This window comes from Pseudomonas sp. SBT1-2, assembly GCF_028640875.1.
GTDB lineage: Bacteria > Pseudomonadota > Gammaproteobacteria > Pseudomonadales > Pseudomonadaceae > Aquipseudomonas > Aquipseudomonas chlororaphis_I.
In genome coordinates, this window is sequence record NZ_JAQZAA010000073.1 from 1 (window position 1) to 57,671 (window position 57,671).

Annotated in this window: 44 protein-coding genes and 2 pseudogenes (1 of these 46 running past the window's edge); 33 read left to right on the plus strand and 13 right to left on the minus strand. The window is 64.6% G+C overall.

The window, feature by feature from the left end:
- The 14 genes from PVZ78_RS12120 to PVZ78_RS12185 form a co-directional block, all read left to right on the plus strand.
- Window positions 1-1,434: PAAR domain-containing protein (locus PVZ78_RS12120; RefSeq protein WP_273828734.1), on the plus strand; the 1,434-nt coding region annotated here is incomplete at its 5' end.
- On the plus strand, window positions 1,431-1,817 hold the full coding sequence (locus PVZ78_RS12125; protein WP_028682433.1) for a hypothetical protein: 387 nt from the start codon (window positions 1,431-1,433) through the stop codon (window positions 1,815-1,817). The genes PVZ78_RS12120 and PVZ78_RS12125, both read left to right, overlap by 4 nt.
- An 80-nt stretch (window positions 1,818-1,897) precedes the next feature.
- Complete coding sequence (locus tag PVZ78_RS12130) at window positions 1,898-2,500, plus strand: GNAT family N-acetyltransferase (RefSeq protein WP_273828735.1); 603 nt, start codon at window positions 1,898-1,900, stop codon at window positions 2,498-2,500.
- Window positions 2,501-2,900: 400 nt separating this feature from the next.
- A complete protein-coding gene (locus PVZ78_RS12135; protein ID WP_169897782.1) occupies window positions 2,901-3,512 on the plus strand; it encodes a transposase in 612 nt (203 codons plus the stop codon).
- Window positions 3,513-3,586: 74 nt separating this feature from the next.
- Complete coding sequence (locus tag PVZ78_RS12140) at window positions 3,587-5,248, plus strand: ShlB/FhaC/HecB family hemolysin secretion/activation protein (RefSeq protein ID WP_273828736.1); 1,662 nt, start codon at window positions 3,587-3,589, stop codon at window positions 5,246-5,248.
- A gap of 20 nt (window positions 5,249-5,268) precedes the next feature.
- Window positions 5,269-7,098, plus strand: coding sequence for a DUF2341 domain-containing protein (locus tag PVZ78_RS12145; RefSeq protein WP_009048780.1), 1,830 nt, complete (start codon window positions 5,269-5,271; stop codon window positions 7,096-7,098).
- Window positions 7,099-7,109: 11 nt separating this feature from the next.
- On the plus strand, window positions 7,110-7,535 hold the full coding sequence (locus PVZ78_RS12150) for an ExbD/TolR family protein (RefSeq protein ID WP_009048781.1): 426 nt from the start codon (window positions 7,110-7,112) through the stop codon (window positions 7,533-7,535).
- Between the two features lie 3 nt (window positions 7,536-7,538).
- The gene (locus tag PVZ78_RS12155) at window positions 7,539-8,246 is read left to right on the plus strand and encodes a TonB C-terminal domain-containing protein (protein WP_009048782.1); all 708 of its coding nucleotides are present in this window, start codon (window positions 7,539-7,541) and stop codon (window positions 8,244-8,246) included.
- 43 nt (window positions 8,247-8,289) lie between these two features.
- Window positions 8,290-9,984: a putative porin gene (locus PVZ78_RS12160; protein WP_009048783.1), complete on the plus strand. Its 1,695-nt coding sequence runs from the start codon at window positions 8,290-8,292 to the stop codon at window positions 9,982-9,984.
- Between the two features lie 78 nt (window positions 9,985-10,062).
- Entirely contained in the window at window positions 10,063-10,725 is a 663-nt protein-coding gene (locus PVZ78_RS12165; RefSeq protein WP_039968014.1) for a hypothetical protein, read from the plus strand.
- Window positions 10,726-10,745: 20 nt separating this feature from the next.
- Window positions 10,746-11,252, plus strand: a complete 507-nt coding sequence (locus PVZ78_RS12170; protein ID WP_009048785.1) for a YbjN domain-containing protein — start codon at window positions 10,746-10,748, stop codon at window positions 11,250-11,252.
- Complete coding sequence (locus tag PVZ78_RS12175) at window positions 11,249-12,202, plus strand: peptidylprolyl isomerase (protein ID WP_028682428.1); 954 nt, start codon at window positions 11,249-11,251, stop codon at window positions 12,200-12,202. The genes PVZ78_RS12170 and PVZ78_RS12175 overlap by 4 nt, the downstream gene beginning before the upstream one ends.
- 179 nt (window positions 12,203-12,381) lie before the next feature.
- Entirely contained in the window at window positions 12,382-13,359 is a 978-nt protein-coding gene (locus PVZ78_RS12180) for a LysR family transcriptional regulator (RefSeq protein ID WP_009048787.1), read from the plus strand.
- Window positions 13,360-13,582: 223 nt separating this feature from the next.
- Window positions 13,583-14,101 carry a GNAT family N-acetyltransferase gene (locus PVZ78_RS12185; protein WP_016704724.1) on the plus strand — a complete coding sequence of 173 codons (519 nt, stop codon included), beginning with the start codon at window positions 13,583-13,585 and terminating at the stop codon, window positions 14,099-14,101.
- Between the two features lie 172 nt (window positions 14,102-14,273).
- Here the strand turns inward: PVZ78_RS12185 and PVZ78_RS12190 are convergent, their stop codons facing one another.
- Complete coding sequence (locus PVZ78_RS12190; protein WP_273828737.1) at window positions 14,274-14,972, minus strand: aspartate/glutamate racemase family protein; 699 nt, start codon at window positions 14,970-14,972, stop codon at window positions 14,274-14,276.
- A gap of 79 nt (window positions 14,973-15,051) precedes the next feature.
- On the opposite strand from PVZ78_RS12190, the gene PVZ78_RS12195 reads away from it, so the two are divergent.
- Both PVZ78_RS12195 and PVZ78_RS12200 read left to right on the plus strand, forming a co-directional pair.
- Window positions 15,052-15,870 (plus strand): helix-turn-helix domain-containing protein, encoded by an 819-nt coding sequence (locus PVZ78_RS12195; protein WP_273828738.1) that lies wholly within the window; start codon window positions 15,052-15,054, stop codon window positions 15,868-15,870.
- A gap of 123 nt (window positions 15,871-15,993) precedes the next feature.
- The gene (locus PVZ78_RS12200; RefSeq protein WP_172834877.1) at window positions 15,994-16,485 is read left to right on the plus strand and encodes a hypothetical protein; all 492 of its coding nucleotides are present in this window, start codon (window positions 15,994-15,996) and stop codon (window positions 16,483-16,485) included.
- Between the two features lie 9 nt (window positions 16,486-16,494).
- Here PVZ78_RS12200 and PVZ78_RS12205 read toward each other — a convergent pair whose 3' ends face one another.
- From PVZ78_RS12205 to ccoN, 4 genes and pseudogenes are all read right to left on the minus strand, one after another.
- On the minus strand, window positions 16,495-16,890 hold the full coding sequence (locus PVZ78_RS12205) for a hypothetical protein (protein WP_110176006.1): 396 nt from the start codon (window positions 16,888-16,890) through the stop codon (window positions 16,495-16,497).
- 1,022 nt (window positions 16,891-17,912) lie between these two features.
- Window positions 17,913-18,227, minus strand: a pseudogene (locus PVZ78_RS12210) (PAAR domain-containing protein); the annotation flags it as partial.
- Window positions 18,228-18,334: 107 nt separating this feature from the next.
- Entirely contained in the window at window positions 18,335-18,562 is a 228-nt protein-coding gene (locus PVZ78_RS12215; protein WP_009048794.1) for a hypothetical protein, read from the minus strand.
- A 75-nt stretch (window positions 18,563-18,637) separates the two neighbouring features.
- Window positions 18,638-20,065, minus strand: a complete 1,428-nt coding sequence (ccoN, locus tag PVZ78_RS12220; RefSeq protein ID WP_009048795.1) for a cytochrome-c oxidase, cbb3-type subunit I — start codon at window positions 20,063-20,065, stop codon at window positions 18,638-18,640.
- Window positions 20,066-20,535: 470 nt separating this feature from the next.
- On the opposite strand from ccoN, the gene PVZ78_RS12225 reads away from it, so the two are divergent.
- From PVZ78_RS12225 to PVZ78_RS12280, 12 genes are all read left to right on the plus strand, one after another.
- Window positions 20,536-22,209: a nitrite/sulfite reductase gene (locus PVZ78_RS12225; protein ID WP_009048796.1), complete on the plus strand. Its 1,674-nt coding sequence runs from the start codon at window positions 20,536-20,538 to the stop codon at window positions 22,207-22,209.
- A gap of 55 nt (window positions 22,210-22,264) precedes the next feature.
- The gene (locus PVZ78_RS12230) at window positions 22,265-22,759 is read left to right on the plus strand and encodes a DUF934 domain-containing protein (RefSeq protein WP_009048797.1); all 495 of its coding nucleotides are present in this window, start codon (window positions 22,265-22,267) and stop codon (window positions 22,757-22,759) included.
- A 220-nt stretch (window positions 22,760-22,979) separates the two neighbouring features.
- Window positions 22,980-23,945: a hypothetical protein gene (locus PVZ78_RS12235; RefSeq protein WP_029527216.1), complete on the plus strand. Its 966-nt coding sequence runs from the start codon at window positions 22,980-22,982 to the stop codon at window positions 23,943-23,945.
- Between the two features lie 191 nt (window positions 23,946-24,136).
- Entirely contained in the window at window positions 24,137-24,805 is a 669-nt protein-coding gene (locus tag PVZ78_RS12240) for a DUF3313 domain-containing protein (RefSeq protein WP_016704733.1), read from the plus strand.
- 385 nt (window positions 24,806-25,190) lie between these two features.
- Window positions 25,191-25,415: a hypothetical protein gene (locus PVZ78_RS12245; RefSeq protein ID WP_050899140.1), complete on the plus strand. Its 225-nt coding sequence runs from the start codon at window positions 25,191-25,193 to the stop codon at window positions 25,413-25,415.
- Between the two features lie 207 nt (window positions 25,416-25,622).
- Window positions 25,623-26,123, plus strand: coding sequence for a thiol peroxidase (gene tpx, locus PVZ78_RS12250; RefSeq protein WP_009048801.1), 501 nt, complete (start codon window positions 25,623-25,625; stop codon window positions 26,121-26,123).
- A 175-nt stretch (window positions 26,124-26,298) separates the two neighbouring features.
- Window positions 26,299-27,627: an MdtA/MuxA family multidrug efflux RND transporter periplasmic adaptor subunit gene (locus PVZ78_RS12255; RefSeq protein WP_009048802.1), complete on the plus strand. Its 1,329-nt coding sequence runs from the start codon at window positions 26,299-26,301 to the stop codon at window positions 27,625-27,627.
- The gene (locus PVZ78_RS12260; protein ID WP_273828739.1) at window positions 27,624-30,719 is read left to right on the plus strand and encodes an MdtB/MuxB family multidrug efflux RND transporter permease subunit; all 3,096 of its coding nucleotides are present in this window, start codon (window positions 27,624-27,626) and stop codon (window positions 30,717-30,719) included. The genes PVZ78_RS12255 and PVZ78_RS12260 overlap by 4 nt, the downstream gene beginning before the upstream one ends.
- Window positions 30,720-30,819: 100 nt before the next feature.
- Window positions 30,820-33,927: an efflux RND transporter permease subunit gene (locus tag PVZ78_RS12265; RefSeq protein WP_038632158.1), complete on the plus strand. Its 3,108-nt coding sequence runs from the start codon at window positions 30,820-30,822 to the stop codon at window positions 33,925-33,927.
- Window positions 33,924-35,402 (plus strand): efflux transporter outer membrane subunit, encoded by a 1,479-nt coding sequence (locus PVZ78_RS12270; RefSeq protein WP_009048805.1) that lies wholly within the window; start codon window positions 33,924-33,926, stop codon window positions 35,400-35,402. Before PVZ78_RS12265 ends, PVZ78_RS12270 begins: the two co-directional genes overlap by 4 nt.
- 390 nt (window positions 35,403-35,792) lie before the next feature.
- The gene (locus PVZ78_RS12275) at window positions 35,793-37,871 is read left to right on the plus strand and encodes a putative bifunctional diguanylate cyclase/phosphodiesterase (protein ID WP_009048806.1); all 2,079 of its coding nucleotides are present in this window, start codon (window positions 35,793-35,795) and stop codon (window positions 37,869-37,871) included.
- Between the two features lie 395 nt (window positions 37,872-38,266).
- Window positions 38,267-39,013 carry an SDR family oxidoreductase gene (locus PVZ78_RS12280; protein ID WP_009048807.1) on the plus strand — a complete coding sequence of 249 codons (747 nt, stop codon included), beginning with the start codon at window positions 38,267-38,269 and terminating at the stop codon, window positions 39,011-39,013.
- A 179-nt stretch (window positions 39,014-39,192) separates the two neighbouring features.
- Here PVZ78_RS12280 and mapR read toward each other — a convergent pair whose 3' ends face one another.
- The 3 genes and pseudogenes from mapR to PVZ78_RS12295 all read right to left on the minus strand — a co-directional run.
- A complete protein-coding gene (gene mapR / locus PVZ78_RS12285; RefSeq protein ID WP_009048808.1) occupies window positions 39,193-40,602 on the minus strand; it encodes a GntR family transcriptional regulator MpaR in 1,410 nt (469 codons plus the stop codon).
- 125 nt (window positions 40,603-40,727) lie between these two features.
- On the minus strand, window positions 40,728-42,140 hold the full coding sequence (gene ccoG / locus PVZ78_RS12290; RefSeq protein ID WP_009048809.1) for a cytochrome c oxidase accessory protein CcoG: 1,413 nt from the start codon (window positions 42,138-42,140) through the stop codon (window positions 40,728-40,730).
- Between the two features lie 207 nt (window positions 42,141-42,347).
- Window positions 42,348-42,476, minus strand: a pseudogene (locus PVZ78_RS12295) (DUF3203 family protein); the annotation flags it as partial.
- Between the two features lie 105 nt (window positions 42,477-42,581).
- Between PVZ78_RS12295 and PVZ78_RS12300 the strand changes: the two are divergent.
- Window positions 42,582-43,097, plus strand: coding sequence for an MgtC/SapB family protein (locus tag PVZ78_RS12300; RefSeq protein WP_053268946.1), 516 nt, complete (start codon window positions 42,582-42,584; stop codon window positions 43,095-43,097).
- 89 nt (window positions 43,098-43,186) lie between these two features.
- Here PVZ78_RS12300 and PVZ78_RS12305 read toward each other — a convergent pair whose 3' ends face one another.
- Complete coding sequence (locus PVZ78_RS12305; RefSeq protein ID WP_273828740.1) at window positions 43,187-43,384, minus strand: hypothetical protein; 198 nt, start codon at window positions 43,382-43,384, stop codon at window positions 43,187-43,189.
- Between the two features lie 247 nt (window positions 43,385-43,631).
- Here PVZ78_RS12305 and PVZ78_RS12310 point away from each other — a divergent pair, with 247 nt between their 5' ends.
- The 3 genes from PVZ78_RS12310 (at window position 43,632) to glgB (ending at window position 51,739) form a co-directional block, all read left to right on the plus strand.
- Window positions 43,632-45,632: an alpha-1,4-glucan--maltose-1-phosphate maltosyltransferase gene (locus tag PVZ78_RS12310; RefSeq protein ID WP_028682417.1), complete on the plus strand. Its 2,001-nt coding sequence runs from the start codon at window positions 43,632-43,634 to the stop codon at window positions 45,630-45,632.
- A gap of 521 nt (window positions 45,633-46,153) precedes the next feature.
- Complete coding sequence (treS, locus tag PVZ78_RS12315) at window positions 46,154-49,468, plus strand: maltose alpha-D-glucosyltransferase (protein WP_273828741.1); 3,315 nt, start codon at window positions 46,154-46,156, stop codon at window positions 49,466-49,468.
- Window positions 49,469-49,510: 42 nt separating this feature from the next.
- Window positions 49,511-51,739: a 1,4-alpha-glucan branching protein GlgB gene (gene glgB, locus PVZ78_RS12320; protein ID WP_273828742.1), complete on the plus strand. Its 2,229-nt coding sequence runs from the start codon at window positions 49,511-49,513 to the stop codon at window positions 51,737-51,739.
- A gap of 147 nt (window positions 51,740-51,886) precedes the next feature.
- Here glgB and PVZ78_RS12325 read toward each other — a convergent pair whose 3' ends face one another.
- From PVZ78_RS12325 to PVZ78_RS12340, 4 genes are all read right to left on the minus strand, one after another.
- A complete protein-coding gene (locus tag PVZ78_RS12325) occupies window positions 51,887-52,942 on the minus strand; it encodes an autotransporter domain-containing protein (protein ID WP_135006535.1) in 1,056 nt (351 codons plus the stop codon).
- A 370-nt stretch (window positions 52,943-53,312) separates the two neighbouring features.
- Window positions 53,313-54,011: an alpha/beta hydrolase gene (locus tag PVZ78_RS12330; RefSeq protein WP_009048815.1), complete on the minus strand. Its 699-nt coding sequence runs from the start codon at window positions 54,009-54,011 to the stop codon at window positions 53,313-53,315.
- Between the two features lie 121 nt (window positions 54,012-54,132).
- Window positions 54,133-54,933, minus strand: a complete 801-nt coding sequence (locus tag PVZ78_RS12335; RefSeq protein ID WP_016704743.1) for an endonuclease/exonuclease/phosphatase family protein — start codon at window positions 54,931-54,933, stop codon at window positions 54,133-54,135.
- Window positions 54,934-55,025: 92 nt separating this feature from the next.
- Entirely contained in the window at window positions 55,026-55,781 is a 756-nt protein-coding gene (locus PVZ78_RS12340; RefSeq protein WP_009048817.1) for a PIG-L deacetylase family protein, read from the minus strand.
- Window positions 55,782-56,201: 420 nt separating this feature from the next.
- Here PVZ78_RS12340 and PVZ78_RS12345 point away from each other — a divergent pair.
- The coding region annotated (locus PVZ78_RS12345) for a type VI secretion system Vgr family protein (protein WP_273828743.1) crosses the window boundary (this coding region is incomplete at its 3' end): on the plus strand, window positions 56,202-57,671 show 1,470 of its 1,733 nt. Its footprint extends 263 nt past the window's final position.

Here is a 57,671-nt window from a genome sequence, read left to right on the forward strand (position 1 = left end):
ACAACCGGCGGCAAAGTCATTGCCGGATCAGCCACCACCTTTGTTGTGGATCAACGGGTCGCCCGCATTGCCGACCCGGTCTGGTGCCCGGTGTGCCAGACGGTGGGTTTTATCGCCGAAGGCCATCACACCTGGGCGGATAACCACCAAGCCACGGCGGTGGAGGGTGGCCTTGTGCAGTGTGGCTGCCCGACCGGGGCCAACCGCCTGATCGCTACTCAGCGGACAGTCTGCTCCGGGAATCAGCCCGCTATCCCGCTCGACAGCGATTACGTCGGGCCCGCGGTGATCAATACCCAGCGCTGGGCCGATGCTATTCATAAGGGGTATCCGCAGAATGAGTTTGCCGATGCGGTGCCGCGGGATCAGGTACGCGGCCTGAGCGTTGCTCACGGCAATATCGTTTCTCCGCCGCTGTCCGTGCAGGACACACAACATCTGGTGGAACCGGGGTTTCATATCGTGCAAACGCCGATGACCCGCGCTGCGCTGGAGACGGTGCTGTTCGGTCAGGCCGATGAGGCTGTGCTGGAGAAATTCCGCCGGCTCAATCCTCAGCTATCGAGTCCTGCCAAACCTGGGCAACTTGTTGTGCTCAGTCATCCCGACAACTATCAATGCACCCGTGAAGAAGCCTTGCTGATGGAAGCGGCGGAGAAGGTCAGTGCGGCCTTGGCGTCCATGAGCGATGAAGAAGCGGCCTTTATGCTCAAGTATCGGGCGCAGGTTGAATCGATACTGTCCTATGGTTCGACGACACTGAACGTCGGCACGGCGGCCGCGGGTAACCACATGGATGGTTTGAAAAGGACACTGCTGGATATCGAAGCGCTTCATCAGAAGTTCTTTCTGCGGGATGGGCATTTGCGCAGCGTCGAGTTCTTCAGTGAAAGAAAAAAGCTGTTCGTGCAGTTGGACGCTAGCCTGCTGTCCATTACAAAAATGAGCATTGCCTTTCCTGACCACCCCAGCCTTAAGAGTGCCCTGGGAATTTCCAGTCGCAGCCTGGTGCATCGCTGGACTCAGGCGGGCGCAGTGGGGCAGATACCGGGGTACGCCACGCATATTGAGGGTGTTTCCCGGGCGTCCAGGATTCTAAAGTGGGGTGGTTGGATTGGGACGGCTCTTGGTGGTGGGGCCTCTTATGTGAAGGTGCAGGATGTTTGTTTGGCGGGAAGCAAGGAGGCGTGTGAGAAGGTGAAGTTTACCGAGACGGGGAGTTTTACAGGCGGGGTAGCTATCGGGGCAATCGCTACTCCCTTTATAAACTCCGGCGCGGCAACTATCTGTGCTGCGGTTGCAGCGTCCACCGGTGGTATCGGGGGGCTTGCATGTGGCCTGGTACTGATCGGCGGAGGTACCTATGCAGCCGGAAAGGCGGGGGACGGCGGCGGGAAGTTTCTTGGAGAACTGCTTTATGGAACAGAAAAATGAACGAAATAACGACTGCACATATCGTACTTGGCTTTTTTATGGCGGGAACTATTCTCGGGGCCTTCATTATGATTGGTGTGCACCTCTATTGGATTCGCAACCATTTGAATGAGGCACTTGAGCACTTCAAGAACAGCCCCATCGTCAATCAACAAAGGGGGTTTCTGTATTTCGGAACCTGGGGAAAGATGGCGGTGATTGGGGGCATAGCAGGCTTTCTGGCACACTCCGGTTACTTTATTAAAAGGGGGCTGCTAGATGCTGATGAGGTCGATAGTTTTCCTGAACCACTCAAGAAAAAATTGATCGCCTCGCATTATATTCTGGGAGGGCTGCTGACAAAGTTCTTCATAGAATATGCAGTGATGGAGTTGATTACGTAGCAAAAGCCAGCGCTGAACAAGTATTTGAGTCAACACGAAAATAACAAGCAGCGACATTCACTTCAGACAAGGACAATCCCATGACAGACCTCAAACCCTCGCAACCGGGGGCTGTCGACGCTATTGCCTACAACCGGGCCTCTTCGGCCGTGCAGCGAGCATTTACCTTGTTGCAGCAGCGCGTCTATCCCGAGCCGGATGCGCCTGAAGAAGCGCAGGTCGCACCGCTGCACGATCCTGTGTTCGACGCATTCTCGTTCTATATCTGCACGCACGACAGGGTGGTCAGCTATGCCGCCGTTGCCATGAAGACCATCGAGCATGCTGGCGACACCTTCGACATTGGCGGGCTCAGCTGTGTCATGACCGATCCCGACTATCAGGGGCAAGGCCTGGGGTTGAGGACAGTCGCCGCGGCCACCCGCTGCATGGAGCACAGCCATCTCGATATTGGCGTCTTCACCTGTGATCCACCCTTGGCGCGTTTCTATGCCCGGGCCGGTGGTTGGACGATTGCGCCGGATGTGGTCCTGATCGGCAACCGGCACGACGGGGCGTTGCGCAGCGATACGCTGGGTAAAGTCGTGCTGTTGCGGCTGTTTTCCGCGAAGGCCAGGGCGGCGGCGTCGGGTTTTGCCAGCGGGGTCATCGATCTGGACCTGCCAGACGGGCAGTTTTTATAGCGGCGATGGCGGTGGGCTGGGAGTCTTTTGTCGTCCATCCAGCTTACCGGCGATAGCGCCGACGCCATCGCGGGCAATCGAGCGTCGACCGGCCGCTCCTACAGGTTCTCTGAGCCCCGATGAACGCGAGGCTCCAGCCTTTTTCGGCTCGTCTGCTGGCGGGTCGGTGCTATCTGGGCCGGCCTCACGGGGCCCCCGTCTTTCTTGGATATCCCCTATCCGATTCGAGTACCTGGTGCTCTCAGCATTGTCATCGCGAACAAACCCCACCCTCTGGTGAATGAAGCTTTTGTGACAAAAGTTCGGTAGCACTTAGCCAGTCCCGTCATGGATATGTGACGCGCTTGAGGGGCCTTCTGGCCACTGTTCTGAGCCGAGGCGGGACGCCGGGAGTGAGGTTATGGGGACTATGGAACGCTACGCGAAAGTGGGCATGCAGGAGCTGGACCAGCGGCTGTCGAAGATCGTCGAAGCCGCGCGCAAGAAGCCGGTATCGGTCTATCGCTACGGTGCACCGTGGGTCTGGATCGTTTCCCAGGATGACTGGCAGGGCGCCTTGAAGGAGGTGTCGAGCTACATCCCGCCGGGCCATTCGCTGGTGTTGCTGCGCCCGCAGATCGACGCCTTGCTTGACCAGCACCGCGACATTCTCCAGGGCCTGGATGCCGAGCCCGGCATGCTGATCGCCCCGCGCACGGTGATGCACATCCTGCTGTTGCAGCTGCTGTATTCGGTGCCCGGCGAGCAGCAGTTGTACGAGCAACTCAATTACAACCTGCTGTTTCGCTGGTTCGTCGGCCTGGACCTGAACCAGAAGGTCTGGAGCCTTGGCGTGCTGAGCCGCGATATCGCCACGCTGCTGAACGACGCACGGGCGGTGCTGCTGATCCAGAAAATCATCGGTGAAGTGTTCTGTGGCGCCTTGCTGCAAATGCCCGAGTTCTCGTTGAACTTCGCGCTGCTGCACAGCTGGCTGGCCAAGCACGCCACGACATCGACCTTGAGCAATTGAGGCGGCCAAACGCCGTACAGACGGCGACGGCGGTTTCGACGCGGTTCGACATTCTTGGAAATCTAGGGGGCGGTGTGGAGCATCTGTTCGATAGGGGGCGGCCGGGGCCGACCAGGCGCTGGCTGCCGGTGTGCGGCTGGCTGGCGCTGGTTGCGCTGAGCCAGCCGTTGTTGGCCGAGGAGGGCGGCCCGGTGGAAGGCGAACCGGTGCAAGGTAGTGCGGCGCAAGGCGAGGCCGCGGCCGCGCGGTTGGTGGATGTGAATGAGTACTTCGTGCGCGGCAACACCGTGCTCGATGCCCGGGCCATCGAAGAAGCGGTGTATCCCTTCCTCGGCCCGCAGAAAGCCCTGAGCGATATCGAGGGCGCCCGCGACGCCCTGCAGAAGGTCTACCAGGCCCACGGTTACCAGTCGGTGTTCGTCGAGCTGCCGGAGCAGAAGGTCGAGGATGGCATCGTCTACCTGCAGGTCAGCGAGACCAAGGTCGGGCGGGTGCGGGTGGTGGGGGCCAAGCATTATTCGCCGGTGGAAATCCGCGACGAAGTGTCGGCGCTGCAGGAAGGCGAGGTGCCGGATTTCGCCAAGGTCCAGGGCCAGTTGGCGAGCCTGAACAAGACCCCCGGGCGCCAGGTCATGCCGCTGGTCCGCGAAGGCCAGCGCCCCGGCACCATGGACGTCGATTTGCAGGTGGAAGACCAGAACCCCTGGCAGGCCAGCGTCGGCCTGAACAACGACTACAGCGCCGACACCAAGCACCTGCGGGCGGTCACCAGCCTGGGCTACAACAACCTCTGGCAGCTGGGCCACAGCATTTCCCTGACTTACTTCACCGCACCCGAGGACCAGGACAACGCCAAGGTCTGGTCCGGTTCCTACACCGCGCCGCTCAATGAGCGCTGGAGCCTGCAGTTCGCCGGCTACCAGTCCGACAGCAACGTCGCCACCATCGGCGGCAGCAACGTGCTGGGCAAGGGCCATTCCTATGGCCTGTCGCTGATCTACAGCCTGCCGGCCAGCGGCAGTTGGGCCAACTCGTTCTCCGCCGGGGTGGATTTCAAGGACTTCGAGGAGGAACTGAGCATGGGCGGCGAAAGCGACAAGGTGCCGCTCAAGTACGCGCCGTTCACCTTCGCCTACAACGGCTTCCGCTACACCGAGACCTCCCAGCTGGGCCTCGGCCTGAGCCTGGTGGCCGGCACCCGCAGCCTGTTCGGCTACAGCAGCTCGGACGAGGACTTCGACTACAAGCGCTACCGCGCCAACCCCAGCTTCGCCGTGCTCAAGGGCGATCTGAATTACACCTACACCTTCGCCAACGACTGGCAGAGCGCATCCAAGGCCGCGTTCCAGCTGGCCTCGGGGCCGCTGGTCTCCAACGAGCAGTTCTCCGCCGGCGGCGCCACCTCGGTGCGCGGCTACCTGGCGGCCGAGCGCACCAGCGACGACGGCTACCTGTTTTCCCAGGAACTACGCACGCCGTCCCTGGCCAAGTACCTGGGCGGTTATGTCAACGAATGGCGCTTTTACGCCTTCGCCGAAGGGGCCCGGATGTACCTGCGCGACGAGCTTCCCGACCAGGAGGCCGACTACAGCCTGGCCAGCGTCGGCCTGGGCACCCGCGCCAGCTTGAGCAAATGGCTTTCCGGCAGCCTGGACTGGGGTTACCCGCTGCTTGATGGACCGAACACCCAGAAACAGGACTCGCGCGTGCACTTCAGTGTGCAGGCGACGTTTTGATCTTTCACGGAGTAACTTTCATGCAGCGCTTACTGATTTCCCTGTTGATCTGCCTGGGCTTCGTGCTCCCGGCGACGGCCCAGGCGTGGTGGCAGGACGACTGGCACTACCGCAAGCAGATCTCCATCGACACCACGCCGCAAGGCGCGGCCATCAACCAGGCCCTGGGCCGCACCGCGCTGCTGGTGCGCCTGCACACCGGCAACTTCAGCTTCGACGGGGTCAAGGAAGACGGCTCCGACCTGCGCTTCGTCAGCGCCGATGACAAGACTGTGTTCAACCACCAGATCGAAAGCTTCGACCCGCTGATGGGCATGGCCCTGGTCTGGGTCGATGTGCCGAACGTGGAGGGCGGCCAGCGCCAGGACATCTGGATGTACTACGGCAACCAGAAGGCCCCGGCCAGCGCCAACGGCCAGCTGACCTTCGATCCGAACTACATCGCCCTCTATCACTTCGACGGCGCCAACGGCACCCCGGCCAAGGACACCACGGCCTACGGCAACCACGCGCAGAACGCCACCGGTGCGAGCATCGACGGGGTCATCGGCCGGGCCTTGCAGTTCAACGGCCAGCCGCTGCTGCTGCCGGCCAGCCCGTCGCTGCAACACAGCGCCGAGGGCGCCTTTACCTTTAGCGCCTGGCTGCGCCTGGACCAGGCCAGCGGCGAGCAACTGTTGCTGGCCCGGCGTGAAGGGGCGAGCAGCCTGCTGATCGGGGTCAACCAGGGGGTGCCTTTTGTCGAGGTCGACGGCCAGCGCGCGGTGTCGACCCAGCCGCTCAACCCCGGGCAGTGGCAGCACCTGGCCCTGACCGCTCAGGGCAGCCAGCTGGCGCTGTGGGTCAATGGCCGCGAAAGCGCCCGCCTGGCGGTGGCGCTGCCGGCGTTCAATTCGCCGCTGGCCATCGGCGCCGACCTGCCGCCGGTAGCGGGGGCCGAGGCCGCTACCGAGGCCAGTGCGTTCCTGCCGTTCAACGGCGCCATCGACGAGCTGCGCCTGTCCAAGGTGGCCCGTCCCGCCGGCCTGCTGTTGGCCGATGCCGCGGCCCAGGGCGCCGAGTCGAAGCTGGTGGTGTACGGCGTCGATGAAGAACAGTCGGGCTTCGGTTTCGGCAGCCTGGGCTTCTTGCTCAAGGCGGTGCCGGTGGATGCCTGGGTGATCATCGCGGTGCTGGTGCTGATGATGTTCCAGTCGTGGATCATCATGATCCGCAAGAACCGCATGGTCGGCCGCGTCAGTAGCGCCAACCAGCTGTTCCGCGAGCAGTTCGCCCGGGTCGGCACTCGCCTGGAAATGTTCGCCGACGACCGCGAACTGGCCCAGCGCCTGGAGCATTCCTCGCTGTGGCGCCTGTACCAGGTGGCGGTCCAGGAGATCCGCACCCGTCGCGAGCAGGGCGCCGACACCTCGTCGGTCTCGGCGGCGACCATCGAAGCCATCCGCTGCTCCATGGACGGCGTGCGCACCCGCGAGAACCAGCAGCTCAGTTCCAAGCTCTCGACCCTGTCCAACGCCATCGCCGGCGGGCCCTACATCGGCCTGCTGGGCACGGTGCTGGGGATCATGGTGGTGTTCCTCGGCACGGCCATGGCCGGCGACGTGAACATCAACGCCATCGCCCCGGGCATGGCCGCGGCCCTGCTGGCTACCGCCATGGGCCTGTTCGTCGCGATCCCGGCGCTGTTTGGCTACAACCGGCTGATTACCCGCAACAAGGAAGTCAGCGCCGACATGCGGGTGTTCGTCGACGAGTTCATCACCCGCCTGGCCGAGCTGCATGGCGCCGGCCAGTCAAGTGAAGCCGCGCCCGCGCGTGGGCATAACGCCAACGCCAGCGTGCTGGCCTGAGGAGAAACGTCATGGCTTCTGTGAACGCCTCCCACGACGACGATGACGACGCGGCAGTGGACAGCATCAACATCACGCCCCTGGTGGACGTGCTGATGGTGGTGCTGGTGATGTTCATCCTCACCGCCACCGCCCAGGTCTCCGGGATCCAGATCAACCTGCCCAAGGCCAGCGCCTCGGTGTCGCTGTCCGAGGCCAAGACCAAGGCGATCTCGGTCAACGACGGCGGCCAGGTGTTCCTCGACGCCTACCCGGTGACCTTGCCCGAGCTGGAAGAACGCCTGCGCATGGAAAAGGCCCTGAACCCGGACTTCCCGGTGATCGTGCGCGGCGACGCCACGGTGCAGTACCAGAAGGTCATCGAGGTCCTGGACCTGCTGCGCCGGCTGGAGCTGTCCCAGGTCGGGCTGGTCACCGGCAAACCGAGCCAGGGCTGAGCCATGACCGCACAACAACCGATCCAGCTGCCGCCCGTGAAGAACCGCACGGCGCCGCGCCTGCTCAAGTGGGGCGTGGGCCTGCTGCTGGGGGCCGGCGCTGCCTGGCTGCTCTGGCAGTGGGCCAACGACATGAGCGGGGTGCGCCGCGAGGCGCCCAAGGTGCCGACCATCATCCCGTTGCCGCCACCACCGCCACCGCCGCCGGAAAAACCCAAGGAGCCGGAGCCGCCGGTCGAGGAGAAGGTGCCCGAACCGGAACCGACCCCGGAGCCGGAACAGGTCAAGCCCGAGGAAGAGGCGCCGCCGTCGCCGGTGGACGATCTGGCTAACCCGATGCAGATGGATGGCGATGCCCAGGCCGGCAGCGACGCCTTCAACATCGGCGCCGGCAAGGGTGGCGGCATGGCCGGTTCCGGCGGTGGGCGCCTGGGCAACGGCACCTACAGCCAGTTCCTGGCCTTCACCTTCCAGCGCGTGCTGCGGGAAAACCCGGACCTGCGCAACCAGGCCTTTTCGCTGCAAACCGACGTCTGGCTGAGCGCCGTCGGCGAGATCACCCGGGTCGAGCTGGTCAAGTCCAGCGGCAACCCGCAAATCGACACCCTGGTGCTGGCCGCCTTGCGCGGCGCACCGCACCTGACGGAACGGCCGCCGGCCTCCCTGACCTTGCCTGTACGCCTGTCCCTGCAGGGGCGGCGCCCGGGTTAACCGAACGACTGATGCAAGTTTTGCCAAAAGGAGCTGTGTGCAAATGATTTCCAACGTGAATCGATTGTCCCTGGCGATCGGCATGGTCATCGCGACCCTGGTGGGACCGGTAGCGGCCGCGCCTGCTGCGCCCTCGGAAAACGCCACGATCAATCTGATCCGTTTGCTGGTGCAGCAGGGCGTGCTGAAACAGGAGCAGGCCGACGGCCTGATCGCCCAGGCCGAGCGCGAAGCGCAGCAGGCGCGCCAGGCCAACACCGCGGTGGCGGCAGGGCCGGCGGCGACGCCGGGGGATGTGCGGGTGCAATACGTGCCGGCGATCGTCCGCGACCAGATCCGCGACCAGGTCAAGGCCGAGGTCATGGCCACCGCCAAGCAGGAAAACTGGGCCCAGCCCAACACCTTCCCGGACTGGGTATCGCGCATCAGCTTCGACGGCGACATTCGCCTGCGCGACGAGTCGCGCTACTACTCGGGCAGCAACAGCAACGAGATCGTCGACTTCGCCAAGCTCAACGACAAGGGCCCGTACGACGTCAACCCCAACAGCAGCTCCAACCTGCCGCCCTTGCTCAACACCCGCGAGGACCGCGAGAACCTGTTCCGCCTGCGCGCCCGGCTGGGCATGAAGGCGCAGGTCGCCGAGGACTGGACCGCCGGCATCCGCATCGGCACCGGCTCGGACAACAACCCGGTGTCCACCACCCAGACCCTGGGCGGCGGGTTCGGCAAGAAGGACATCTGGCTCGACCAGGGCTACCTGACCTGGAAGGCCACCGACGAGCTGACCCTGACCGGCGGGCGGATCGCCAACCCGTTCTTCTCCACCGACCTGCTGTATTCCAACGACCTGAATTTCGACGGCGTGGCGGCGATCTTCAACCACAAGTTCAATCGTGACTGGGGCCTGTTCGGTACGGTCGGCGCGTTCCCGGTGGAGTACACCAACGACACCTCCACCAGCAACGGCTTCGACAAGGAAGAGAGCGACAACAAATGGCTGTACGGCGCGCAGATCGGCGCCAACTGGGCGATCAACAGCAACCACCGGCTCAAGGGCGCATTGGCCTACTACCGCTTCGACGACATCGAGGGCCAGCGCTCCAGTGCCTGCGAACCCTGGGCCGGGGCGCCGGGCTGCGACAGCGACGGCAGCCGCGTGGCCTTCATGCAGAAGGGCAACAGCGTGTTCCTGCTGCGCGACATCACGCCCAATCCGCTCAACCCGGCCGCCACCGCGCAGCCGCAGTTCGTCGGCCTGGCCTCGGAGTTCAACCTGCTGGACCTGAACCTGGTGTGGGACGCCGACCTGCCGGAGAACTTCAAGCTGCGCAGCCAGGCCAACTACGTCCACAACCTGGGCTACGACGAAGGCGAGATGCGCAAGCGCTCCGCAGGCCAGATCGTCAACAACCTGGACAGCAACGGCGAGCTGGAAAGCGGCGCCAACGCCTGGATGGTGCAGTTCACCCTGGGCAACAGCCTGGAGCTGGCCAAGCAGGGCGACTGGAACCTGTTCGCCGGCTACAAGTACATCCAGCCCGATGCGCTGCCTGACGGCTTCAACGATTCCTCGTTCCACCTCGGCGGCACCAACGCCAAGGGTTACTTCCTCGGCGGCAACTACGGCCTGGCCAAGAACGTCTTCGCCACCGGCCGCTGGCTGAGCTCCGAGGCGGTGTACGGCGCGCCGTTCGACATCGATGTCTTGCAGCTTGAAATCAACACGCGCTTCTAGGGCGCAAGGGGCATTGTCATGACCAGTCTTGCGATGAAAAGCACGGCGATGAAATGTACGGCTATGAGAGGTACGGCGATGAACGCGCGAGCCAGGGCAGGGCGCTGCCTGTTGTTGAGGCGCGGCCTGTTGTTGACGCTGGGCGTGCTGCTGGCCAGCGGGGCCAGCGCCGAAGGCATGGAGGAGCGCCTGCGCACCCAGTTGCGCAGCACCACCCAGCAGTTGCAGGCCCTGCAGAGCGAACAGGCCCAGGCCAGCGCCGCCCGCGTCGCCGCCGAGAACCAGGCCAGGCAGGCGCAGGCGCAGATCAAGCAACTGACCGCCGACCTGGCCAAGGCCCGCGGCGTCGCCGAGCAACTGGCCGGCCAGCAGCAGAACCTGCACAGCCAGGCCCAGGCGCAGATGGCCGCCAGCAGCGAGCAGATCGGCAAGTTCAAGAAGGCCTATGACGAGTTGCTGGTCATGGCCCGGGCCAAAGAGGCCGAGCGGGCCCGGCTCCAGGCGCAATTGAGCGAACGTGACACACAAGTGCAGCAATGTTCGGTCAAGAATCAGCAGATGTATGGCGTGGCCAAACAGATTCTCGCGGCCTACGAAAAGATCGACGTGGCCGAGGTGATGAAAATCCGCCAGCCCTTCGCCGGCGGCGCCCGGGTCAAGTTCGAGGAACTGGCCCAGGGCTTTGGCGACGACCTGTACAAGACCCAGTTCGATGCCCCCCAGGCTGCGAGCACCCACTGAATATCAGGGAAGAATCGAGCATGACTGAACCAACCCAACTGATCGCCAGCGTCACCCCGCAGAGCCTTACCGAACTGCTGCAAGGCGCCGGCTACCGGGTCAACCAGACCGACCAGAACGGCATCGTGCAACTGCTCAGCGCCAGCCAGGGCATCGGCTATGCCGTGCGCTTCGGCAACGCGGTGGGTGCTGAACCGGGCCGCTATGTGGACTTCACCTTCAGCTGTGCGCTGCGGGTCCAGGGCGAGTTGCCGGCAGGCCTGGCCGAGCTGTGGAACGCCTCGCGGCGCTTTGCCCGGCTCTCGGTGCAGGGCGAGTTCCTGGTGATGGAAATGGACGTGGTGGTGGCCGGGGTCAGCCACGATCACCTGCGCAGCCAGCTGGAACTCTGGGACCGGCTGTTACAGGAGTTTATCGTCTACCTGCGCGACTACAGCCAGCACGCCGCGCGCCTGCAGGCCCAGGCCGATGCGCCCGAAGCAGCGCCTGAAACAACGCCCGAGGCCGCCGAGGTGCCTGCGCAGTGAAGAAGCCAAGCCTGATGGTCGGTGTCGGAGCCCTGGCCCTGGTGGCGCTGGCGGTGTGGCTGGGCGTGCGCCCGGGCAGCGACCCGGTGGCGGCGCAACAGCCCAGGCTGATGGCCGCCAGCCCGGTCGACGACGGCCCGGCGGTGGCGCGTCTGGGTAACCAGCGGGTGGCACCGGAAGAACTCAAGGCGCTGTTCGCGGCGTTGCCCGAGCCGTCCCGCGAGCAGCTGCGGGGCAATCGTCCGGCCCTGGAAAGCTGGATTCGCACCCGCCTGGCGGAAAAGGCTGTGCTCGAACAGGCCGATGCCCAGGGCTGGCGCCAGCGTCCGGACGTGGCCTTGCAGACCCGGGTGGCCACCGAGCAGATCGTCTTTCGTGACTACCTGCGTTCGGTCAGCCAGGTGCCGGCCGGTTACCCGAGCGAGGCCGAGTTGCAGCAGGCCTACGACGCGGGCAAGGCGCAGTGGCAGACCCCGGCCTTGTACCGGGTCAGCCAGATCTTCCTCGCGGTGAGTGACCCGCAGGCGCTGGAAGCAACGCGCAAGCAGGCCCAGGAACTGAGCAAGAAGGCCCAGGCCGCCCCCGGCGACTTCGCCGCCCTGGCCAGCCAGTATTCCCAGGAACCCGACAGCGCCCGGCGCGGCGGCGACTCCGGGTTGCAGCCGTTGCAGCAGTTGCTGCCCGAGGTCCGCGGCGCGGTGGCGCGCCTGAAGGTCGGCGCGGTGTCCGATGCGGTGCAGAGCGCGGCAGGTTTTCATGTGCTCAAGCTGACTGAGCAGCAACCGGCCCGCACCGCGACCCTGGACGAGTTGCGCGAACGCCTGACCCAGGCCCTGCGAGCGCAGCGCCAGGAGCAGATCGCCAAGGCCTACCTGGAAGGCATGCTCGACACTGCGACCCTGAGTATCGACGGCGCGCAGTTGAACAAGGTGCTGGAGGAGAAACTGTAAGTAGGGCGGTGTGGCCGATATCGCTATCGCGAGCAATCGAGCGTCGACCGGCTGCTCCTACACAAGCAACGCAATCCCCCTGTAGGAGCGAAGCTTGCTCGCGATGGACGGCAACGCCGTCCGACCCGCTATGAACAACGTGCAATGGATGCCATCACCCACACGACAGGGAGTCACCCATGTCCTTTCTGGAACCCGCCCCGATCTCGGGCATCACACCCTACATCGCTCCGGCCGAACCCCGGGAAGCCTGGCTGGCCCTGGCCGCCGGAATCGAGCCGGAGCTGGCCCAGTATTTCCTGGTCACCGCCCGTTGCGGCTGCTTCATGCAGGCGGCGCGCAGCCTGAACATCAAGTCGACGCTGCTGCGCAAACAGCTGGCGCACCTGGAGGCACAGTTGCGTCGCTCCTTGTTCAGCTTCCAGGGCAGCGCCCTGAGCCTCAGCCGCGAAGGCCAGCAACTCAAGGCGCAACTGATCGCCCTGGCTCACGAACGCACGCTGCCGGTGCTCGAACAGCCGCTGCTGCGCCTGGCGGTGGCCGAGTCGATCCTGCATGACATCCTCGGCCGCGACCTGATTTCCCTGTTGCGGCGCAACGCCAGCGTGCGCCTGGAGATCATCTCCATCGACAGCGAGCTGTCGCTGCGGGCCCTCAGCGCCGACGTGGTGGTGTGGCTGGGCGGGGTGGATTCGCCGGCACCGGGGCCGAGTTTCGTCACCAGTCCGCCGCAGCCGCTGGTGCGCCTGGACTACCTGCCGCATATCGCCAAGCGTTACTCGCGGGTCGCCGCGCGCCCCGACAGCCTCGACGACCTGGCCGACTACATGCTGGTGCAGTGGCAGCAGGATCGTCAGGTCGAGCCGCTGCGACCGTGGAACCAGTTGGTGGAGCAGCGCCTGGCGGGGGTGGTGCAGGTGCATTCCTACGCGCTGATGCTGGAGATGATCCGTTGCAGCGCCTGCATCGGCCTGCTGCCCCATTACATGAGCCGCTTCGACCGCGGCCTGACAGCACTGCCCGGGCTGTTCGACGAGGCCATGCCGCGTCAGGTATGGATGGCGGTGAATGCCGAAGTGGAGCACGACGCCGAGGTGCGGATGCTGGTGGAGCTGATCCTGCACACCTTCAATGAGCGCAGCGAATGGTTTGAATAGCCGCCGGCACGCTGCTGCTTCGCCCTGCTTCTGTAGGAGCGAAGCTTGCTCGCGAAACAATCTCAAGGACGGCGCAAGACCTACTGGCCTAATCGCCAGCAAGCTGGCTCCTGCAGGAGGGCGGTTGTACCGGAGAAGGCGCCTGCAACATGCTCCCTCTCGCCACCCGTGCCACTGGCGCTCTACACTCGACGGCCCTACTGCATAAACCAAGGAAGACTTTATGCCCGCCGAGACCCCCACCATCGTCATCGAACGTTTCAGCGAAGCCCATGTGCAGGGCATCACCGCGCTGTACAACGACCCTGCGGTCGCCTGTCAGACCCTGCAAATGCCGTTTCAACCTTCCGAGGTCTGGCGTAATCGCCTGGCGCCGAACAACGAACGGCTGGTATCGCTGGTGGCGCTGCACCAGGGCGCGGTGATCGGCAGTTGCAGCATCGAGCAGTACTCGCGCATCCGCCGCGCCCATTGCGGCGGCGTCGGCATGGGCGTGGCGGTGGAATGGCAGGGCCAGGGCGTCGGCAGCCGCTTGTTGGCGGCGGTGCTGGACGTGGCGGACAACTGGATGAACCTGCATCGGGTAGAACTGACGGTGTTCGCCGACAACGAAGCCGCCCTGGGCCTGTACCGCAAGTTCGGTTTCGAGCGCGAAGGTCTGCTGCGCGACTACGCGGTGCGCGACGGCCAGTACGTTGACGTCCTGAGCATGGCGCGCCTGCGCCGCACGCCCCAGGCCTGATTCGCCCCTGTAGCCGCTGCCGAGCGCCAGCGAGGCTGCGATCGCCCGGAACGGGCGCGGCGGACTTCAGATCGCTGAGGTCCTTCGGACCTATCGCAGCCTCGCTGAAGCTCGGCAGCGGCTACAGGCTAGCGGCGGTCAATAGGGGGAAGTCAGGCCCGAGCTGGATGCACTACCACTCTCCTTCCAGTGCAAACGCCACCGCCGCCCGCGCATGCAGCTCGGTGGTGTCCAGCAGCGGCAGGGGGCTGTGTTCCGGTTTGAGCAGCAGGCCAATCTCGGTGCAGCCGAGGATGATGGCCTGGGCGCCGCGCTCCATCAGGGCCTGGATCACTTGCTGGTAGCGCTGGCGCGAGGTCTCGCTGATGACGCCCACGCACAGCTCGTCGTAGATGATCCGGTGCACGGCCTGGCGGTCCACGGCGTCTGGCACCAGCACCTTGAGGCCGCGATCGACCAGGCGCTGCTTGAGAAAATCCTGTTCCATGGTGAAGGCCGTGCCCAGCAGGCCCACGCTGAGGGTTCCAGCCTCGAGCGCGGCTTCGGCGGTCGGGTCGGCGATGTGCAGGAAGGGCACCGACAGCACGGCCTGAATCTGCTCGGCGACCTTGTGCATGGTGTTGGTACAGAGCACCACGCACTCGGCGCCACCGGCCTCCAGGCGGCGCGCCGCATCCACCAGGATCTCTGCCGCGAGGTCCCAGCGCCCGGCGTGCTGGGCCTGTTCGACAGGCCCGAAGTCGACGCTGTACATTAGCAGCCGCGCCGAACGCAGCGGGCCGAGACGGTCCCGTACCTGCTGGTTGATAAGGCGGTAATACTCGGCGCTGGACTCCCAGCTCATGCCGCCGATAAGGCCGATGGTGCGCATACACAGCTCCTGTTGCTGACCAACCTGAATGCCGAGAGTGTCCCGTGGCACAGCCCCGCGATCTATCAAGAAATTTCATATGCCCGGCGTGCTGAGCGACAAGGCCCAGGGCTACGAGCTGCCGCGCCGCGAGCTGCTGGGCGGCACGCTCGACCTGCAATTGCTGCCGCGCGCGGCCTACAGTGCGCGCGATCCGTTGCAGTGGCAAAGCCTCGGCGTGAGCCTGGAACGCCAGCGGGGCGTGCATGCCATCGGCAGCGACCGGCGCGAGGATTTCGACAGCTGGCCGGGGACCCTGGCCTTGACCCCGGCCGGGGTCGAGGTGTTTTCCGAGTCGCCCCACGGCGGTGAATACCTGCTGCTGCGCTGGCTGGCCGAACCACAGGGCCTGGATATCGCCAGCGGTTCGCGGCGTCTGCAGCTGCCAGGACATGCGAGGGCCCTGGCGCTGGGACGGCAGGCGCGGCGGCTGTTGCTGGACCCCAACCAAGATCAGTTGGCCCTGGAACAATGCGCCTTGCAGTTCGCCGGCCTGGCCGTCCTCGACAAACCACCGACCAAAGCTGTCAGGCGCACCGAGTTCAGCCGGGTGCTGACGCTGATCGACCAGCAGTTCGCCGAGCCCCTGTCACTCTCTGAACTGGCGGCCTGCAGCGGGCGCAACGAACTGCGGTTCCTGCGCGACTTCACCCGCGCCATCGGCATGACGCCCCATGCCTGGATGGTCGAAGTGCGGGTCCAGGCGGCGCGCCGGCTGATCGAGCACAGCGACCTGTCGCTCGCCGCCATCGCCCTGGAAACCGGCTTCGCCCACCAGTCCCATATGGGCAGCGCGTTTCGCAAGATCCTCGGCCTGACCCCCAGCCAGTACCGCGCCCTCCGCTGCGGGCGGGGCTGAGGGCGAGCGCGCGTTCACCGTTCGGCAGCCGTGCCGCCAGGGTTCGGCTTTTAGTCATACGACGCGGGCGTGCATCTGCCATGATCGAGTTCCGCAATCGCGGTTCCTCGAAGAGGCATGAACATGGACGACGTACAGCAACTGGGCGAGATGCTTCGCCACTACGCCGAAAGCGAAGCCCACAAGAAACAGCTGTTCGAAAGCCAGTCGGTGGTCTGGACGAACCGTATCACTGAGCTGTTCGACCATATCCAGCAGTGGCTGGCGCCAGTGCTGATGCCGGACCTGCTGGCCTTGACTCGCGAACCCTACGTGGCCTTCAGCCCCAGCGTCCCGGTGGAAACCTCGACCTTCAAGACCGAGAAGCTGACCATCGTCATCGCCGGCAAACCGGTGGAGTTCGTGCCCGATGTGATGGGCGCCGCCGGGCAGATTTCCCTGGCGGTGATGGGCCTGACCGCCGCGCGTTACGGCAGCGTGTCCCTGGTGGGCCTGCCCGACGGCAGCTGGCAATGGCGCAAGGCCAATGGCCTGAAGGAACCCGACGTCTTTACCTTCGACGGCAACTTCCTGGCGTCGCAGCTGCAGGTGCTGATTCCCCGGGAGCGTGGGTGAGGTCAGGGATCAGGGCTGCGGAGCTGGCAGCACCTTGAGTTGATAGATCCTCTGCGCTTTCTGCCCTGGGCATTGAGTCCCGTAGCTACTGGCATACGCGTTGATGGTATAGGTGCCCGGCGTCAGCGGTTTGCCAGTGATCAGCACGTAATGGGTTCTTTTCTGGTAACTCAGCTCCAACCCCTCGGGCAACGGGTAGTCGGGGTGGATATAAAAACCGGTCAGCGGCGTATCGGCGCCCACCACCTCCAGCTTGACGCTGAACGGCTGGCCGGCGACGGCACTGGGCAGTGTCTCTGGCTGCATTGTGAGATCCGGACGGGTATAGCAGCCGGGAACAAATCCCAGCCCACAACCGCTGAGCATGAGTGAAAGAGCAATAGCGGAAATCAGTGCGCGCTTCATGGGAGTTTCCTGGGGGCCGTTCAAGGGATCTTGCTGAACACAAGGCCGCCGTATATGTATTTGAGAATGGTCTGCAGGGTCGATCCCGCTGGGATCTGATGCAACAACTCACCCCAGGAAAAGATCTTCGAGGAACTGATGGTGTCACTCGGTGCAGTGGCCGGGGTGATGGGGCCGGATAAGGTTTTTGCCGGTTGCTCCCAGGTAACCCAGTGGTTTTTCATTTGCCCTGCATTGGCTGCCAGCATCCCCGCGCCGATAAGGGTCGCGACATGAGTACCGGGGCGAATGTACTGGAACAGTTCGCTCAACTGATTCTGGTTTATATGGGACGAGAACTGGGTGTTGTCGAAAAGGATCTCGGCTCCTGCTTGCTTGAACCATTTTCTGAGCCCCGCGGGCAGGGTGATCCCAGAGAACATGTCATCCGGTTCGTCATAGGCGAACAATATGTTTTCACTGTCACGCAAGCTGGCCAGGGTGATCCAGTCGATAGCCCAGATGCGGTCACCTTCTGCACCGTGACTGAAGTTTTTTGGATTGCAGGCGCCGTGGCTCGGCTTGATGTGCAACTGCCCGATGGTCGTTTCACCGGTTTCCCAGAGCTCGGTGATGGCTTTTGCGTACAGGTCGGGGCGATCCATCAACAAGGCATAGAAGAAGGTGGCCGGACCGCAGAGGCTGGTCTCTTTCTGGTCGGGGTAGGCGCTGATCGGATGAAAGCGTTTCAGGCTGCCACCCTGCGCCTTGGCCAGACGAGCCTCGATCTGCTCGTGAATCTTGCTCTTCTCGAACGGGTCTCGTGGGGTGCCCATGGGGTGAGCCGGATCGTTGAAGACCCGCTCCTTTATCGGTGCTGCCTGAAAGTCGTCGAGAATTTTTGCTGCTGCCACCAGCGGATTGCTGACGGCGGCCGGGATGGTCGGGGCCAGCGCTGCTACAGCTGGCGCGCCAGTCAGCGCTGCGGCCTGCGGGGCAGAAGGCGCGGGAGGCAGCAGGGCGGCCACGACGGCAGCTGTGTTCGGCGTCGCCGACACCGCGCTGACGGGCGCCGCTGTAACGGTATCGCCAATGATCACACTGCCCGAACCGCCGACGATAATGCTGCCGTGGTCACCGGTACTGCTCTGTACCGCGGCATTGCGGCCATTGATGAAGACGGTTGCCGACACCCCACCGACGATCGCCGCACCGCAGGCGCTCTGGTCGTTGTGCCGGGCCGCGGCCAGGCCGTCGAAAAGAACATCGGGGGAGCCGCTGACGATGGGGTTGGTGCCGTGGCCCGGCATCGGGCAGGAAGTCGGGTCGGTTACCCGCGCGGCCGGTTTTCCGCTCATTCTAGAAACGTCCGTGTTTGTTCAGCGGCGAAGACTAAGCGAAACACCCGCCGTTGGCCAATCGGGCTCCGTTGCAGTTACAGCGGCGGTCAGGCTGCGAGGCGGGGTCAGATCTCCACATTGCCCCAGCCCGGCCGGGCTTCGGTCGGTTCCGGCGCCACGGCGTCGATCTTCTTGCCGGTGGCCAGTTCCACCCGGCGCGCCACGTCCGGGTCGTCGGCGAAGGGGATCAGGCTGGCGTCGTCGAGGCTCTTGGCCGATTGATGACGCAGGCAGTAGCCGATGCTGAGGTAAAGGAAGGTCACGCCGAGCAGGTCAAGGGCGAATTCGATCATCGGAGGGCTCGCTGTGCTGCAGGAGAGGGATGAACGACGCGGGCCGGGTGTGGCTCGCGTCGTGCTCTTGGGCGATCAGGCGATCTGGGCGTCGCTGAGGGCCAGGCGCGGGTCGGCCACGCGCACGGTGCGCCAGGTGTTGTAGGCCATCAGCAGCATGCCGCTGAGGAAGAACACGCCCCCGGCGAAGCGCACGATAAAGCCCGGGTGGCTGGCCTGCAGGGCTTCGACGAAGGAATAGGTGAGGGTGCCGTCGTCGTTGACCGCGCGCCACATCAGGCCCTGGGTGATGCCGTTGACCCACATCGAGGCGATGTAGAGCACGGTGCCGATGGTGGCGAGCCAGAAGTGCAGGTTGATCAGCGGGATGCTGTGCATCTGCTCACGGCCGAAGACCTTGGGCACCATGTGGTAGATGGCGCCGAAGGTGATCATCGCCACCCAGCCCAGGGCGCCGGCGTGGACGTGGCCGATGGTCCAGTCGGTGTAGTGGGACAGGGCGTTGACCGTCTTGATCGCCATCATCGGCCCCTCGAAGGTCGACATGCCGTAGAAGGCCAGGGACAGCACCAGGAAGCGCAGGATCGGGTCGGTGCGCAATTTATGCCAGGCGCCCGAGAGGGTCATCATGCCGTTGATCATGCCGCCCCAGCTCGGTGCCAGGAGGATCAGCGACATGGCCATGCCCAGCGATTGCGCCCAGTCCGGCAGGGCGGTGTAGTGCAGGTGGTGCGGGCCGGCCCAGATGTACAGGGTGATCAGCGCCCAGAAGTGCACGATGGACAGGCGATAGGAATACACCGGGCGCCCGACCTGCTTGGGCACGAAGTAATACATCATCCCCAGGAAACCGGTGGTGAGGAAGAAGCCCACGGCGTTGTGGCCGTACCACCACTGGACCATGGCGTCGGTGGCGCCGGAGTACACCGGGTAGGACTTGAACCAGTCCACCGGGATCGACAGGTGATTGACCACGTGCAGCATGGCGATCACCAGGATAAAGGCGCCGAAGAACCAGTTGCCGACGTAGATGTGCTTGGTCTTGCGCTGCACCACGGTGGTGAAGAACACGATGCCGTAGACCACCCAGACCACGGCCATCCACACCGCGCCGGAGAATTCGATTTCCGCGTATTCCTTGGTGGTGGTGTAGCCCAGCGGCAGGGTGACCAGCATGATCAGGATCACCGACTGCCAGCCCCAGAAGGTGAAGGCGGCGAGCTTGTCGGAATACAGCCGCACCTGGCAGGTGCGCTGCACCGCGTAGTAACTGGCGGCGAACTGGGCGCTGCCGGCGAAGCCGAAGATCACCAGGCTGGTGTGCAGCGGGCGCAGGCGGCCGAAGCTGGTCCAGGGCAGGTCGAGGTTCATTTGTGGCCATACCAGCTGGGAGGCGATCCACACCCCCATGGCCATGCCGATCACGCCCCAGGCCACGGTGGCGATGACGAATTGGCGCACCACCTTGTAGTTGTAGGCCGGTTCCATTGTTGCTGTGCTCATGGTCAATGCTTCCACGGTTGCAAAGGCTTGCCAGGCCACCCGGCCTGGCATGCCATGCACTGTAGAAAGCAGCGGCGAAACAAAACAGGCTCAGAAAAAAACCATTAATACGGATCAGATTTGCCCGCCTACCGGTGCAGGTCCGGGGCCGGCTGATACGGTTTTTTAGTTTTTACCTGAATCTGTAACGCTCTGAGCCGTAAGGGCATAGTCACCGCCACACCAAAACCCCCGGATCACCCCTGGAATGCCATAACCCCGTGGCCCTGTAGCCGCTGCCGAGCGCAGCGAGGCTGCGATCGGCTGCAAAGCAGCCGCAAAGACCGACACATGTGTTCTGTCAGCCAGACCGCATCGTCCGGATTGCGAGCGCTACGCGCTCGATCGCAGCCTCGCGTTGCTCGGCAGCGGCTACAGGATTGCAGTGGCTTCAGGGGCGGGATTGGGGTCAGCACTGATGAGGCCGTGACATGTATCACTATGACGAGTACGACCGGGCCCTGGTCTTTGAACGGGTGGCGCAGTTTCGCGATCAGGTCGAACGCTTCATGGCTGGCGAGCTGAGCGAAGAAGAGTTCCTGCCGTTGCGCCTGCAGAACGGCCTGTACATGCAGAAACACGCCTACATGCTGCGGGTGGCCATCCCTTACGGCACCCTCAGTGCGCGGCAGATGCGCACCCTGGCCAGCATCGCCCGCGACTACGATCGCGGCTACGGCCACTTCACCACCCGGCAGAACATGCAGTTCAACTGGATCGAGCTGGCCCAGGTGCCGGACATCCTCGAACGCCTGGCCGGTGTCGAGATGCACGCAATCCAGACCTCCGGCAACTGCGTGCGCAACATCACCACCGAAGCCTTCGCCGGGGTGGCCGCCGACGAGCTGATGGACCCGCGGCCCCTGGCGGAGATCCTGCGCCAGTGGTCGACCATCAACCCGGAATTCCTGTTCCTGCCGCGCAAGTTCAAGATCGCCATCTGCTCGGCCCGCGAGGACCGGGCGGCGATCATGATGCATGACATCGGCCTGTACCTGTACCGCGACTGGCGCGGGCAGATGCTGCTGCGGGTGATGGTCGGCGGCGGCCTGGGGCGCACGCCGATCCTCAGCCAGCAGATCCGCGACGGCCTGCCGTGGCAGCACCTGCTGTCCTATGTCGAGGCGGTGTTGCGGGTCTATAACCGCCACGGCCGGCGCGACAACAAGTACAAGGCGCGGATCAAGATCCTGGTCAAGGCCCTGGGCATCGAGGCCTTCGCCAAGGAAGTGGAGGAAGAGTGGCAGCACCTCAAGGACGGCCCGGCGCAGTTGACCGAGGCCGAATACCAGCGGGTCGCCAGTGCCTTTATCCCGCCGCTCTACGAGCGCCAGCCAGCCACCGATCTCGACTACGGCAGCCGCCTGGCCGAGGAACCGGCTTTCGAGCGCTGGGTGGCGCACAACGTCAAGCCGCACAAGGTGCCGGGCTACGCCAGCGTGGTGCTGTCGACCAAACCCGGCAGCACCTCGCCGCCCGGAGACGTGACGGCGGCGCAGATGGAGGCGGTGGCCGAGTGGTCCGAGGCCTTCGGCTTTGGCGAGATCCGTATCGCCCACGAACAGAACATCGTCCTGCCGGACGTGCCCAAGGCCGCGCTGCATGAACTGTGGCGGCTAGCGGGCGAGCAGGGCCTGGGCTGCGCCAACGTCGGCTTGCTGACCGACATCATCGCCTGTCCCGGCGGCGACTTCTGCGCCCTGGCCAACGCCAAGTCGATCCCCATCGCCCAGGCGATCCAGGCGCGTTTCGATGATCTGGATTACCTGCACGACCTGGGTGACATCAGCCTGAACATCTCCGGCTGCATGAACGCCTGCGGCCATCACCACATCGGCAATATCGGCATCCTCGGCGTCGATAAGAACGGCAGCGAGTGGTACCAGATCACCCTCGGCGGCGCCCAGGGCAAGCACAGCGCGCTGGGCAAGGTCATAGGCCCGTCGTTCAGCGCCGAGGAAGTGCCCGGGGTGATCGAACGCATCATCGCCACCTTCGTGCGTTACCGGGAAAGCGAGGAGCTGTTCGTCGATACCGTGCAACGCATCGGCCTGGAGCCGTTCAAGGAGCGGGTCTATCCGAAAGTGCTGGAGGCGCAGCCATGAGCCAGCACTGCGACCGGGCAACAGAAAGCACAGCCGTGAGCGAGAGACTAAAACCATGAACAATCTGTTGCGCTTGCAGGATGGCCAGGCTGGGCGGGTCGAGGACGATCCCTGGAACCTGGTGCGCGAGGTGGACGGCCCGCTGCCCGAGGGGGCGCTGATCTTGCCACTGGCCCGCTGGCTGATCCGCCGCATCGAGCACGAGCCGGCGCGGGACGGGGTCTGGCTCGGCCCGGACGATGAGGTGGAAAGCCTCAGGCCCTGGCTCAAGCTGATCCCGCTGATCGCCCTGGATTTTCCCAGCTTCCGTGACGGCCGCGCCTACAGCCAGGCCTACCTGCTGCGCACCCGCCTGGGCTGGATGGGCGAACTGCGGGCGGTGGGCGATGTGCTGCGCGACCAGCTCAGCCATATGCGCCAATGCGGTTTTGACAGCTTTGCCATCCGCGAAGACAAATGCGCCGACGACGCCCTCAAGGGGCTGGCGGGCATGAGTGTGCTTTACGGGCGCTCGGCGATCGAGCCGCGGCCGCTGTTCCGGAGGCGCTGAAGAGGGGCGCCGGCACCGGCCGGCGCTTCCATCGATGCTCACCGTCGCCCGTGAACAGGGCAGGCAACGGCCATTGTCTGGCCGCCAGGGGCATTTGTCCTTGGGTCGCTGATGGCACTTTGGTAGAGTCCCACCCCTTATGAAGGAGCCAGGGATCGGCGTCCGGCGATCAGTCGCAGGCGTGCCTGGCATGGGCCATCCATGGAAGAGAGTCGCGGCTGTGAGCGTTGCTAAAAAGATACTCGGGTTGTTTTCGTTGTTGCTGATCCTGACCCTGTGGGTCGGCTATTTCTATGTGTACCAGGATGCCCGCAGCGGGCGCCTCGGCGACCCCCTCGACAGCTACGGCTGGTGCGGCCCCGCCGCGGATTCGCCGCATTCCTTCAAGCGCGACTATCTGCTGCTCAGGGTCACCAACAGCACCCAGGGCGAGTTCAGGGTATCGGGAGAGGTCAACGTTTCCGAACGCACCTACAACCGCTACGAACTGGGCCGCTATCCGCTGAAATTGCGCCTGGAGCCGTTGCAGTCCACCTACAGCCTGCCGCCGCTGTTCTTTGAAGAGGTCAAGGTCAAGCCCTTGAACCGCAACTTCAATTCGCCGCACAAGAACGCCTACGCAGACCTGGAAAGCCGGCCGATCCGGGTGATCGGCGAGTCCAGCCGGTTTCCCTTCGAGGTCTACCGTTACGGCTACAAGCCGGTGCTGTACATCCTCAAGGGCAACGAGCAGGTCGACCTGCCGTTCAAGCGCATCACCACGCAGATGAACCTGTCCAATACCTTCACCCCGACCCGGATGTACAACCCGGCGGACTACATCGCCGAGCAGAACAGCCTGGTCCAGCCCGGCGACTATCCGGCCTATGGTGCCAGCGAGTGCGCCTTCAGCATCGAGCGCAAAGGCTCGTTCAAGATCATCGTGCTGCTGTTGTTGCTGGTGCTGTGCCTGCCGCTGCTGATGGTGCTGTACCGCGACGAGCCGACCATCGACTTTCTCGCCACGCTGCTGGGCGTGGCGGCGGTCCGGGTATTCCTGGTTGGGCCGCTGCAGGACTATCAGTTGTACGGCATCGACTTCGTGTTTGGCGCGGTGATCGTCCTGGCCGGGACCTTTTCCCTGCTCAAGGCCATGCGCATCGACGCTCGGCGCGAGGCGGCGGCAAGGCGCGGAACGACTTGGTAACGGACGGGCTGGTAACGGGCCTGGGCAAGGTGCGGCTTTGACGCCGCACCTGTATCTGTCCGATCCGACAAGAATTCTCTGGCCTGCTTTGGCGATTAATCCGCTTTTGCTGTGCTGATATGCCCGCTATTGGCTATACCTAAATTTCCTCAAACCAGTAGCGCTTCCGGATTTCTGACAGGAGTTACCCCATGAAGCTCGCATCAATGATGAGCACGCTGTGCCTGGCCACCCTCGGGTTGGTGGGCTGTTCCAGCAACGTCACCCAGCCCGACGAGTATTCCGGTTTTCTCGGCGACTACAGCCAGCTCAAGGAGGCCAAGTCGCCGTCGGGCGTAGAAGTGATGCGCTGGGTCGATCCCAAGCTGGACCTGAAGCAGTACCGCAGCGTCTATATCGAGCCCACCCAGTTCTATCCCAAGCCGCAGCCGACGGTGAAGATCCCGCAGAATACCTTGTACGGTATCAACCGCTATTACGACGAGGCGCTCAAGCGCGAGATCGGCCAGGCCATGCCGCTGGCCAGCGCACCGGGGCCAGGCGTGATTGTGGTGCGCGCGGCGATCACCGCCGTGAGCAGCAAGACCGAAGGCCTGAAACCCTACGAAATCATTCCCATCGCCCTGGTGGCGGCGGCGGTGAGCACGGCCAGCGGAATCCGCGACCAGGAGACCACCCTGGGTACCGAGGCGCAGTTCATCGACGGCGGCAACAACAAGGTGATCGCCCAGGTGGTGCGCAAGGGCAGCGGCAAGCCGCTGCAGAACGACACCCAGGTCATGCAGCCTGCGGACGTGAAAAACGTCATCGACGGCTGGGCCTCAGACCTGCACCAGTCCTTTAAGAAACTGAAAAAGTAGTTGGGGCCGGGGTATCTCCCGAGCATTTTTTTGCCCACTGCGTCGGGGTCAGGGCGGGTGCCTGGCCCCGTCAACGAGCAGCTCCGGCAGTCAATCAAAAGCACAGGTTTCGCTGGCGAGGCGAGGGCACAAGGCCTGCCGACGGCATTGTCCATGGCAGGTTTTTTCCGCCCACAGCAGGGTGACGGGCTCCTGGATCGAATGGCAGCGGAGCTTCAAGGCCTGCCTGGATGTTCATGTGAATGGTGATGATTTCCATGTGTTTTGAATGGTTAAGTTAATGTGATTTATCAAGAGTAACAAATTCAATAAAAACATATAGTTATATAATATTTGTGATGTTATTAATTGCATATTATTGATGCTCTCAAGGAGCTTTGCTGGCATGCCTGTGGTCGGACGCACGACTTTTATCGCCGGTCTCAGCCCGGCCCAGGCGCTGGATTTCTGCCTTGAAGGCGCCAACTTCCCGAAGATCTTTCCCGGGCGCATCAGCCCTGTGAAAGGTGTGGGTATCGATAGCCTGCGGCTCAGTGCCGGGCGCCAGTTCAGCTTTCGGCACGGGATGTGGGGGTGTCATACCGGCGACATGGACGCTGGTTATACGTGAGGTCAGCGCGCTGGCCGGGTTGACGACTGTCGCTTCGAGCCTGCGGGCTGGATGGCGGCGGCCTCGCGTCCTGTATCCACTCAAGGGCGCAAAAGGGCGACAATTTGTATCCCGGGCATAGGTAGCCGGAGCGTTTCATGTTTAACTTCCGGCCTCTCGATGTTCTTTACAGCTGTTCAATGACAATCGTTTAAAAGGACTCCGTTCATGGCTCAAGTCACCCTTAAAGGCAACCCGGTTCAAGTCAACGGCCAACTGCCACAAGCCGGCTCCAAGGCGCCAGCGTTCTCCCTGGTGGGCGCCGGCCTGGCCGACATCACCCTGAGCAGCTTTGCCGGCAAGCGCAAAGTGCTGAACATCTTCCCAAGCGTCGACACCCCGACCTGCGCCACCTCCGTGCGCAAGTTCAACGCCCAGGCCAACGACCTGAACAACACCGTGGTGCTGTGCATCTCGGCTGACCTGCCGTTCGCCCAGGCCCGTTTCTGCGGCGCCGAAGGCCTGGAAAACGTGCAGAACCTGTCGACCCTGCGTGGCCGCGAGTTCATCGAAAACTACGGCGTGGCCATTGCCGACGGCCCGCTGGCCGGCCTGACCGCCCGCGCGGTGGTGGTGCTGGACGAGAACGACACCGTGCTGCACAGCGAGCTGGTCAAGGAAATCGCTGAAGAACCTAACTACGACGCGGCCTTGGCCGTTCTGAAGTAACAGGTTTTACAATTATTCACGGCCTGGCCCTGTCCAGGCCGTTTTTATTTGTGCTTCAGTGGCTTAGCAGACACTTACAAACGTAAGCCCAAGGTAAATTGCCGGTAAAGGCGCTTTGCTAAACACCGGCCAGTGCTTATCTTTCAGCCTTCTGAAAAAGATCCCCTCGCGCCCAATGGTTGATCATTCCATGCAATCCTCCGTTTCCCGCAACTCCCGTCGCTGGCTGCTCGGCCTGCTTGTCCTGTTGGCCATCGTCGGCCTGTGCTGGAAATTCTGGCCGGCCTCGACCACCCACAAGGATGCCGCCGGGCAAAAGGCCGCCGTCGGACACACCGGGCGCAGCGGGTCGATGCGGCCAGGGTTCGGTGGCGCGAGCGGGCCGATCCCGGTGCGGGTGGCACCGGCCACGCGCGGGGACTTCCCGCTGTATTACAAGGCGCTGGGCACCGTCACCGCGCTGAACACCATCAATGTGCGCAGCCGGGTGGCCGGTGAGCTGGTCAAGGTGGCCTTCGAGGAAGGGCAGATGGTCAAGGCCGGCGACCTGCTGGCGGAAATCGATCCGCGGCCTTACCAGAACGCCTTGCTCCAGGCCGAAGGCACGCTGTTGCAGAACCAGGCCCAGTTGAAGAACGCCCAGGTCGACTACGAGCGTTATCGCGGCCTGTACGCCCAGGACAGTATCGCCAAGCAGACCCTGGACACCGCCGCGGCGCTGGTCGGCCAGTACCAGGGCACGGTCAAGACCAACCAGGCGGCGGTCAACGACGCCAAGCTCAATCTCGAATTCACCAGGATCCGCGCGCCGATCACCGGCCGCGTCGGCCTGCGCCAGCTGGACGTCGGCAACCTGGTGGCGGCCAACGACACCACCGCGCTGGCGATCATCACCCAGACCCAGCCGATCAGCGTTGCCTTTACCCTGCCGGAGAACAACCTGAGCAGGGTGCTGGAGCGTTATCGCAGCGGCGCCAGGCTGCCGGTGGAAGCCTGGGACCGCGGCGACCAGACACTGCAGGCCAGCGGCGTGCTGCAAAGCCTCGACAACCAGATCGACACCACCACCGGCACCCTGAAGTTCAAGGCGCGCTACGAGAACCGCGACCAGGTGCTGTTCCCCAACCAGTTCGTCAACGTGCGTGTGCTCGCCGACACCCTGAAAAACGTGGTGCTGGCGCCGTCGGCGGCGGTCCAGTTCGGCACCAACGGCACCTTCGTCTACGCCCTGGACGGCGACAACAAGGTCAAGATCCGCCAGTTGCAGGTCGGCGACAGCAACGGCGACTCCACCGTGATCAAGGCCGGCCTGGAAGCCGGCGATCGCGTGGTGCTGGAAGGCACCGACCGCCTGAAAGACGGCAGCGAAGTGGAGGTGGTGAACACCACCGAGGAAGTGCCAACCACCCCGACCCAGCATCTGCAGGGCAAGCCGGCCAGTTCGGCGACTACGCCTGCCACGGCCCCGGCCGCTGACGCCCCGGCGAGCAAGGTCGGCGCATGAACCTCTCGCGGCTGTTCATCCTCCGTCCGGTAGCCACCACCCTGAGCATGCTGGCCATTGTCCTGGCCGGCCTGATCGCCTATCGCCTGCTGCCGGTCTCGGCGTTGCCTCAGGTCGATTACCCGACCATCCGGGTGATGACCCTGTACCCCGGCGCCAGTCCCGACGTGATGACCAGCGCGGTCACCGCGCCCCTGGAACGCCAGTTCGGCCAGATGCCCGGCCTGACCCAGATGGCCTCCACCAGTTCCGGCGGCGCCTCGGTGCTGACCCTGCGTTTCAACCTCGACATCAATATGGATGTCGCCGAGCAGCAGGTGCAGGCCGCGATCAATGCCGCGACCAACCTGCTGCCCACGGATCTGCCGGCGCCGCCGGTGTACAACAAGGTCAACCCGGCGGACACCCCGGTGCTGACCCTGGCCATCACCTCCAAGACCATGCTGCTGCCCAAGCTCAACGACCTGGTCGATACCCGCATGGCGCAGAAGATCGCGCAGATCAGCGGCGTCGGCATGGTCAGCATCGCCGGCGGCCAGCGCCAGGCGGTGCGGATCAAGGTCAACCCGGAGGCCCTGGCGGCCAACGGCCTCAACCTGGCGGACGTGCGCAGCCTGATCGGCGCCTCCAACGTCAACCAGCCCAAGGGCAACTTCGACGGCCCGACCCGGGTGTCGATGCTCGACGCCAACGACCAGCTGACTTCGCCCAAGGATTACGCCGAGCTGATCCTGGCCTACAAGAATGGCGCGCCGCTGCGCTTGAAGGACGTCGCGCAGATCGTCGGCGGCGCCGAGAATGAACGCCTGGCGGCCTGGGCCAATGAAAACCAGGCGGTGCTGCTCAATATCCAGCGCCAGCCCGGGGCCAACGTGATCGAGGTGGTGGACCGGATCAAGGCGCTGCTGCCGAGCATTACCGACAACCTGCCGGCGGGCCTCGACGTCACCGTGCTCACCGACCGCACCCAGACCATCCGCGCCTCGGTCACCGACGTGCAGCACGAACTGCTGATCGCCATCGCCCTGGTGGTGATGGTGACCTTCCTGTTCCTGCGCCGGGCCAGCGCCACGGTGATCCCGTCGATTGCCGTGCCGTTGTCGCTGATCGGTACCTTCGGCGTGATGTACCTGGCGGGCTTCTCGGTCAACAACCTGACCCTGATGGCCCTGACCATCGCCACCGGCTTTGTGGTCGACGATGCCATCGTGATGCTGGAGAACATCTCGCGCTTCATCGAAGAGGGCGACAGCCCGATGCAGGCCGCGCTCAAGGGCGCCAAGCAGATCGGCTTCACCCTGGTGTCGCTGACCCTGTCGCTGATCGCCGTACTGATTCCGCTGCTGTTCATGGCCGACGTGGTCGGGCGGCTGTTCCGCGAGTTCGCCATCACCCTGGCGGTGGCGATCCTGATTTCCCTGGTGGTGTCCCTGACCCTGACGCCGATGATGTGCGCGCGCCTGCTCAAGCGTGAGCCCAAGGAAGAAGAACAGGGCCGGTTCTACCGCGCCAGCGGTGCCTGGATCGACTGGTTGATCGCCAGCTACGGCCGCTGGTTGCAGTGGGTACTCAAGCACCAGCCGCTGACCCTGCTGGTGGCCGTCGGCACCCTGGCGTTGACCGTGTTCCTGTATATGGTGGTGCCCAAGGGCTTCTTCCCGGTACAGGACACCGGGGTGATCCAGGGCATTTCCGAAGCGCCGCAGTCGGTGTCCTTCGCCGCCATGAGCCAGCGCCAGCAGGACCTGGCGAAAATCATCCTGGCCGACCCGGCGGTGGAAAGCCTGTCGTCCTATATCGGGGTCGACGGCGACAACGCCACCCTCAACAGCGGCCGGCTGCTGATCAACCTCAAGCCGCACCGCGAACGCGACCTCAGCGCCGCCGAAGTGATTGCGCGCATCCAGCCCCAGGTCGACCAGTTGGTGGGCGTCCGCCTGTTCATGCAGCCGGTGCAGGACCTGACCATCGAGGACCGGGTCAGCCGTACCCAGTACCAGTTCAGCCTGTCGTCGCCGGATGCCGACCTGCTGGCCCTGTGGAGCGGGCGCCTGGTGGATGCCCTGGTCCACCGGCCGGAACTCACCGACGTCGCCAGCGACCTGCAGGACAAGGGTTTGCAGGTGTACCTGGTGATCGACCGCGACGCCGCTTCGCGCATCGGCGTCTCGGTGTCGAACATCACCGACGCGCTGTACGACGCCTTCGGCCAGCGGCAGATTTCCACCATCTACACCCAGGCCAGCCAATACCGCGTGGTGTTGCAGGCCCAGGCCGGGGAAAGCATCGGCCCGCAGGCGCTGGAACAGATCCATGTGAAGACCATCGACGGCGGCCAGGTGCGGCTGTCGAGCCTGGCTCGGGTCGAGGAGCGCCAGGCGCAACTGGCCATCGCCCATATCGGCCAGTTCCCGGCGGTGATGATGTCGTTCAACCTGGCGCCCGGCGTGGCCCTGGGGCAGGCGGTGGACATCATCGAGCAGGTGCAGCGGGACATCGGCATGCCGGTGGGCGTGCAGACCCAGTTCCAGGGCGCGGCCCAGGCGTTCCAGGCTTCGCTGTCGAGCACCTTGCTGCTGATCCTGGCGGCGGTGGTGACCATGTACATCGTGCTGGGGGTGCTCTACGAGAGCTACATCCACCCGATCACCATCCTTTCCACGCTGCCGTCGGCGGCGGTGGGGGCTTTGCTGGCGCTGATCCTCAGCGGCAACGACCTGGGCATGATCGCGATCATCGGCATCATCCTGCTGATCGGCATCGTCAAGAAGAACGCGATCATGATGATCGACTTCGCCCTCGACGCCGAACGCAACCAGGGCATGGCCCCGGAGCAGGCGATCTACCAGGCGGCGCTCCTGCGTTTCCGACCGATCCTGATGACCACCCTGGCCGCGCTGTTCGGCGCCGTGCCGCTGATGCTGGCCACCGGCTCCGGCGCCGAACTGCGCCAGCCTCTGGGCCTGGTGATGGTCGGCGGCCTGTTGCTGAGCCAGATCCTCACGCTGTTTACCACGCCTGTTATTTACCTGTATTTCGATCGGTTGGGACGCCGCTTTGGCAAGCCTGACTCGAAAGAGGTGGTGGTATGACGGCGAGCTACAAGTTTCAAGCTTCAAGCCGCAAGTCAAAGCCTGCGCGATCCCTGCTTTTCTCTTGCAGCTTGCAGCTTGAAGCTTGGAGCTGCCGCCCATGAACCTGTCCGGACCCTTTATTCGCCGTCCTGTGGCGACGATGCTCTTGAGCCTGGCGATTATGTTATTGGGTGGCGTCAGCTTCGGCCTGCTGCCGGTGTCGCCGCTGCCGCAGATGGACTTCCCGGTGATCGTGGTCCAGGCCAGCTTGCCGGGGGCCAGCCCCGAGGTGATGGCATCCACCGTGGCCACGCCCCTGGAGCGTTCCTTCGGCGCGATCGCCGGGGTCAACACCATGAGCAGCCGCTCCAGCCAGGGTTCGACCCGGGTCATCCTGCAGTTCGACCTGGACCGCGACATCAACGGCGCGGCGCGGGAAGTGCAGGCGGCGATCAACGCCTCGCGCAACCTGCTGCCCAGCGGCATGCGCAGCATGCCCACCTACAAGAAGGTCAACCCGTCCCAGGCGCCGATCATGGTGCTGTCGCTGACCTCCGATGTGCTGGAGAAGGGCCAGCTGTACGACCTGGCCTCGACCATCCTGTCCCAGAGCCTGTCCCAGGTCTCCGGTGTCGGCGAGGTGCAGATCGGCGGCAGTTCGCTGCCGGCGGTGCGCATCGAGCTCGAGCCGCAGTTGCTCAACCAGTACGGCGTGGCCCTCGACGATGTGCGCAAGACCATCGCCGAAGCCAACGTGCGCCGGCCCAAGGGCTCGGTGGAGAACAGCGAGCAGATGTGGCAGGTGCAGGCCAACGACCAGCTGGAGAAGGCCAAGGACTACGAGCCGCTGATCATCCACTACAAGGACGGCGCGGCCCTGCGCCTGAAAGACGTGGCCAAGGTCAGCGACGGCGTCGAGGACCGCTACAACAGTGGCTTCTTCAACGACGACGCGGCGGTGCTGCTGGTGATCAACCGCCAGGCCGGGGCCAACATCATCGAGACGGTCAACGAGATCAAGGCGCAGTTGCCGGCGTTGCAGGCGGTGTTGCCGGCCAGCGTCAAGCTCAACCTGGCGATGGACCGCTCGCCGGTGATCAAGGCCACCCTGCATGAAGCCGAGATGACCCTGCTGATCGCCGTGGCCCTGGTGATCCTGGTGGTCTACCTGTTCCTCGGCAATCTGCGCGCCTCGCTGATCCCGACCCTGGCGGTGCCGGTGTCGCTGGTGGGCACCTTCGCGGTGATGTACCTGTACGGTTTTTCCCTGAACAACCTGTCGCTGATGGCGCTGATTCTCGCCACCGGGCTGGTGGTGGACGACGCCATCGTGGTGCTGGAGAACATTTCCCGGCACATCGACGAAGGCATCGCGCCGATGAAGGCAGCCTACCTGGGAGCCAAGGAAGTCGGCTTCACCCTGTTGTCGATGAACGTCTCGCTGGTGGCGGTGTTCCTGTCGATCCTGTTCATGGGCGGGATCATCGAAAGCCTGTTCCGCGAGTTTTCCATCACCCTGGCGGCGGCGATCATCGTGTCCCTGGTGGTGTCCCTGACCCTGACCCCGATGCTTTGCGCCCGCTGGCTCAAGCCCCATGTGCCGGGCCAGGAGAACGGCCTGCAGCGCTGGAGCCAGCGCGGCAACGACTGGATGGTGGCGAAATACGCCAGCAGCCTGGACTGGGTGCTGCGCCACAAACGCCTGACCCTGCTCAGCCTGTTCGTGACCATCGGCGTCAACATTGCGCTGTACGTGGTGGTGCCCAAGACCTTCATGCCGCAGCAGGACACCGGCCAGTTGATCGGTTTCGTGCGGGGCGACGACGGCCTGTCGTTCACCGTGATGCAGCCGAAGATGGAAATCTTCCGCCGCGAGGTGCTCAAGGACCCGGCGGTGGAGAGCGTGGCCGGCTTCATCGGTGGCAACAACGGCACCAACAACGCCTTCATGCTGGTGCGCCTCAAGCCGATCAAGGAACGCAACATTTCCGCGCAGAAGGTCATCGAGCGCCTGCGCAAGGAAATGCCCAAGGTGCCCGGCGCCCAGCTGATGCTGATGGCTGACCAGGACCTGCAGTTCGGCGGCGGTCGCGAACAGACCACCTCGCAGTATTCCTACATCATCCAGAGCGGCGACCTGGGGGCATTGCGCGAGTGGTACCCGAAGGTGGTCACCGCGCTGCGTGCCTTGCCGGAGCTGACCGCCATCGACGCCCGCGAGGGGCAGGGTGCCCAGCAGGTGACCCTGGTGGTCGACCGCGACCAGGCCAAGCGCCTGGGGATCGACATGAACATGGTCACCGCGGTGCTCAACAACGCCTACAGCCAGCGGCAGATTTCCACCATCTACGACAGCCTCAACCAGTACCAGGTGGTGATGGAGGTCAACCCGAAATACGCCCAGGACCCGATCACCCTCAACCAGGTGCAGGTGATCACCGCCGATGGCGCGCGGGTGCCGTTGTCGACCATCGCCCATTACGAGAACAGCCTGGAAGACGACCGGGTCAGCCACGAAGGCCAGTTCGCCTCGGAAAGCATTTCCTTCGACATGGCCGAAGGGGTGACGGTGGAGCAGGGAACGGCGGCCATCGAACGGGCGCTCGCCAAGGTCGGCATGCCCGAAGACGTGATCGTCAAGATGGCCGGCACCGCCGACGCCTTCGCCGCGACCCAGAAGAGCCAGCCGTTCATGATCCTTGGCGCGCTGCTGGCGGTGTACCTGGTGCTGGGCGTGCTCTATGAAAGCTACATTCACCCGTTGACCATCCTGTCCACGCTGCCGTCGGCCGGGGTCGGCGCCTTGCTGTCGATCTATGTGCTGGGCAGCCAGTTCAGCCTGATCTCGCTGCTGGGGCTGTTCCTGCTGATCGGCGTGGTGAAGAAAAACGCCATCCTGATGATCGACCTGGCGCTGCAGTTGGAGCGCCACCAGGGCCTGGGCCCGCTGGAGTCGATCCGCAGCGCCTGCCTGCTGCGCCTGCGGCCGATCCTGATGACCACCCTGGCGGCGATCCTCGGCGCCTTGCCGTTGCTGCTCGGCAGCGCCGAAGGCGCGGAAATGCGCCAGCCCCTGGGCCTGACCATTATCGGCGGCCTGGTCTTCAGCCAGATCCTGACCCTCTACACCACCCCGGTGGTCTACCTCTATCTCGATCGCCTGCGCCATAAATTCAACCACTGGCGTGGGGTCCGTACCGATGCCGCTCTGGAAACGCCGCTATGACTGACTGCTCGCCCCGCAACCTTCCTCAGCGCCTGGCCCTGGCCCGCGGTTCGCGGCTGTTGAGCCTGAGCTTGAGCCTGGCGCTGCTCAGCGCCTGCGCCATTGGCCCGGACTATCAGCGCCCGACCGTCGCCGAGCCTGCGCAATACAAGGAAGCAGCAGGCTGGCGCCAGGCCAGTCCCAGCGATTCCCTGGCCCGTGGCGCCTGGTGGGAACTGTATGGCGACCAACAGCTCAACGGCCTGATCGACAAGCTCAACAGCGCCAACCAGACCGTGGCGCAGTCCGAGGCCCAGTACCGCCAGGCCCAGGCCCTGGTGCGCAGCGCCCGTGGCTCGCTGTTCCCCACGGTCGACCTGAGCGCCGGCAAAACCCGCGCCAGCCAGGGCACCGGCAGCAGCAGTTCGGCCCTGAGCAGCTCCTCCAGCGGCATTCGCGACACCTACAACACCCAGCTCGGGGTGAGCTGGGAGGCCGATGTCTGGGGCAAGCTGCGTCGCGGCCTGGAAGCCAACGAAGCCAGCGCCGAAGCCAGCTTCGCCGACCTCGCGGCGATGCGCCTGAGCCAGCAGTCGGAACTGGTGCAGAACTACCTGCAACTGCGGGTCATGGACCAGCAGAAGCGCCTGCTCGAAGCCACGGTGGCGGCTTACCAGCGTTCGCTGACCATGACCGAGAACCAGTACCGCGCCGGCGTCTCCGGCAAGGACGCGGTGGCCCAGGCGCAAACCCAGCTGAAAACCACCCAGGCCGACCTGATCGACCTGATCTGGCAACGCGCCCAGCTGGAAAACGCCATCGCGGTGTTGATCGGCCTGCCGCCGGCCGAGTTCAGCCTGGCCGAGACCCAGGACATCCCGGCCTTGCCCCAGGTGCCCCTGAGCCTGCCGTCGCAACTGCTGGAGCGGCGCCCGGACATCGCTTCGGCCGAGCGTTCGGTGATCGCTGCCAACGCCAATATCGGCGTGGCCAAGGCCGCCTATTACCCGGACCTGACCCTGAGCCTGGCCGGCGGCTACAGCAGCAGTACCTACGCCGACTGGATCAGCCTGCCGAACCGCTTCTGGTCGGTGGGGCCGAAACTGGCCATGACCCTGTTCGACGGTGGCCAGCGCTCGGCGGAAGTCGACCGCACCGAGGCGGCCTACGACCAGACCGTGGCCAAGTACCGCCAGACCGTGCTCGACGGCTTCCGCGAGGTGGAGAACTACCTGGTGCAGCTCAAGGTCCTGGAAGACGAGGCCGCGGTGCGCCAGCAGGCCCTGGATTCGGCGCGCGAGTCGCTGCGCCTGACCGAGAACCAGTACAAGGCCGGGGTGATCGCCTACCTGGACGTGGTGGTGGTACAGGCCACCGCGTTGAACAACGAACGCAGCGTGCTGAGCCTGCTGCAAAGCCGGCTGGTCACCAGCGTGCAACTGATCGCCGCCCTCGGCGGCGGCTGGGACGGCCAGCTGCAGGCCAGCAAGGAGTAACAGGCTGAATCCGTGATCCGCCCGGGTTTACCACCGCTGCCTGACCCTTGTAGCCGCTGCCGAGTCCGCGAGGCTGCGAACGGTTTGGGCGGCACTCCGACGTAGCGACCGCAGCTCCTGAAACCACGGCCTGCCTGGATAAATGCGCTGTTTGGTTCCACGACCGCTACGCGGTCGCGCGCAGGCTGCGCCAGCGGCTACATCGATAGCGGCGAGCCTGGCGTTGTCAGGAGCCGGGTCGCTGTCACCGATTTGTTTTATCAGCCGGCTACTTTCGTCCGACTGATGGCTTTTTGCTTACTTTGTGAGTGTGTTTCTGTACGCAATCAGTACAATTGCGCCTTTTTACCGCCGGGCATGGAAGCTTCCGGCTCACGCCACGAGACGTTCATGCTCACCGGTACCTACTCTCCCGCCCTGGTTCTGATTTCCCTGTTTGTGGCGATTCTCGCCTCTTACACCGCGCTCGACCTGACCGGTCGCATCGCCACCACGCGTGGTCGAGCGGCGTTGCTGTGGATGGCCGGCGGCGCCCTGGCCATGGGCATCGGGGTGTGGTCGATGCACTTTATCGGCATGCTCGCCTTCAGCCTGCCCATCGACCTGGGCTACGACACCGGCATCACCGCGCTGTCGCTGCTGATTTCCGTGCTGTCCTGCGGTTTCGCCCTGTGGCTGGTGAGCCAGCAGAGCCTGCCGCTGTGGCAGCTGGCCTTCGGCGCGCTGGTCATGGGCGCCGGGATCAGCGCCATGCATTACACCGGCATGGCGGCGATGCGCATGCAGCCGGGCATCGACTACGACCCGAGCCTGTTCGGCGCCTCGCTGCTGATTGCCGTCGGCGCCTCGGCCGCGGCGCTGTGGATCGCCTTCCGCCTGCGCCGCAATACCCCTTATGTACGCCTGGCCCGCTGTGGGGCCGCGGTGGTGATGGGCATCGCCATTGTCGGCATGCACTACACCGGCATGGCCGCGGCGCGTTTCGCCGACGGCAGTTTCTGTGGCGCGGCGGTGGACGGCCTGAGCGGCAAGGGCCTGGACAACCTGGTGCTGATCACCACCCTGGCGGTGCTGGTCATTGCCTTGCTGACCTCGGTCCTCGACGCGCGCCTGGAAGCGCGCACCGCGGTACTGGCCGAATCGCTGACCGTGGCCAACCGCGAGCTGACCCAACTGGCGCTGCACGACACCCTGACCGGCCTGCCGAACCGCACGCTGCTGGCCGACCGGATCGACCAGGCGATGCAGCGGGTGACGGAGCAGGGCGGCTGTTTTGCCCTGATGTTCATCGACCTGGACGGCTTCAAGCCGGTCAACGATGCCTTTGGCCATCACATGGGCGACCAGTTGCTGCGCGAGGTGGCGGTGCGCCTGCGCGAAGACCTGCGCAGCCAGGACACCCTGGCGCGGATCGGCGGCGACGAGTTCGTGCTGCTGGTGCAACTGAACGAGGCGGACGACGCCTTGCGCCTGGCCGCGCGCCAGGTGGGGCTGATCGGCCAGGTGTTCCGGGTGGCCGAGCATGAGTTGCAGATCTCCGCCAGCGTCGGCATCGCGGTGTACCCGGGCAACGGTCTGACGCCCCAGGAACTGCTGATGAATGCCGATGCGGCGATGTACCACGCCAAGGGCACCGGCAAGAACGGCTACAGCTTCTTCGACGCCTCGATGAACAGCGACGCGCGCCGGCAACTGCAACTGTTGCAGGACCTGCGCCATGCCGTCGAGCACGGCGAGTTCAGGCTGTATTACCAGCCCAAGTTCGACGCCGCCAACGGCTTGCCGGTGGGCGCCGAAGCCTTGCTGCGCTGGGAACACCCGCAACTGGGCCTGCTGCTGCCGGACAAGTTCATCGACCTGGCGGAAAAGACCGGGCTGATCATCCCCATCGGCGAGTGGGTGCTCAACGAGGCCTGCCGGCAGATGCGCGAGTGGTACAGCGAAGGCTACGAAGGCTGGCGGATCGCGGTGAACATTTCGGCGCTGCAGTTCTGCCATGCCGGGCTGGTCGACAGCGTGGCCAGGGCGTTGAGCCGCCACCACCTGCCGGCCAACAGCCTGACCCTGGAGATCACCGAGACCACGGCCATGAGCGATGCCGATGCCAGCATGACCGTGCTCAAGCAACTGGCGGACATGGGCGTCGACCTGTCGATCGACGACTTCGGCACCGGTTATTCGAGCCTGATGTACCTCAAGCGCCTGCCGGCCAACGAATTGAAGATCGACCGCGGTTTTGTCCGCGACCTGGAACACGACAGCGACGACGCGGCAATCGTCTCGGCCATCGTCGCCCTGGGCCAGGCCCTGGGCCTGCGCATCGTCGCCGAGGGCGTGGAAACCGATGTGCAGCAAAGCTTCCTGACCCAGCTGGGCTGCGATTCGCTGCAAGGTTATTTCCTCGGCCATCCGCTGCCGGCCGCGCGCTTCATGCAGAACATCCATCAGGCCGAACAGCTGGCCCTCTGAGCGGCCTCGCAAGCCTGCCTGCTTCTCAGGTTCGCAGCCTGCGGCAGCGGCTAGAGAGGCTTCTGTAGGAGCGGCCGGTCGACGCTCGATTGCCCAGACAGCGCCGCCCCATAAGGATTTGCTGGCGTGAGAGCGCCACGGCCGTACCGGCCGATCGCAGCCTGCGGCAGCGGCTACATCGATCGCGTTGTAGCCGACTCCTGTAGCCGCTGCCGAGCCTGCGAGGCTGCGATCGGTCGCGCAGCGACCGCAAACTCCAAGCCTGCGACCTGCCTGGATAGACACGCCGACCGACGATCAGCCACGGGACGGATGACGGCCCCGAGAAGGTTTGCAACGCTGGCCCCAGGGTGTTTAATTGCTGGCGTTCAAAGATCAGCGAGGGAGTTGGCAGCATGGACAAAGTCATCCTCATCACCGGTGGTGGTCGCGGTATTGGCGCGGCCACCGCGCTGCTGGCCGCGCAACAGGGCTATCGCATCTGCATCAACTACCAGGCCGACGAACAGGCGGCCTTCCAGGTGCTGGAGCAGGTGCGCGGCCTGGGCGCCCAGGCGATTGCCGTGCGGGCCGATGTCAGCATCGAGGACGAAGTGATTGGCCTGTACCACCGGGTCGACGCCGAACTGGGGCGGGTCACCGCGCTGGTGAACAACGCCGGGACCGTCGGGCAGAAGTCGCGGCTCGACGAAATGTCCGAATTCCGCATTCTGAAGACCATGAAGACCAACGTGCTCGGACCGATCCTCTGCGCCAAGCACGCGGTGCTGCGCATGTCGCCAAGGCATGGCGGGCAGGGCGGCAGCATCGTCAACGTGTCCTCGGTCGCCGCCCGCCTGGGCTCGCCCGGCGAGTACATCGACTACGCGGCCTCCAAGGGGGCGCTGGACACCTTCACCATCGGCCTGTCCAAGGAAGTCGCCGGCGAAGGCATCCGCGTCAACGGGGTGCGCCCGGGCTATATCTACACCGACTTCCACGCCCTGAGCGGCGATGCCGACCGCGTCAGCAAACTGGAGTCCGCCATTCCCATGGGCCGCGGCGGGCGCCCGGACGAAGTGGCGGAGGCAATCATCTGGCTGCTGTCGGACAAGGCCTCCTATTCCACCGGGACCTTTATCGACCTCGGCGGCGGCCGCTGAGAGTTTCGCGCGTGTAGCCGCTGCCGAGCCTGCGAGGCTGCGATCGACTGCGCAGCAGTCGCAAGGCCGGACAGCGCGTCTATCCAGACAGATCGCAAGTTCAGGATTTGCGGTCGCTGCGCGACCGATCGCAGCCTCGCAGGCTCGGCAGCGGCTACAGATTCCACACCGTCCCGGCTTCAGAACGACCGCACGATCCTGCCCAGGGTTTCCATGGCCTTTTCCGCCGCTTCGTTCCACGGGCTGCCGTAGTTGAGGCGGATGCAGTTTCGAAAGCGCTGGGTCGGCGAGAAGATTGGTCCCGGGGCGATGCTGATGCCCTGGGCCAGGGCCATCTGGAACAGCTTCAACGAATCCATCTGCGCCGGCAGTTCCAGCCACAGGAAGTAGCCGCCGGCCGGCTGGCTGACCCGGGTCTGCGCCGGGAAATAGCGGGCAATGGCGGCGAGCATGGCGCTCTGCTGTTCTTCCAGGGCGTAGCGCAGCTTGCGCAGGTGGCGGTCGTAGCCGCCGTGTTGCAGGTAGTCGGCGATGGCCGCCTGGGCCGGCATCGAGGCGCACAGCGAGGTCATCAGCTTCAGCCGTTCGATCTTCTGCGCGTAACGCCCGGCGGCGACCCAGCCGATGCGATAACCCGGCGCCAGGCTCTTGGCGAACGAGCCGCAATGCATCACCAGGCCCTCGGTGTCGAAGGCCTTGGCCGGTTTCGGCGCCTGCTGGCCGTAATACAGCTCGGCGTAGACGTCGTCCTCGATCAGCGGCACCTGATGGCTGCGCAGCAACTCCACCAGCTCCTGTTTCTTCGCCTCGGGCATGGTCGCGCCCATGGGGTTCTGGAAGCTGGTCATGCACCAGCAGGCCTTGATCGGATGCCGTTCCAGGGTCTGCGCCAGCACCCCGAGATCGATCCCGTCCCGCGGGTGCACGGGGATTTCCACCGCCTTGAGTTTCAGGCGCTCCAGCACTTGCAGGCTGGCGTAGAAGGCCGGGGCCTCGATGGCCACCAGGTCGCCGGGTTCGGTCACTGCCTGCAGGCACAGGTTCAGGGCTTCCAGGGCGCCGTTGGTGATCAGCAGTTCTTCCATGGGCAGCATCAGCCCGCCGACCATGTAGCGCAGGGCGATCTGCCGGCGCAGCTGCGGGTTGCCCGGCGACATGTCGGTGACCACCACGCGCGGGTCCATCTCGCGGCTGGCGCTGGCCAGGGAGCGCGACAGGCGTTGCAGCGGGAACAGGGTCGGGCTGGGAAAGGCCGAACCGAACGGCACGGTGGTCGGGTCCTTGATCGAGTCCAGCACCGAGAACACCAGTTCGCTGACATCGACTTCGGTGGACTCGTTGACCTGGCTGCTGATCACCGGCTCCGAGAACGGGCTGGGCGCATGGGTGTTGACGAAGTAGCCGGAGCGCGGCCGGGCGCGGATCAGGCCGCGGCGTTCCAGCAGGTAATAGGCCTGGAACACCGTGGACGGGCTGACCCCATAGGTCTGGCTGGCATAACGTACCGAAGGTACGCGCTGGCCGGGGCCGAGCACCCCGGAGCGGATCAGTTCTGCGATGTCGTCGGCGAATTTTTCGTAGCGTTTCATGGGGCGGCTCGGGTTGGGGGCTGCGGTGGCTGAGGGATTTATCGCGAGCAAGCTCGCTCCTACGGGGGCCCGGGTAGGAGCGAGCTTGCTCGCGATAGCCGCAAAGCGGCGCCCAGTCTAAGGGATCAACGGTTCAAGGGCGCAACAAACCGGCTCTTGGCCACGCTGTAGATCTCTGGCTGGTCGGCGTCGACCACCTTGAAACTCAACTCCTGGGAACTGCTCTGCGGCTTGTCGGCGATCATCGCCACCGACACCGGCAGGTCGACGATCTCGCCCGCGGCCAGGCTGATTTCACTCTTGCCCTGCAGCTGGAAGCCGTCGCCGTCCACCAGTTGCAGGCGATAATCCTGGCGTTGCTGGGTCTTGTTGATGATCTTCAGGCTGTAGATGTTCTCGATCTGGCCCAGGCTGTTTTCGCGGAACAGGCCCCGGTCCTTGCTGACGTCCAGCGACACCATCGGCCGCTCCACCAGCGCCAGGGCCAGGGCGCCGATCATCACCAGCAGCACCGCGCTGTAGCCGATCAGACGCGGGCGCAGCAGGTGGGTCTTGCCACCCTGCAACTGGTGCTCCGAGGTGTAGCTGATCAGGCCCCGGGCATAGCCCATCTTGTCCATGATCGAATCGCAGGCGTCGATGCAGGCGGCGCAGCCGATGCATTCCATCTGCAGGCCGTCGCGGATGTCGATGCCGGTCGGGCAGACCTGCACGCACAGCTGGCAGTCGATGCAGTCGCCGAGGCCGATATCGGTGGGTTTCACGCCACGCTTGCGCGGGCCACGGATTTCGCCACGGGCCGGGTCGTAGGAGATGGTCAGGGTGTCCTTGTCGAACATCACGCTCTGGAACCGCGCATAAGGGCACATGTGCATGCACACCGCCTCGCGCAGCCAGCCGGCGTTGAGGTAGGTGGCGCCGGTGAAGAACAGCACCCAGAACAGGCTGATGCCGCCGATCTGCAGGGTCAGCAGTTCCTCGGCCAGCGGCCGGATCGGGGTGAAGTAGCCGACGAAGGTCAGCCCGGTGAGCAGGCTGATGGCCAGCCACAGGGTGTGCTTGGCCGAACGGCGGATCAGCTTGTTCAGGTTCCAGGGCGCGGCTTGCAGCTTGATGCGCTGGTTGCGTTCACCCTCGGTGATCTTCTCGCACCACATGAACAGCCAGGTCCAGGAGCTCTGCGGGCAGGTGTAGCCACACCAGACGCGGCCGGCGAACACGGTGATGGCGAACAGGCCGAAGGCGCAGATGATCAGCAGGGCCGAGAGCAGGATGAAATCCTGCGGCCAGAAGGTGGCGCCGAAGATATGGAACTTGCTTTCCGCCAGGTCCCAGAGCACCGCCTGGCGGCCGCCCCAGTTCAGCCACACGGTGCCGAAGAACAACAGGAACAGGAACCCCGCGCCGCTCATGCGCAGGGTGCGGAACAAGCCGGTGAAGCTGCGGGTGTGGATCAGGTTGTCGCTGGATTTGGCCTTCGTCTTTGGGCGCGCAGGCTCGAAGGTTTCTACTAATCGGACGGGGATTCTTTCGCTCATGGTCGTTCGCTCATCAGCCTCCATCAGGCCAATGAACTATGCCCAGCGATCTGTTTGCATAACAGACTCAGGTATCGCAATAAAAAGCAGATCAGATGACCGCGAAGGGCCGCCCTGCGACAACTTGCCATACCCGGCAAAGCGCCCGATATCGGGCGCCAGCAGCGTCTGGCACAAGCCTGTGGCGGATACCGTGATGCAGATCAGTCAAATCACCGAATCACTGTCGCTGGCGCGCAGATGGCGCCGGCCGTCGGTGGCGCCTGCTACGGTCAATGCGTTGGCTTCTGCTTCGGTGATGCAGATGCGCAGCCCTTCGAGGTCGACCGCCGGCAGATCGCACCTTTAGCCTGGCGTCGCTGTCCTCTCATTAAGGAGGGCCGCCTCGCCAGGGGCGTCGCCCGCCCGCCAACAAGACGCCGAACGGAAAAGGACCTGCGCATGAACGCCTGGTGGAATGAAGCCTGGGTCACCCTGCAAGCCGAGTTCGCCGACATCGGCGATGCCCGGCAACTCACCCAGATCACCGTACGCCTGCTGATCGCCGCGCTGCTGGGCGGCATTCTCGGTTTCGAGCGCGAGCACAAGGGCAAGGCCGCCGGGGTGCGCACCCATATGCTGGTGGCATTGGGGGCGGCGCTGTTCGTGCTGGTGCCGCAGATGTCCGGCTCCCAGGCCGATGCCATGAGCCGGGTGGTGCAGGGGGTGATCGCCGGTATCGGCTTTCTCGGCGCGGGCACCATTCTCAAGGGCAAGCAGGACGAGGAAGGGCACGTCAAGGGCCTGACCACCGCGGCCGGGCTATGGATGACCGCGGCGATCGGCGTCTCGGTGGGCGTTGGCCGCGAAGCCACGGCGGTGCTCAGCACTTTGCTGGCGCTGGCGGTCTTCAGTGTGATGCCCTGGATAGTGCGCAAGCTGGAAGGCGACGATGAACCGCCCGAAGGAACGCCCTGAAGCGTTGTGGACACGCTCGCCGCCAGCAACGAAGGGATGCCCGCGACGGGTTGCGACGGCAGCGACGGGCAACCGATTGTCTACGCTTGTCATGGTTTGGGCGTAATGCTGTGATCGCAAGCGATGACCGGCGCCGGATCGCTCGGCGGCTCCTCCTTGGGCGGCGGGGTCGTTTCCGGTGGATCTTCCTCGGGCACCGGTTGCGGCCCTGTTGGGGGCACGATTGGCGGCAAGGTCGGGCGATCGATGTTCGGATCGGGTGTTTCCGCAGGGATCGGGATACTCATCGGCATGGCCTCCTTTGTGCTTGGTTTTGCACAGTCGCCCAAGGTGGACCCTCGACCCGGTGATTTGATTCCCGGCGCGAAGGGAGGCAAATCCGGGTGAACTTTCCCGGCCCTGGTGTCTCGGAACCTAAGTGCTTCGCTGATCCGCGCGGGACGTTGCCGACACCGAGGGCCGATCTCAAAAGATGGCGCCGCGCCGGAATAGACCAGCAACAGAGCGTCCATGGGGCGTAAGGAGTGATGCTCGATGACTGCCGAAAAAAGACCGACTGAACTGCAATACAACCCGAACCTGCCGCTGTCGCAGGCCTTGTTGCTGCCACGTATCGTCATCGAGAACACCCGGCCGCTGATCGACGGTGGCCAGTTCGCGGTCAAGGCGGTGGTGGGGCAGGTGGTCAAGGTCAGCAGCAAGGTGTTCGCCGATGGCCACGACAAGCTGGCCGTGCGCATCCGCTGGTGCGCCGAGAACGACAGCCACTGGCACAGCGAAACCATGGAAGACCTCGGCAACAATAGCTGGGAAGGCCAGTTCACAGTGCCCAGCCAGGGCCGCTACCTGTATTGCATCGAGGCTTGGATCGATCAGTTCGCCAGCTTCTGCTACGACCTGCAGAAGAAACACCAGGCCGGCATCGCCGTCAGCCTCGAATTGCAGGAGGGCCGCAGCCACGTGTTGCAGGCCGCCGAGCGCAGCGAAGGGCCGCTGCGCGAGCAGTTGCTGGCGCTGCACCATGAACTGGCGACGCTGCTGGAAGCCGAGCAGGTGGCGCTGTTCCTGCACGAACGCAGTGCACAACTGATGGCCGAGGCCGACTACCGCCCGTACCTGAGCCTGAGCCCGGAATACCCGCTGGACGTGGAACGCGAGCGCGCGCAGTTCGCCAGCTGGTACGAGCTGTTTCCCCGCTCGATCACCGACGATCCGGCCCGACACGGCACGTTCAATGATGTGCACTCGCGCCTGGCGATGATCCATGACATGGGCTTCGACGTGCTGTACTTCCCGCCGATCCATCCCATCGGCCGCAGCTTCCGCAAGGGCCGCAACAACTCGCTGACCGCCGGCCCCGACGAGCCGGGCAGCCCCTATGCGATCGGTGGCGAAGAAGGCGGCCACGAGGCGATCCACCCGCAGCTCGGCAGCCGCGAGGATTTCCGCCGGCTGGTGGCGGCCGCCGCCGAACACGGCCTGGAGGTCGCCCTGGATTTCGCCATCCAGTGTTCCCAGGACCACCCCTGGCTCAAGCAACATCCGGGCTGGTTCAACTGGCGCCCGGACGGCAGCATCAAATATGCCGAGAACCCGCCGAAGAAATACCAGGACATCGTCAACGTCGACTTCTATGCCATCGAGGCCATCCCCAGCCTGTGGCTGGAGCTGCGCGACATCGTGGTCGGCTGGGTCGAGGAGGGGGTGAAGATCTTTCGCGTGGACAACCCGCACACCAAGCCGCTGCCGTTCTGGCAGTGGCTGATCGCCGATGTGCGGGCGCGGTACCCGGAGGTGATCTTCCTCGCCGAGGCCTTCACCACGCCGGCGATGATGGCGCGCCTGGGCAAGGTCGGTTATTCCCAGAGCTACACCTATTTCACCTGGCGCAATACCAAGAGCGAACTGGCGACTTACTTCACCGAACTGAACCAGTCGCCGTGGCGCGAGTGCTACCGGCCGAACTTTTTCGTCAACACGCCGGACATCAACCCGTTCTTTCTCCATGACTCGGGACGGCCGGGGTTTCTCATCCGCGCCGCGCTGGCCACCATGGGCTCGGGCCTGTGGGGCATGTACTCGGGGTTCGAGCTGTGCGAGTCGGCGCCGGTTCCGGGGCGCGAGGAATACCTCGACTCGGAGAAGTACGAGATCCGCCCCCGGGATTTCAGCGCTCCGGGCAACATCATTGCCGAGATCGCCCAGCTCAACCGCATCCGCCGGCAGAACCCGGCGCTGCATACCCACCTGGGCCTGCAGGTCTACAACGCCTGGAACGACAACATCCTGTATTTCGGCAAGCGCACCGCCGACCTCAGCAATTTCATCCTGGTGGCGGTCAGCCTCGACCCGTTCAACGCCCAGGAGGCGCATTTCGAATTGCCGCTGTGGGAGCTGGGCCTGCCCGACGATGCGCAAACCCAGGGCGAGGACCTGATGAACGGCCATCGCTGGACCTGGTACGGCAAGACCCAGTTCATGCGGATCGAACCCTGGCAGCAACCGTTCGGCATCTGGCGTATCAGCGTTGCTTGACGCGATCGATGTAGCCGCTGCCGCAGGCTGCGATCGGCCCGGAACGGGACGCGCTCTTGGGGCCGTCGAAGGCCCTGCGGGCCTTATCGCAGCCTCGCGGGGCTCGGCAGCGGCTACAGCGCGATCGGTGTAGCCGCTGCCGCAGGCTGCGATCGGCCCGGAACGGGACGCGCTCTTGGGGCCGTCGAATGCCCTGCGAGCCTTGGCGCAGCCTCGCGGGCTCGGCAGCGGCTACAGGCGCGATCGGTGTAGCCGCTGCCGCAGGCTGCGATCGGCCCGGAACGGGACGCGCTCTTGGGGCCGTCGAAGGCCCTGCGGGCCTTGGCGCAGCCTCGTGGGGCTCGGCAGCGGCTACAGCGCGATCGATGTAGCCGCTGCCGCAGGCTGCGATCGGCCCGGAACGGGACGCGCTCTTGGGGCCGTCGAAGACCCTGCGGGCCTTATCGCAGCCTCGCGGGGCTCGGCAGCGGCTACAGGGCAGTGACACAGCCACGGATCAATGAATTTTTCAGGAGTTACCCATGGCGAAGAAAACCAGGTCAGCCACCTTCATCAAGGACCCGCTCTGGTACAAGGACGCGGTGATCTATCAGGTTCACGTCAAATCCTATTTCGACTCCAACAACGACGGGATCGGCGACTTTCCCGGGTTGATCGCCAAGCTCGACTACATTGCCGACCTGGGTGTGAACACCATCTGGCTGCTGCCGTTCTACCCCTCGCCGCGCCGCGACGATGGCTACGACATCGCCGAATACCGTGGCGTCAGTCCCGACTACGGGACCCTGGCCGATGCCCGGCGGTTTATCGCCGAGGCCCACAAGCGCGGGCTGCGGGTGATCACCGAGCTGGTCATCAACCACACCTCGGACCAGCACCCCTGGTTCCAGCGGGCGCGCAAGGCCAAGGCCGGCTCCAAGGCGCGGGATTTCTATGTGTGGTCCGATGACGATCAGAAGTACGACGGCACGCGGATCATCTTTCTCGACACCGAGAAATCCAACTGGACCTGGGACCCGGTGGCTGGCCAGTACTTCTGGCACCGCTTCTATTCCCACCAGCCGGACCTCAACTTCGACAACCCGCAGGTGATGAAGGCGGTGCTGTCGGTGATGCGCTACTGGCTGGACATGGGCATCGATGGCCTGCGCCTGGACGCCATTCCCTACCTGATCGAACGCGACGGCACCAATAACGAGAACCTGCCCGAGACCCACGACGTGCTCAAGCAGATCCGCGCCGAGATCGACGCCAACTACCCGGACCGCATGCTGCTGGCCGAGGCCAACCAGTGGCCGGAAGACACTCAACTGTATTTTGGCGATGTGAAGGGCGACGACGGCGACGAATGCCACATGGCCTTCCACTTCCCGCTGATGCCGCGCATGTACATGGCGCTGGCCCAGGAAGACCGCTTCCCGATCACCGACATCCTGCGCCAGACCCCGGAGATTCCCGCCAACTGCCAGTGGGCGATTTTCCTGCGCAACCACGATGAGCTGACCCTGGAGATGGTCACCGACCGTGAGCGCGACTACCTGTGGAACTACTACGCCGCCGACCGCCGCGCGCGGATCAACCTGGGGATCCGCCGGCGCCTGGCACCGCTGATGGAGCGCGACCGGCGCCGGGTCGAGCTGCTCAACAGCCTGCTGCTGTCGATGCCCGGCACGCCGACCCTGTATTACGGCGACGAGATCGGCATGGGCGACAACATATACCTGGGCGACCGCGATGGCGTGCGCACGCCGATGCAATGGTCGATCGACCGCAACGGCGGCTTCTCCCGGGCCGACCCGGCGAGCCTGGTGTTGCCGCCAATCATGGACCCGCTGTACGGCTACCAGTCGGTGAATGTCGAGACCCAGGCCGGCGACCCGCATTCGCTGCTCAACTGGACCCGGCGCATGCTGGCGATCCGCAAACAGTCCAAGGCCTTCGGCCGCGGCAGCCTGAAGATGCTGTCGCCGAGCAACCGCCGGATCCTCGCCTACACCCGCGAATACACCGGGCCCGACGGCAAGCACGAAATCATCCTCTGCGTGGCCAACGTGTCGCGCAGCGCCCAGGCGGCGGAGCTGGACCTGTCGGCGTTCGCCGGCATGGTGCCGGTGGAGATGCTCGGCGGGAACGCCTTCCCACCGATCGGCCAGCTGAATTTCCTCCTGACCCTGGCACCCTACGGTTTCTACTGGTTCGTCCTGGCGGCGGAAAACCAGATGCCGAGCTGGCATGTGGAGCCGGCCCAGAGCATGCCGGACTTCACCACCCTGGTATTGAAAAAACGCCTCGAGGAATTGCTCGAAGCGCCGTCGCGCACCACTCTGGAGCAGAGTTCGCTACCGACCTGGCTGCCCAAGCGCCGCTGGTTCGCCGGCAAGGACAGCGCCATCGAGCAGGTGCATATCGCCTACGGCGTGCGCTTCGGCGATCCGCAGCATCCGGTGTTGCTCAGCGAGCTGGAGGTCAGCGGCGGCGGCCAGAGCGGGCGCTACCAACTGCCGTTCGGCCTGCTCGGCGAAGAGCAGATCGGCGCGGCGCTGCCGCAGCAACTGGCCTTGGCCCGGGTTCGCCGGGGACGCCAGGTGGGGCTGATCACCGACGCCTTCGCCCTGGAAAGTTTTGTCCACAATGTCCTGCAGGCGATCCAGACGAACACCGTGCTGCCCTGTGGCGAGGGCGAGATCCGCTTCGAGGCCACGCAGCAACTGGCCGCGCTCGGCCTGGGCGCGGACTCCGAGGTGCGCTACCTGTCCGCCGAGCAGTCCAACAGCTCGGTGGTGATCGGTGGCAGCCTGGTGCTCAAGCTGATCCGCAAGGTGGCCAGTGGCGTGCACCCGGAACTGGAGATGGGCGCCTACCTGACCGCCGCCGGCTTCCAGCACATTTCACCCTTGCTCGGATCGGTGATTCGTCGGGACGGGCAGGGCGACAGCCTGTTGATGATCGCCCAGGGCTACCTGAGCAATCAGGGCGACGCCTGGGAGTGGACCCAGAACAACCTGGAGCGGGCGATCCGCGACGAACTGGCCGACGCCATGTCCGAGCAGGACCAGCATTACAACGCCCTGGGCGAGCTGCGCGACTTCGCCGGCATGCTCGGCCAGCGCCTGGGGGAAATGCACCAGATCCTCGCGACGCCGACCGCCAACCCGGACTTTCGCGCGCAGCCGAGCACGGACAAGGATGCCCAGGCCTGGGCCAGGCAGATCGGCGCGCAGCTGGAACGCGCCTTGCACTTGCTCCAGCAGCATCACGCCGAGCTGACGGCCGAGGATCAACAGCGCGTGGCGTCATGGACCCGACACAAGCAGGCGATCCTGGCGCATATCCAGGGCCTGGCGAAACAGGCGGTCGGCGGCCTGCGCATGCGCGTCCACGGCGACCTGCACCTGGGCCAGGTGCTGGTGATCAAGGGCGATGCCTACCTGATCGATTTCGAGGGCGAACCGGCGCGGCCGCTGGACGAGCGCCGGGGCAAGCACAGCCCGTACAAGGACGTCAGCGGCGTGCTGCGCTCCTTCGACTATGCCGCGGCGCTGGCCCTCAGCGGCCAGAGCCTCGACGCTTCGGCTCACACCCTGGCGGCCCGGCAGCGGGTTGCCGAGCGTTATCTGCACGAAGCCCGCGAGTCGTTTGTCCAGGCGTACCGGCTGGCGGCAGCTAGTCTTGCTCATGCCTGGCAGGACAAAAACGGGGAGGACGCCGCGCTGGCCTTGTTCAGCCTGGAAAAAGCAGCCTACGAAGTGGTGTATGAAGCGGAAAACCGTCCTGCCTGGCTCGCGGTACCGCTGCGCGGGCTGCAGGCGCTGCTGAGTGATATGAAGGTTGAGTGATGTGAAACCCTTTTCCGATACAAAAAGTGGTGGAGAGCAGTCATGAGTTTCTCGAACAAGGAACAGGGTGAGGTCAAACAGGCAATGCCCGGCGCCCGGGATGTCGAGGCGCTGGTGCGTGCCGAGCACCAGGATCCCTTTGCCGTACTCGGCCCCCATGGCGACGACGCCGGTGGCCAATTCATTCGTGCCTTCCTGCCGGGCGCCCTGAGTGTGCAGGTGCTGGCCCGCGATGGCACTACCGTGCTGGGTAGCCTGGAGGGCACCGAGGTGCCGGGGCTGTTCGTCGGGCATTTTGCCCAGGCCCAGCCCTATCTGCTGCGCACCCAATGGGCCGGTGGCGAGCACATCGGCGAAGACCCTTACAGCTTCGGCCCGTTGCTGGGAGAGATGGACCTGTACCTGTTCGCCGAGGGCAACCACCGCGACCTCAGTAGCTGCCTCGGCGCGCAGCTGAAAACCGTGGATGGCGTCGACGGCGTGCGTTTCGCGGTCTGGGCGCCGAATGCCCGGCGGGTCTCGGTGGTCGGCGACTTCAACGTCTGGGACGGGCGGCGGCACCCGATGCGCCTGCGCCATCCGTCCGGGGTCTGGGAGCTGTTCGTGCCGCGCCTGGGGCCGGGCGAAGCCTACAAATATGAAATCCTCGGCGCCCACGGCATCCTGCCGCTGAAATCCGACCCGGTGGCGCTGGCCACCCAGCTGCCGCCGGACACCGCCTCGAAAGTCGCCAGCCCGCTGAGCATCGACTGGCAGGACCTCGACTGGATGCAGGCCCGGGGCGAGCGCCAGCGCGCGGATGCGCCCCTGTCGATCTACGAGCTGCATGCCGGCTCCTGGCAATGCGAGGTGGACGATCTGGGCGAGGTGGCGCGCCAGTACGACTGGCACGAACTGGCCGAGCGCCTGATCCCTTACGTGCAGAACCTGGGGTTCACCCATATCGAGCTGATGCCGATCATGGAGCATCCCTTTGGCGGCTCCTGGGGTTACCAGCCGCTGTCGCAGTTTGCTCCCAGCGCCCGCTACGGCAGCGCCGACGACTTCGCGGCGTTCGTCAACGCCTGCCACCTGGCGGGCATCGGTGTGATCCTCGACTGGGTGCCGGCGCACTTTCCCACCGACGCCCACGGCCTGGCGCAGTTCGACGGCACCGCGCTGTACGAATACGGCAACCCGCTGGAAGGTTTTCACCAGGACTGGGACACCCTGATCTACAACCTGGGGCGCACCGAGGTCCACGGTTTCATGTTGGCGTCGGCGCTGCACTGGCTCAAGCATTTCCATGTCGACGGCCTGCGGGTGGATGCCGTGGCCTCGATGCTCTACCGCGACTATTCGCGCAACGCCGGGGAGTGGGTGCCCAATCGCCACGGCGGGCGCGAGAACCTCGAAGCCATTGATTTCCTCCGTCACCTGAATGACGTGGTGTCCCTCGAGGCACCGGGAGCCCTGGTGATCGCCGAGGAGTCCACGGCCTGGCCCGGCGTCAGCCAGAGCACCCAGCAGGGCGGTCTGGGTTTCGCCTACAAATGGAACATGGGCTGGATGCACGACTCGCTGCACTACATCCAGCAGGACCCGGTGTACCGCGCCCATCACCATAACGAGCTGAGTTTCGGCCTGGTGTATGCCTGGTCCGAGCGCTTCATCCTGCCGATCTCCCACGACGAAGTGGTGCACGGCAAACACTCGTTGATCGACAAGATGCCCGGCGATCGCTGGCAGAAGTTCGCCAACCTGCGGGCCTACCTGAGCTTCATGTGGACCCACCCGGGCAAGAAGCTGCTGTTCATGGGCTGCGAGTTCGGCCAGTGGCGCGAGTGGAACCACGATCAGCAACTGGACTGGTACCTGTTGCAATACCCCGAGCACCGTGGCGTGCAGAAACTGGTGGGCGACCTCAACCGGCTGTACCGCGAGCATCCGGCGCTGCACGACCAGGACGACGCGCCCCAGGGCTTCCAGTGGCTGATCGGCGACGACGCGATCAACAGCGTCTACGCCTGGTTGCGCTGGAGCAAAGAGGGCAAGCCGCTGCTGGTGGTGGCCAACTTCACCCCGGTGCCGCGCCAGGCCTACCGGGTCGGCGTGCCGTTCGCCGGGCGTTGGGGCGAGTTGCTCAACAGCGACTCCGACACCTACGCCGGCTCCAACTATGGCAACGGTGGCGGGGTCTTCACCGAGGATGAGCCGAGCCACGGCCAGGCGTTGTCGCTGGTGTTGAACCTGCCGCCGCTGGCGGTGCTGATCCTGCAACCGGAGACTTGATCCGACTGGCCGCTGAGCGCAGCGGATCGCGAGCAAGCTCGCTCCTACAAGGGCGGTATATATCCTGTAGGAGCGAGCTTGCTCGCGATGACATCCGCCCAGACACCATCAGGTTGTCCCTGAACATCCAATCCTCGTAGCAGGTTTTTACCAGCGCATCCGCACACCCAGGCTGCCGATCAGCCCGTTGAGGTCGTTGTCGTCCACGTCGCTGCTGTAGTCGGCGCTCACATACAGGCTGACGACGGGGGTAATCCTGGCCACCAGGCCCAGGCCGACTTCAACTGTGGAGGACTTGTGGCTGCTGCTGATCTTGTCGACCTTGTCCAGGGTCAGCACATCGCCGCTGTACACCGTGTGCCACAAGCTGGTGCGCACATAGGGTTCCAGCGAGTGCCCGGCGATGTCATAACGACCTTGCAAATGGGCCCCGACGCGGCCGCTCCAGGCGTTCAGGTTGCCGGCGGAGCGGGTGCTGCTGTCGGCATTCGGGTTGTCCAGGCTGACGCGCTGGTTGATCAATTGCGCCTGGGGTTCGACCACCCAGTTGTCGCTGATACCGATGGGAATCCCGCCTTGCACCGACAGGGTCACCGCGCTGCCTTCGGCGGCTTGCCGCTGGCCTTGCTCGGTGCGGCTGAAGCCGCTGACCCGGGCGCCGCTGGCCGACAGGTCGACGTGCCAGCCCTGCGGGCCGGTCAGGCTCCAGAACGCGCCAAGACTTTGACCCTGGACACTGAAACTGTCGTTACGCGGGTCGCTGAAACCGCCGGGCATTCCCTGGCCGTTGGCCTGGAACTGGCTCTGGCCGCCCAACAGGCCGATGCGCTGGGTATGCCCACTGCTGCTTTCCAGGGTGTAGAGCACCGAGCCGCCGGGCGTACCGTTGATGCTGCTGGCAAAACGCGAACCGAGATAGCCGACTTCGGTCTGCCGCGCCGCGGGCCCGTACGACGGGTCCCAGACCTGCGGGCTGCCTTGCACGATGCCCAGGCTGTTGCCCATGGGCTGGCTGGCCGGCATGGGCGTCGCGGATGTCGCGGGTGTCAACAGGCGGTTCAGGAGCAGGTCCTGGCGATACCAGAGCTGCGCCTCATCCTCGGCAGGGGATGCTTGTACCTCCATGGAAGAACACAGCAATACCGAAGCGGAAACTGTGCACAGAATGATCTTGATCTCTTGTGGGGTGAGTGAAGTTTTCATGGAGGGCTACCTTGCAATCGCATGCCGTGTCTCGCCGTGGCGTCTCTCCTACCCCGAATGAGGGGCGACCGAGTTCGTTGAGGCAAGGCTCGGCGACCCGCTCTAGAGCAGGTATCCGAGGCTTGCCCCTGGTTGTATTTCCGGGGGTAGTAAGCTGTAGCTAAGGAGACGACAGGGCAGCCGTCAAGAAAATGACCGACCAGCGGCGTAGGAGATTTAGGCGTTGTAACCGACTGAAAAAAAGCGTTTCTCTAAGTTCTTGTTTGCGCGGAAAAACGTCAAGAAAGGCGAGAGAAAGCGATTTTCGGTAGCCCGCTACCGACTCGCCCTGGGCGCGCGAGTCGGTCATTTTCCTGTGCCAGGGACGGTGTCAGCCCTTGGCCAGCTCGCTGGCCGCTTCGTCGATCAGCCCGGCGACCTCGCTGGCCTGGGAGGCGAGGGAGGCGTGACTGGCGGCCAGGCTGATGATTTTTTTCGCCCCCAGGCGCGCGGCCATGCGCTGCTGGTTTTGCGGGGCGATCATCCGGTCCTCGGTGGAAATCTGGTACCAGGACGGCTTGTGCTTCCAGGCGGGGGTGCCGATGGGGTCGCCGAAGGTGCTGGCCAGCGGCGCCTTCTGGGTCAGGCCCATGACCAGCCCGTCCTGCTCCGGCAGGTCCTGGCAGAAGCTTTCATGGAACAGCTCCGGCTGGACCCAGAGGTAACCGTCGCTGTCGGGTTGCAGGTTCGCCGCGGCCACCGGCGGATGCTGCTGGGTGATGCTGCCCGGGCTTTCGCCGGCGTCGGGGGCGAAGGCGGCGATGTACACCAGGCCCGCGACATTCGGTGCCAGGCCGGCCTCGGTGATCACCGCGCCGCCATAGGAATGCCCGACCAGCAGCACCGGGCCTTGCTGCTGGGCCACCAGCTTGCGGGTGCGCTCGACGTCGTCGGCCAGCGAGGTCAGCGGCAGCTCCACCGCGCGAATCCGCGTGTAGCCCCGTTGCAACAGCTCGACAATGACCTTGTTCCAGTGGGCGGCACCGCCCCAGAAACCATGGACCAGCACAATCACGGGTTTGTCACTCATGGGATGACTCCTTGGTAAACACACCAGACAGCGCCCCGACGCTGTGGGCAGCGTCGGAATGAGAGTGGTCGAGTATTGGTGACAATCGCCGGCGGTGCACGGCGAATGTTCGAGCGGATATTCAGAGGTGCACTTCGACCGCCAGCGGCAGGTGATCCGACAGATGAGTCCAGGGCTTGTGCCCGAGGATCTTCGGCGCGTGGCTGCTGGCATTGCGCAGGTAGATGCGGTCCAGGCGCAGCAGCGGCCAGCGTGCCGGGTAGGTCTTGGCCGGGCTGCCATGGTGGCGTTCGAAGGCTTCATGCAGGTCGTTGCGACGGGCGAGAGTGGCGTTGCCATGCAGCTGCCAGTCGTTGAAGTCGCCGGCGATGATCACCGGCGCATCGTCCGGCAGCGACTCGAGCAACTGGCACAACAGCGCCAGCTGCAGCTGGCGATGACTTTCCAGCAGGCTCAGGTGCACGCAGATCGCGTGCACTTCGGCGTGCCCCGGTACATCCAGCACGCAATGCAACAGCCCGCGGCGCTCGGGGCCGGTGATCGAGACATCGAGGTTGCGGTACTGGCGGATCGGGTATTTCGACAGCAGGGCGTTGCCGTGATGGCCGTCGGGATAGACCGCGTTGCGCCCATAGGCGAAATCGCTCCACATGCTGTCGGCGAGAAACTCGTATTGCGACTGCTGGGGCCAGTTGCTGTAGCGGTTGGCGTGGCGATCGTGCTCGCCCAGCACTTCCTGGAGAAACACCAGGTCGGCCTGGGTGCTGCGGACCGCGTCACGTAGCTCCGGGAGAATGAAACGGCGGTTCAGGGCGGTGAAGCCCTTGTGGGTATTGACGGTCAGGATGCGCAGGCGATGGATCGCCGGGGTTTCGTCTGGCGCTGCCGACGTGACCGGGCGCCTGGTTGAATCGGTGCTCACGCTCACTCCTCGTAATCAGGGCGGTTACTCATGCGACTGACACTTTGCCGGTCAGTTCAGGTTTTTCCCCGGTCTGCCTGCAGCGGGCAGCCCTACATGAAAATGATTTCGTAGGACTGGCGCAGCCGCTCCAGCACCACCGGCGTCAGCGTCGGGGCCAGGCCGATGCCCGGGTCGCCCTGCAACTGGCTGGCATAGGCATGCGCCGCATGGCGCTTGCGGGCCACGGTCCAGGTGTCGAGGCGCAGCTTGCGGGCGCGGTGCCAGGGCAGCAGGTGCTCATCGCGCGCCGGCCAGTGCCAGGCCCATACCGGCACTTCGTGGAACGCCACGCCGGCCTGGGCCGCGGCCTTGGCGCTGGCCCGGCCGACGGCGTCGTGGTCGTCGTTGCCGTCTTCGCGCCAGGTGCTGAACACCACGTCATCGGGGCGCAGGTAGCGGCCGATGAACTGGCTCAGCTGGTGCTCGCGTTCCTGCAGGCCGCTGTCGGCAAAACCGCCGCGAATCCACTGCAGGCTGTGCAGGGGCAAGCCCAGGCGGCGCAGGGCCTCGACACTTTCCTGGGGGCGGAACACGCTCAGGCGCCGCTCGGACCACAGGTCGGAGCCGGGGTGGCTGGCGCTGCCGTCGGTGACGGAAATCAGTTGCAGCGGATGGCCGTGGTGGGCCAGTACCTGCAGCAGGCCGCCGCAGGTCAGCACTTCGTCGCCGGGGTGCGGGGCGATGACCACCGCGCGAAAGCCGGGCGGCACCAGGCTGGCAAGGTTGATGGGGGGGACGTCGAGCAGTTGGCGGGCGCCGTTCCAGACCTGCTCCGGCCAGTTGTCGCTCAGGGGTATGGATCTCATGGGTGTCACATCCTTGTTCCGGGGCGGTCGGCGTGCGGTGATGAACCGGGCCGCTTGGGTTCGCACCCGGCGTCGGTTCGGGTGCCGGCGCTCCATACCTTGGATTGCCGTCCTGCAAGAGTGATCAATCATACACAGCCGTTGGCCGCCGTCGCAGGGGCCAGCGGTTTTTTTTCCAGAGGCTGAAGATAGTCGGGGGGATATGCGGTTGGCACGGGTGTTCAGGCAAAGAGTGCAGAGTGGGCGACTGTAGGAGGTAGGGCATAACCGTCCCGATTTTGTAAGTAGGTAAGTTCGGGAGATGTAGGAATCGTCTGATTTTCTGTTCTTTATCGTGATTGGAGTTGGCCGGTATTGAGTTTCGGGAGAGGCGTCCCCCACTATTCAGCCCTTGCTTATTCAATGGATGGATTTCACGGCATGCTGGATGCTAACGCTACCCATATTTCCCTGACGATCGAAGGCGCCTCGGTCGACCTTCAGGTCCTCAGTTTCGTTGGCCGCGAAGCCCTCAATCAGCCCTTCTGCTTCGATATCGAACTGGTCAGCGCGCGTCCCGACCTCAAGCTCGAGGAACTGCTGCACAAGCCGGCCTGCCTGACCTTCGGCGGCTTAGGCAAAGGCAGTGGCAAAGGCCTGATCCATGGCCTGGTGTACCGCATCGCCCAGGGTGATTCCGGGCGCAAGCTGACCCGCTACAGCATCAGCCTGACCCCGCAGCTCAACTACCTGCGCCACAACTTCAACCAGAAGATCTACCAGCACCTGAGCGTGCCGAAGATCATCGCCCAGGTCCTCGAGGCCCGCGGCATCCTGGCCGACGCCTACAGTTTCCAGCTCGGCGCCACCTACCCGGAACGGGTCTACTGCACCCAGTACGACGAGTCCGACCTGCACTTCATCCAGCGCCTGTGCGAAGAAGAAGGCATTCACTTCCACTTCCAGCACAGTACCGGCGGCCACAAGCTGGTGTTCGGCGACGACCAGACGGTGTTCCGCAAGCTGGCGGCCGTGAACTACCAGCAGGACTCCGGCATGGCCGCCGAACAGCCGGTGATCAAGCGCTTCAACCTGCGCCTGGAAACCCGCACCAGTCGCGTCAGCCGCCGCGACTACGACTTCGAGAAACCACGGCTGCTGCCCGAAGGCGCGGCCAAGTCCGGGGCCATGCCGGACCTGGAAGACTACGACTACCCCGGCCTGTTCACCCAGCAGGCCCGCGGCAAGCAACTGGCGACCCGCGCCCTGGAACGCCACCGCAGCGACTACCAGCTGGCCGAAGGCAAAGGCGACGAGCCGAGTCTGGTCAGCGGCCACTTCCTGACCCTGGCCGCCCACCCGCGCAGCGAATGGAACGACCTGTGGCTGCTGCTGGAAGTGATCCATGAGGGCAAGCAACCGCAGGTGCTGGGCGAGAACATCACCAGCGATGTCACCAGCCACAAGGACGACTTCCACCAGGGCTACCGCAACCGCTTCCTCGCCACGCCCTGGGACGCCCACTACCGCCCGCCGCTGGAACACCCGAAACCCAAGTCCCTGGGCAGCCAGACCGCCGTGGTCACCGGGCCCAAGGGCGAAGAAATCCATTGCGACCAATACGGCCGGATCAAGGTGCAGTTCCACTGGGACCGCGACGGCCTGGCCGACGACAACACCTCCTGCTGGGTCCGCGTCGCCAGCGGCTGGGCCGGCAAGGCCTACGGCGGCATCGCCATCCCGCGGATCGGCATGGAAGTGTTGGTGACCTTCCTCGAAGGCGATCCCGACCAACCGCTGGTCACCGGCTGCCTGTACCACAAGGAAAACGTGGTCCCCTACGACCTGCCGGCGAACAAGACCCGCAGCACCTTCAAGACCCTCAGCTCGCCGGGCGGCAAGGGCTATAAC

Coding starts and splice junctions, on each gene's coding strand:
- PVZ78_RS12190 (WP_273828737.1), bottom strand. CDS start 14,972: ATGCGCACCATCGGCCTTATCGGCGGCATGAGCTGGGAGTCCAGCGCC.
- PVZ78_RS12130 (WP_273828735.1), top strand. CDS start 1,898: ATGACAGACCTCAAACCCTCGCAACCGGGGGCTGTCGACGCTATTGCC.
- mapR (WP_009048808.1), bottom strand. CDS start 40,602: ATGAAACGCTACGAAAAATTCGCCGACGACATCGCAGAACTGATCCGC.
- PVZ78_RS12145 (WP_009048780.1), top strand. CDS start 5,269: ATGCAGCGCTTACTGATTTCCCTGTTGATCTGCCTGGGCTTCGTGCTC.
- PVZ78_RS12215 (WP_009048794.1), bottom strand. CDS start 18,562: ATGATCGAATTCGCCCTTGACCTGCTCGGCGTGACCTTCCTTTACCTC.
- PVZ78_RS12260 (WP_273828739.1), top strand. CDS start 27,624: ATGAACCTCTCGCGGCTGTTCATCCTCCGTCCGGTAGCCACCACCCTG.
- PVZ78_RS12245 (WP_050899140.1), top strand. CDS start 25,191: ATGCCTGTGGTCGGACGCACGACTTTTATCGCCGGTCTCAGCCCGGCC.
- PVZ78_RS12165 (WP_039968014.1), top strand. CDS start 10,063: ATGAACGCGCGAGCCAGGGCAGGGCGCTGCCTGTTGTTGAGGCGCGGC.
- PVZ78_RS12150 (WP_009048781.1), top strand. CDS start 7,110: ATGGCTTCTGTGAACGCCTCCCACGACGACGATGACGACGCGGCAGTG.
- PVZ78_RS12305 (WP_273828740.1), bottom strand. CDS start 43,384: ATGAGTATCCCGATCCCTGCGGAAACACCCGATCCGAACATCGATCGC.
- PVZ78_RS12195 (WP_273828738.1), top strand. CDS start 15,052: ATGCCCGGCGTGCTGAGCGACAAGGCCCAGGGCTACGAGCTGCCGCGC.
- PVZ78_RS12310 (WP_028682417.1), top strand. CDS start 43,632: ATGACTGCCGAAAAAAGACCGACTGAACTGCAATACAACCCGAACCTG.
- glgB (WP_273828742.1), top strand. CDS start 49,511: ATGAGTTTCTCGAACAAGGAACAGGGTGAGGTCAAACAGGCAATGCCC.
- PVZ78_RS12275 (WP_009048806.1), top strand. CDS start 35,793: ATGCTCACCGGTACCTACTCTCCCGCCCTGGTTCTGATTTCCCTGTTT.
- PVZ78_RS12270 (WP_009048805.1), top strand. CDS start 33,924: ATGACTGACTGCTCGCCCCGCAACCTTCCTCAGCGCCTGGCCCTGGCC.
- PVZ78_RS12225 (WP_009048796.1), top strand. CDS start 20,536: ATGTATCACTATGACGAGTACGACCGGGCCCTGGTCTTTGAACGGGTG.
- PVZ78_RS12160 (WP_009048783.1), top strand. CDS start 8,290: ATGATTTCCAACGTGAATCGATTGTCCCTGGCGATCGGCATGGTCATC.
- ccoG (WP_009048809.1), bottom strand. CDS start 42,140: ATGAGCGAAAGAATCCCCGTCCGATTAGTAGAAACCTTCGAGCCTGCG.
- PVZ78_RS12180 (WP_009048787.1), top strand. CDS start 12,382: ATGTCCTTTCTGGAACCCGCCCCGATCTCGGGCATCACACCCTACATC.
- PVZ78_RS12200 (WP_172834877.1), top strand. CDS start 15,994: ATGGACGACGTACAGCAACTGGGCGAGATGCTTCGCCACTACGCCGAA.
- PVZ78_RS12170 (WP_009048785.1), top strand. CDS start 10,746: ATGACTGAACCAACCCAACTGATCGCCAGCGTCACCCCGCAGAGCCTT.
- PVZ78_RS12125 (WP_028682433.1), top strand. CDS start 1,431: ATGAACGAAATAACGACTGCACATATCGTACTTGGCTTTTTTATGGCG.
- PVZ78_RS12230 (WP_009048797.1), top strand. CDS start 22,265: ATGAACAATCTGTTGCGCTTGCAGGATGGCCAGGCTGGGCGGGTCGAG.
- PVZ78_RS12300 (WP_053268946.1), top strand. CDS start 42,582: ATGAACGCCTGGTGGAATGAAGCCTGGGTCACCCTGCAAGCCGAGTTC.
- PVZ78_RS12135 (WP_169897782.1), top strand. CDS start 2,901: ATGGGGACTATGGAACGCTACGCGAAAGTGGGCATGCAGGAGCTGGAC.
- PVZ78_RS12155 (WP_009048782.1), top strand. CDS start 7,539: ATGACCGCACAACAACCGATCCAGCTGCCGCCCGTGAAGAACCGCACG.
- PVZ78_RS12265 (WP_038632158.1), top strand. CDS start 30,820: ATGAACCTGTCCGGACCCTTTATTCGCCGTCCTGTGGCGACGATGCTC.
- tpx (WP_009048801.1), top strand. CDS start 25,623: ATGGCTCAAGTCACCCTTAAAGGCAACCCGGTTCAAGTCAACGGCCAA.
- PVZ78_RS12205 (WP_110176006.1), bottom strand. CDS start 16,890: ATGAAGCGCGCACTGATTTCCGCTATTGCTCTTTCACTCATGCTCAGC.
- PVZ78_RS12240 (WP_016704733.1), top strand. CDS start 24,137: ATGAAGCTCGCATCAATGATGAGCACGCTGTGCCTGGCCACCCTCGGG.
- PVZ78_RS12330 (WP_009048815.1), bottom strand. CDS start 54,011: ATGAGTGACAAACCCGTGATTGTGCTGGTCCATGGTTTCTGGGGCGGT.
- PVZ78_RS12280 (WP_009048807.1), top strand. CDS start 38,267: ATGGACAAAGTCATCCTCATCACCGGTGGTGGTCGCGGTATTGGCGCG.
- PVZ78_RS12185 (WP_016704724.1), top strand. CDS start 13,583: ATGCCCGCCGAGACCCCCACCATCGTCATCGAACGTTTCAGCGAAGCC.
- treS (WP_273828741.1), top strand. CDS start 46,154: ATGGCGAAGAAAACCAGGTCAGCCACCTTCATCAAGGACCCGCTCTGG.
- PVZ78_RS12325 (WP_135006535.1), bottom strand. CDS start 52,942: ATGAAAACTTCACTCACCCCACAAGAGATCAAGATCATTCTGTGCACA.
- PVZ78_RS12340 (WP_009048817.1), bottom strand. CDS start 55,781: ATGAGATCCATACCCCTGAGCGACAACTGGCCGGAGCAGGTCTGGAAC.
- PVZ78_RS12255 (WP_009048802.1), top strand. CDS start 26,299: ATGGTTGATCATTCCATGCAATCCTCCGTTTCCCGCAACTCCCGTCGC.
- ccoN (WP_009048795.1), bottom strand. CDS start 20,065: ATGAGCACAGCAACAATGGAACCGGCCTACAACTACAAGGTGGTGCGC.